General features: G+C 38.6%; 62 protein-coding genes (2 of these 62 running past the window's edge). 32 read left to right on the top strand and 30 right to left on the bottom strand.

Translation table 11 applies throughout. The features are described 5' to 3' along the window. The 4 genes in view from F887_RS09195 to F887_RS09210 are tightly spaced (at most 51 nt apart) and all read left to right on the top strand, a layout consistent with a single transcriptional unit that may run on beyond the window. Nucleotides 1–412 carry the 3' portion of an alpha/beta fold hydrolase gene (locus F887_RS09195; protein WP_005294039.1) on the top strand. 602 nt of this gene lie to the left of the window's left edge, so 412 of the gene's 1014 nt are visible here — the last part of the coding sequence; its start codon lies beyond the left edge, outside the window; the stop codon is at nucleotides 410–412. Nucleotides 413–449: 37 nt separating this feature from the next. Next, complete coding sequence (locus tag F887_RS09200) at nucleotides 450–1313, top strand: alpha/beta fold hydrolase (protein ID WP_005294037.1); 864 nt, start codon at nucleotides 450–452, stop codon at nucleotides 1311–1313. A 51-nt stretch (nucleotides 1314–1364) separates the two neighbouring features. After that, nucleotides 1365–1751: a hypothetical protein gene (locus F887_RS09205; protein WP_005294035.1), complete on the top strand. Its 387-nt coding sequence runs from the start codon at nucleotides 1365–1367 to the stop codon at nucleotides 1749–1751. A gap of 9 nt (nucleotides 1752–1760) precedes the next feature. After that, nucleotides 1761–3011 carry an NADH:flavin oxidoreductase/NADH oxidase family protein gene (locus F887_RS09210; protein ID WP_005294033.1) on the top strand — a complete coding sequence of 417 codons (1251 nt, stop codon included), beginning with the start codon at nucleotides 1761–1763 and terminating at the stop codon, nucleotides 3009–3011. Between the two features lie 50 nt (nucleotides 3012–3061). Here the strand turns inward: F887_RS09210 and F887_RS09215 are convergent, their stop codons facing one another. After that, complete coding sequence (locus tag F887_RS09215) at nucleotides 3062–3502, bottom strand: winged helix-turn-helix transcriptional regulator (RefSeq protein WP_005212321.1); 441 nt, start codon at nucleotides 3500–3502, stop codon at nucleotides 3062–3064. A gap of 387 nt (nucleotides 3503–3889) precedes the next feature. Between F887_RS09215 and F887_RS09220 the strand changes: the two genes are divergently transcribed. The 6 genes from F887_RS09220 to F887_RS09245 are packed head-to-tail and all read left to right on the top strand — an operon-like array spanning nucleotide 3890 to nucleotide 9683. Continuing rightward, entirely contained in the window at nucleotides 3890–4525 is a 636-nt protein-coding gene (locus tag F887_RS09220; RefSeq protein WP_005294031.1) for a CDP-alcohol phosphatidyltransferase family protein, read from the top strand. A gap of 10 nt (nucleotides 4526–4535) precedes the next feature. Beyond that, nucleotides 4536–6284, top strand: a complete 1749-nt coding sequence (locus F887_RS09225; protein ID WP_005294029.1) for a bifunctional alpha/beta hydrolase/class I SAM-dependent methyltransferase — start codon at nucleotides 4536–4538, stop codon at nucleotides 6282–6284. 13 nt (nucleotides 6285–6297) lie between these two features. Then, nucleotides 6298–7665, top strand: coding sequence for a phosphatase PAP2/dual specificity phosphatase family protein (locus F887_RS09230; RefSeq protein ID WP_005294027.1), 1368 nt, complete (start codon nucleotides 6298–6300; stop codon nucleotides 7663–7665). Next, nucleotides 7662–8084, top strand: coding sequence for a hypothetical protein (locus tag F887_RS09235; RefSeq protein ID WP_005294025.1), 423 nt, complete (start codon nucleotides 7662–7664; stop codon nucleotides 8082–8084). The genes F887_RS09230 and F887_RS09235 overlap by 4 nt, the downstream gene beginning before the upstream one ends. Before the next feature lie 7 nt (nucleotides 8085–8091). After that, the gene (locus tag F887_RS09240; protein ID WP_005294023.1) at nucleotides 8092–8742 is read left to right on the top strand and encodes a lysophospholipid acyltransferase family protein; all 651 of its coding nucleotides are present in this window, start codon (nucleotides 8092–8094) and stop codon (nucleotides 8740–8742) included. Next, nucleotides 8739–9683, top strand: coding sequence for a phosphatidate cytidylyltransferase (locus F887_RS09245; protein ID WP_005294021.1), 945 nt, complete (start codon nucleotides 8739–8741; stop codon nucleotides 9681–9683). Before F887_RS09240 ends, F887_RS09245 begins: the two co-directional genes overlap by 4 nt. A 3-nt stretch (nucleotides 9684–9686) precedes the next feature. Here the strand turns inward: F887_RS09245 and F887_RS09250 are convergent, their stop codons facing one another. Next, nucleotides 9687–10712, bottom strand: coding sequence for an AraC family transcriptional regulator (locus F887_RS09250; protein WP_005294019.1), 1026 nt, complete (start codon nucleotides 10710–10712; stop codon nucleotides 9687–9689). Between the two features lie 129 nt (nucleotides 10713–10841). Between F887_RS09250 and F887_RS09255 the strand changes: the two genes are divergently transcribed. Next, entirely contained in the window at nucleotides 10842–11543 is a 702-nt protein-coding gene (locus F887_RS09255; RefSeq protein ID WP_005294017.1) for an NAD(P)H-dependent oxidoreductase, read from the top strand. A gap of 57 nt (nucleotides 11544–11600) precedes the next feature. On the opposite strand, the gene F887_RS09260 is transcribed toward F887_RS09255, so the two are convergent. The 5 genes from F887_RS09260 to F887_RS09280 form a co-directional block, all read right to left on the bottom strand. Beyond that, nucleotides 11601–14291 (bottom strand): TonB-dependent receptor, encoded by a 2691-nt coding sequence (locus F887_RS09260; RefSeq protein WP_005294016.1) that lies wholly within the window; start codon nucleotides 14289–14291, stop codon nucleotides 11601–11603. A 71-nt stretch (nucleotides 14292–14362) separates the two neighbouring features. After that, nucleotides 14363–14833 (bottom strand): YbaN family protein, encoded by a 471-nt coding sequence (locus F887_RS09265; protein WP_005294014.1) that lies wholly within the window; start codon nucleotides 14831–14833, stop codon nucleotides 14363–14365. A gap of 11 nt (nucleotides 14834–14844) precedes the next feature. Further along, on the bottom strand, nucleotides 14845–15423 hold the full coding sequence (locus F887_RS09270; protein ID WP_005294011.1) for a biliverdin-producing heme oxygenase: 579 nt from the start codon (nucleotides 15421–15423) through the stop codon (nucleotides 14845–14847). A gap of 78 nt (nucleotides 15424–15501) precedes the next feature. Further along, nucleotides 15502–16464, bottom strand: coding sequence for a FecR domain-containing protein (locus F887_RS09275; RefSeq protein WP_005294008.1), 963 nt, complete (start codon nucleotides 16462–16464; stop codon nucleotides 15502–15504). Between the two features lie 7 nt (nucleotides 16465–16471). Continuing rightward, a complete protein-coding gene (locus F887_RS09280) occupies nucleotides 16472–16957 on the bottom strand; it encodes a sigma-70 family RNA polymerase sigma factor (protein ID WP_005188603.1) in 486 nt (161 codons plus the stop codon). Between the two features lie 306 nt (nucleotides 16958–17263). On the opposite strand from F887_RS09280, the gene F887_RS0117965 reads away from it, so the two are divergent. Both F887_RS0117965 and F887_RS09285 read left to right on the top strand, forming a co-directional pair. Further along, nucleotides 17264–17488: a hypothetical protein gene (locus tag F887_RS0117965; RefSeq protein ID WP_032862861.1), complete on the top strand. Its 225-nt coding sequence runs from the start codon at nucleotides 17264–17266 to the stop codon at nucleotides 17486–17488. A 31-nt stretch (nucleotides 17489–17519) separates the two neighbouring features. Then, on the top strand, nucleotides 17520–19748 hold the full coding sequence (locus F887_RS09285) for a phosphocholine-specific phospholipase C (RefSeq protein ID WP_005294003.1): 2229 nt from the start codon (nucleotides 17520–17522) through the stop codon (nucleotides 19746–19748). A gap of 118 nt (nucleotides 19749–19866) precedes the next feature. Here F887_RS09285 and F887_RS09290 read toward each other — a convergent pair whose 3' ends face one another. After that, the gene (locus F887_RS09290) at nucleotides 19867–20613 is read right to left on the bottom strand and encodes an iron-containing redox enzyme family protein (RefSeq protein WP_005294002.1); all 747 of its coding nucleotides are present in this window, start codon (nucleotides 20611–20613) and stop codon (nucleotides 19867–19869) included. Between the two features lie 293 nt (nucleotides 20614–20906). On the opposite strand from F887_RS09290, the gene F887_RS09295 reads away from it, so the two are divergent. Then, on the top strand, nucleotides 20907–22136 hold the full coding sequence (locus tag F887_RS09295) for a GGDEF domain-containing protein (protein ID WP_005294000.1): 1230 nt from the start codon (nucleotides 20907–20909) through the stop codon (nucleotides 22134–22136). 107 nt (nucleotides 22137–22243) lie between these two features. On the opposite strand, the gene aroC is transcribed toward F887_RS09295, so the two are convergent. The 7 genes from aroC to F887_RS09330 all read right to left on the bottom strand — a co-directional run bounded on the left by aroC (nucleotide 22244) and on the right by F887_RS09330 (nucleotide 28498). Beyond that, nucleotides 22244–23335, bottom strand: coding sequence for a chorismate synthase (gene aroC / locus F887_RS09300; RefSeq protein ID WP_005293998.1), 1092 nt, complete (start codon nucleotides 23333–23335; stop codon nucleotides 22244–22246). A gap of 11 nt (nucleotides 23336–23346) precedes the next feature. Beyond that, entirely contained in the window at nucleotides 23347–24357 is a 1011-nt protein-coding gene (gene prmB, locus F887_RS09305) for a 50S ribosomal protein L3 N(5)-glutamine methyltransferase (protein WP_005152873.1), read from the bottom strand. A gap of 126 nt (nucleotides 24358–24483) precedes the next feature. Beyond that, on the bottom strand, nucleotides 24484–25689 hold the full coding sequence (gene trpB, locus F887_RS09310) for a tryptophan synthase subunit beta (RefSeq protein ID WP_005293995.1): 1206 nt from the start codon (nucleotides 25687–25689) through the stop codon (nucleotides 24484–24486). A 36-nt stretch (nucleotides 25690–25725) separates the two neighbouring features. Continuing rightward, nucleotides 25726–26913: a vWA domain-containing protein gene (locus F887_RS09315; RefSeq protein ID WP_005293992.1), complete on the bottom strand. Its 1188-nt coding sequence runs from the start codon at nucleotides 26911–26913 to the stop codon at nucleotides 25726–25728. A 12-nt stretch (nucleotides 26914–26925) separates the two neighbouring features. Continuing rightward, the gene (locus tag F887_RS09320; RefSeq protein WP_005152864.1) at nucleotides 26926–27777 is read right to left on the bottom strand and encodes an AAA family ATPase; all 852 of its coding nucleotides are present in this window, start codon (nucleotides 27775–27777) and stop codon (nucleotides 26926–26928) included. A 36-nt stretch (nucleotides 27778–27813) separates the two neighbouring features. Beyond that, nucleotides 27814–28200, bottom strand: a complete 387-nt coding sequence (locus F887_RS09325; RefSeq protein WP_005152862.1) for a hypothetical protein — start codon at nucleotides 28198–28200, stop codon at nucleotides 27814–27816. Next, nucleotides 28193–28498 carry a YcgL domain-containing protein gene (locus tag F887_RS09330; protein ID WP_005152860.1) on the bottom strand — a complete coding sequence of 102 codons (306 nt, stop codon included), beginning with the start codon at nucleotides 28496–28498 and terminating at the stop codon, nucleotides 28193–28195. The genes F887_RS09325 and F887_RS09330 overlap by 8 nt, the downstream gene beginning before the upstream one ends. A 170-nt stretch (nucleotides 28499–28668) precedes the next feature. On the opposite strand from F887_RS09330, the gene F887_RS09335 reads away from it, so the two are divergent. After that, nucleotides 28669–29403, top strand: coding sequence for a class I SAM-dependent methyltransferase (locus tag F887_RS09335; protein ID WP_005293988.1), 735 nt, complete (start codon nucleotides 28669–28671; stop codon nucleotides 29401–29403). 22 nt (nucleotides 29404–29425) lie between these two features. On the opposite strand, the gene F887_RS09340 is transcribed toward F887_RS09335, so the two are convergent. The 4 genes from F887_RS09340 to F887_RS09355 form a co-directional block, all read right to left on the bottom strand. After that, nucleotides 29426–30568 (bottom strand): ribonuclease D, encoded by a 1143-nt coding sequence (locus F887_RS09340; RefSeq protein ID WP_005293985.1) that lies wholly within the window; start codon nucleotides 30566–30568, stop codon nucleotides 29426–29428. A 289-nt stretch (nucleotides 30569–30857) separates the two neighbouring features. Further along, entirely contained in the window at nucleotides 30858–31454 is a 597-nt protein-coding gene (gene recR, locus F887_RS09345) for a recombination mediator RecR (RefSeq protein WP_005188637.1), read from the bottom strand. 68 nt (nucleotides 31455–31522) lie between these two features. Further along, on the bottom strand, nucleotides 31523–31852 hold the full coding sequence (locus F887_RS09350) for a YbaB/EbfC family nucleoid-associated protein (RefSeq protein WP_005293980.1): 330 nt from the start codon (nucleotides 31850–31852) through the stop codon (nucleotides 31523–31525). 12 nt (nucleotides 31853–31864) lie between these two features. Next, entirely contained in the window at nucleotides 31865–33052 is a 1188-nt protein-coding gene (locus tag F887_RS09355; protein WP_005293977.1) for an O-succinylhomoserine sulfhydrylase, read from the bottom strand. 135 nt (nucleotides 33053–33187) lie between these two features. Here F887_RS09355 and F887_RS09360 point away from each other — a divergent pair, with 135 nt between their 5' ends. From F887_RS09360 to F887_RS09385, 6 genes are all read left to right on the top strand, one after another. After that, on the top strand, nucleotides 33188–34273 hold the full coding sequence (locus tag F887_RS09360; protein WP_005293975.1) for an alpha/beta fold hydrolase: 1086 nt from the start codon (nucleotides 33188–33190) through the stop codon (nucleotides 34271–34273). Nucleotides 34274–34276: 3 nt separating this feature from the next. Further along, complete coding sequence (locus F887_RS09365; protein WP_005293972.1) at nucleotides 34277–35149, top strand: NAD(P)-dependent oxidoreductase; 873 nt, start codon at nucleotides 34277–34279, stop codon at nucleotides 35147–35149. A gap of 220 nt (nucleotides 35150–35369) precedes the next feature. After that, nucleotides 35370–36437 carry an AraC family transcriptional regulator gene (locus F887_RS09370; RefSeq protein WP_005293970.1) on the top strand — a complete coding sequence of 356 codons (1068 nt, stop codon included), beginning with the start codon at nucleotides 35370–35372 and terminating at the stop codon, nucleotides 36435–36437. Between the two features lie 297 nt (nucleotides 36438–36734). After that, the gene (locus tag F887_RS09375) at nucleotides 36735–38435 is read left to right on the top strand and encodes a hypothetical protein (RefSeq protein ID WP_005293969.1); all 1701 of its coding nucleotides are present in this window, start codon (nucleotides 36735–36737) and stop codon (nucleotides 38433–38435) included. 179 nt (nucleotides 38436–38614) lie between these two features. Further along, nucleotides 38615–39214 (top strand): RDD family protein, encoded by a 600-nt coding sequence (locus tag F887_RS09380; protein ID WP_005293966.1) that lies wholly within the window; start codon nucleotides 38615–38617, stop codon nucleotides 39212–39214. A 116-nt stretch (nucleotides 39215–39330) separates the two neighbouring features. Next, complete coding sequence (locus tag F887_RS09385; RefSeq protein ID WP_005293964.1) at nucleotides 39331–40737, top strand: molybdopterin-binding domain-containing protein; 1407 nt, start codon at nucleotides 39331–39333, stop codon at nucleotides 40735–40737. 113 nt (nucleotides 40738–40850) lie between these two features. On the opposite strand, the gene F887_RS09390 is transcribed toward F887_RS09385, so the two are convergent. The 4 genes from F887_RS09390 to F887_RS09405 form a co-directional block, all read right to left on the bottom strand. Beyond that, complete coding sequence (locus F887_RS09390; RefSeq protein WP_005293959.1) at nucleotides 40851–41405, bottom strand: isochorismatase family protein; 555 nt, start codon at nucleotides 41403–41405, stop codon at nucleotides 40851–40853. A gap of 64 nt (nucleotides 41406–41469) precedes the next feature. Further along, a complete protein-coding gene (locus tag F887_RS09395) occupies nucleotides 41470–41751 on the bottom strand; it encodes a hypothetical protein (protein ID WP_171067397.1) in 282 nt (93 codons plus the stop codon). 329 nt (nucleotides 41752–42080) lie between these two features. Further along, the gene (locus tag F887_RS09400) at nucleotides 42081–42290 is read right to left on the bottom strand and encodes a hypothetical protein (protein WP_005293953.1); all 210 of its coding nucleotides are present in this window, start codon (nucleotides 42288–42290) and stop codon (nucleotides 42081–42083) included. 47 nt (nucleotides 42291–42337) lie between these two features. Beyond that, the gene (locus tag F887_RS09405; protein WP_005293949.1) at nucleotides 42338–42931 is read right to left on the bottom strand and encodes a LysE family translocator; all 594 of its coding nucleotides are present in this window, start codon (nucleotides 42929–42931) and stop codon (nucleotides 42338–42340) included. 453 nt (nucleotides 42932–43384) lie between these two features. Between F887_RS09405 and F887_RS09410 the strand changes: the two genes are divergently transcribed. Together F887_RS09410 and F887_RS09415 are read left to right on the top strand one after the other, a co-directional pair. Further along, nucleotides 43385–43828 (top strand): BLUF domain-containing protein, encoded by a 444-nt coding sequence (locus F887_RS09410; RefSeq protein ID WP_005293946.1) that lies wholly within the window; start codon nucleotides 43385–43387, stop codon nucleotides 43826–43828. A 202-nt stretch (nucleotides 43829–44030) separates the two neighbouring features. Beyond that, nucleotides 44031–44348: a DMT family transporter gene (locus F887_RS09415; RefSeq protein ID WP_005293943.1), complete on the top strand. Its 318-nt coding sequence runs from the start codon at nucleotides 44031–44033 to the stop codon at nucleotides 44346–44348. 427 nt (nucleotides 44349–44775) lie between these two features. Here F887_RS09415 and F887_RS09420 read toward each other — a convergent pair whose 3' ends face one another. Both F887_RS09420 and F887_RS09425 read right to left on the bottom strand, forming a co-directional pair. Then, nucleotides 44776–45357, bottom strand: coding sequence for a lysozyme (locus F887_RS09420; protein WP_005293941.1), 582 nt, complete (start codon nucleotides 45355–45357; stop codon nucleotides 44776–44778). A gap of 667 nt (nucleotides 45358–46024) precedes the next feature. Beyond that, nucleotides 46025–46213, bottom strand: a complete 189-nt coding sequence (locus tag F887_RS09425; protein ID WP_228129823.1) for a hypothetical protein — start codon at nucleotides 46211–46213, stop codon at nucleotides 46025–46027. A 745-nt stretch (nucleotides 46214–46958) separates the two neighbouring features. Between F887_RS09425 and F887_RS09430 the strand changes: the two genes are divergently transcribed. The 3 genes from F887_RS09430 to F887_RS09440 all read left to right on the top strand — a co-directional run bounded on the left by F887_RS09430 (nucleotide 46959) and on the right by F887_RS09440 (nucleotide 49074). Then, the gene (locus F887_RS09430) at nucleotides 46959–47228 is read left to right on the top strand and encodes a YARHG domain-containing protein (RefSeq protein WP_005152820.1); all 270 of its coding nucleotides are present in this window, start codon (nucleotides 46959–46961) and stop codon (nucleotides 47226–47228) included. 84 nt (nucleotides 47229–47312) lie between these two features. Further along, on the top strand, nucleotides 47313–47726 hold the full coding sequence (locus F887_RS09435) for an HIT family protein (RefSeq protein ID WP_005293933.1): 414 nt from the start codon (nucleotides 47313–47315) through the stop codon (nucleotides 47724–47726). A 253-nt stretch (nucleotides 47727–47979) separates the two neighbouring features. After that, entirely contained in the window at nucleotides 47980–49074 is a 1095-nt protein-coding gene (locus F887_RS09440) for a porin (RefSeq protein ID WP_005293930.1), read from the top strand. A gap of 60 nt (nucleotides 49075–49134) precedes the next feature. Here F887_RS09440 and F887_RS09445 read toward each other — a convergent pair whose 3' ends face one another. After that, nucleotides 49135–49752 (bottom strand): YidB family protein, encoded by a 618-nt coding sequence (locus tag F887_RS09445; RefSeq protein WP_005188693.1) that lies wholly within the window; start codon nucleotides 49750–49752, stop codon nucleotides 49135–49137. 147 nt (nucleotides 49753–49899) lie between these two features. Then, nucleotides 49900–50361 (bottom strand): DUF6231 family protein, encoded by a 462-nt coding sequence (locus F887_RS09450; RefSeq protein ID WP_005293928.1) that lies wholly within the window; start codon nucleotides 50359–50361, stop codon nucleotides 49900–49902. Nucleotides 50362–50398: 37 nt separating this feature from the next. On the opposite strand from F887_RS09450, the gene F887_RS09455 reads away from it, so the two are divergent. Next, a complete protein-coding gene (locus tag F887_RS09455) occupies nucleotides 50399–51268 on the top strand; it encodes a DUF2797 domain-containing protein (RefSeq protein ID WP_005293924.1) in 870 nt (289 codons plus the stop codon). 44 nt (nucleotides 51269–51312) lie between these two features. On the opposite strand, the gene lpxB is transcribed toward F887_RS09455, so the two are convergent. Further along, nucleotides 51313–52491, bottom strand: a complete 1179-nt coding sequence (lpxB, locus tag F887_RS09460; protein ID WP_005293921.1) for a lipid-A-disaccharide synthase — start codon at nucleotides 52489–52491, stop codon at nucleotides 51313–51315. Between the two features lie 247 nt (nucleotides 52492–52738). Between lpxB and F887_RS09465 the strand changes: the two genes are divergently transcribed. The 3 genes from F887_RS09465 to F887_RS09475 are packed head-to-tail and all read left to right on the top strand — an operon-like array spanning nucleotide 52739 to nucleotide 54857. Beyond that, the gene (locus tag F887_RS09465) at nucleotides 52739–53032 is read left to right on the top strand and encodes a hypothetical protein (RefSeq protein ID WP_005293917.1); all 294 of its coding nucleotides are present in this window, start codon (nucleotides 52739–52741) and stop codon (nucleotides 53030–53032) included. 2 nt (nucleotides 53033–53034) lie between these two features. Then, the gene (locus F887_RS09470) at nucleotides 53035–54588 is read left to right on the top strand and encodes a PepSY-associated TM helix domain-containing protein (protein WP_005293914.1); all 1554 of its coding nucleotides are present in this window, start codon (nucleotides 53035–53037) and stop codon (nucleotides 54586–54588) included. Then, nucleotides 54585–54857 carry a hypothetical protein gene (locus F887_RS09475; protein WP_005293911.1) on the top strand — a complete coding sequence of 91 codons (273 nt, stop codon included), beginning with the start codon at nucleotides 54585–54587 and terminating at the stop codon, nucleotides 54855–54857. The genes F887_RS09470 and F887_RS09475 overlap by 4 nt, the downstream gene beginning before the upstream one ends. 62 nt (nucleotides 54858–54919) lie before the next feature. Here the strand turns inward: F887_RS09475 and F887_RS09480 are convergent, their stop codons facing one another. Then, nucleotides 54920–55111, bottom strand: coding sequence for a hypothetical protein (locus tag F887_RS09480; RefSeq protein WP_005293909.1), 192 nt, complete (start codon nucleotides 55109–55111; stop codon nucleotides 54920–54922). A 36-nt stretch (nucleotides 55112–55147) separates the two neighbouring features. Further along, a complete protein-coding gene (locus F887_RS18795; RefSeq protein ID WP_005293903.1) occupies nucleotides 55148–55507 on the bottom strand; it encodes a hypothetical protein in 360 nt (119 codons plus the stop codon). Nucleotides 55508–55725: 218 nt separating this feature from the next. Between F887_RS18795 and F887_RS09485 the strand changes: the two genes are divergently transcribed. Then, entirely contained in the window at nucleotides 55726–56613 is an 888-nt protein-coding gene (locus F887_RS09485) for a sulfite exporter TauE/SafE family protein (RefSeq protein ID WP_005293900.1), read from the top strand. A gap of 118 nt (nucleotides 56614–56731) precedes the next feature. Next, nucleotides 56732–57671: the 5' portion of a 3-deoxy-7-phosphoheptulonate synthase gene (locus tag F887_RS09490; RefSeq protein WP_005293898.1), read on the top strand. It continues 152 nt past the right edge of the window; the window shows 940 of its 1092 coding nt (coding positions 1–940); its start codon is at nucleotides 56732–56734; its stop codon lies off the right edge, out of view.

The raw sequence follows: 57671 nt of genomic DNA, 5'->3' as shown, positions 1-57671 counted from the left end.
AGTTTCTAATTGGGATTTAGTCCGAGGTCTAGCCACTTGGCAAGACCCTAAGGTCTATTTATTTTTTACGCGCACAGACAATGGCAAAGTAGCTGCGAAACAGTTTGTTGAACGGATTAATGAACGTACTGAAAATCGTGACAAAGAAATCACCATTTCGGCTTATCGTGCTCAACTAAAAGCATTAAAAAAATGGGGAAATAAGAAACCAGCTGATCTTTCTATCATTCAGCAACCTGTCTTAGTTGCTAATGGTGATCATGATCGAATGGTACCCACTGTAAATACTTATGATTTGGCAAAACGCCTTCCAAATAGCACGCTCATCATCTATCCAGATGCAGGACACGGTGGAGTTTTTCAGTTTCATCAAGATTTCGTAAAGCAATCTTTAGCTTTTTTGGCGAAGTAAATTTCAACTTAGTTATGTATAAAATGGGATAACGACAATGACCACAATTAATCATCAAACCACTGAAACACAATTTATAGAAGTTGATGGAGCCAAATTTGCTTACCGTAGATGGGGTAATGCAAATACACAGCAACCGCCTTTGTTTTTTCTACAACATTTTCGTGGTGGTTTAGACAACTGGGATCCATTTATTACAGATGGATTAGCAGCGGACCGAGAAGTTATTTTATTCAATGGACGGGGAATCGCTTCATCGACTGGACAACCTCGAACTCGGATTGAAGAAATGGCCGATGATGCAGCAGCGGTGATTCGAGCATTAGGTCTGAAACAAGTTGATTTACTCGGCTTCTCTTTAGGTGGCTTTCAAGCACAAGATTTGGTACGTCGTCACCCTGAATTAGTTAGAAAATTAATGCTCTTAGGGACAGCTCCTCGAGGTGGAAAAGCTAGAGGTGATGATCCTGATGTTGCTGCTTTAGTATTGAAGCATGCCACCAGTGCTGTACCGTCTGAAGATGACTTTCTATTTTTATTTTTTGGTCGATCAGCAACAGCAATTCAAGCAGGACGTGATTTCTGGCAACGTCGCCATCAACGTAAAGATCAAGATCCAGCAAGTTCAGTCGATGTGATGCAGGCTCAGATTGAAGCCAATATGCATTTTTTACCAAAGCTTGATGAACAAGATCCTTTTGCGCATTTACGCGAGATTAAGCAGCCTACTTTTATTCTTAATGGTGTAGATGATGTGATGATTCCTACCATCAATGCCTATCAGATGGCACTTAATATTCCAAATGCTCAGTTGTTTATTTATCCCGATGCTGGACATGGAGCACAGTTCCAGTACCCAGAACGTTTCCTCAAGCATGCAATACAGTTTCTAGATGAGTAGTGCATCAGGATTCCCTAAGTATCTTCATATATTGATGAACTGAGAACTAAAATGATGAAATTTAAGTTATTACTGTGGATGTTGACTAAGCTTTTACAACGGGCTGTGAAAACTAACCCAAAATGTGCTGCTTATGTGAAAGACAAAAATGTCACATTTCAAATTCAAACAGCAAGTGGTGAAGGGCGTTATTTTGAAGTCAAAAATGGCAAAATAAAGTCTCATGCTGGACGAAGTAAATCCCCAAGTTTTACATTCACTTTTAAAAATGGCAGCACAGGTTTTGCTGTGCTATCAGCTAAAGATAGTGTCAATACATTTTTAACAGCCCTTAGAACACAGTATCTGGTAATTACTGGAAACTTTGTCGATGTCATGTGGTTTCAAAGTCTAGTCGACTTTATTCAACCTCAGCCTAAATCATCTTCAACTGTGTGAGCGAAGCCCATGACTGACTTGCCATTAAAAACAAATCTACTGAATCAGCCTTTAACGTTACCGAATGGTTTCGTAATTCCAAATCGTTTGGCTAAAGCAGCAACTAGTGAAACGTTAGCGACCTATTCCAATAACCCAACTGAAAAGCATATACGACTATACCAGCGTTGGGCGGCGTCAGGGATTGGCATGATTATCACGGGCAACATTATGATCGACCGACGTGCTTTAGGGGAGCCTGGGAATGTTGTTATAGAAGATGAACGGGATTTTGCAATTTTACAGCAATGGGCGAAAACCGTGACTAAGCAAGGGTCTCAATTATGGGCACAGCTCAATCATCCTGGAAAACAATCACCAAAAGGATTAAATGTACGAAACATTTCTTCGTCAGCAGTGCCATTTGGGGCTGAAATACAATCTTTATTTGCAACGCCTGATGAAGCTACTCATCAGGAGATTATAGAGATTATTCAGCGCTTTGGTCGTAGTGCGTTGATATGTAAAAAGGCTGGATTTAGTGGTGTTGAGATACATGCTGCACATGGTTATTTGATTAATCAATTCTTATCACCATTACACAATTTAAGAAATGACGAGTGGGGTGGTACTCCAGAAAAACGTCGCAAGTTTTTAATGGAAGTCTATGCAGAGATTAGAAAACAAGTAGGTGCAGATTTTCCAATTGCAATAAAGCTTAACTCAGCAGATTTTCAAAAAGGTGGGGTTACAGAAGAAGATTCTTTAGCAACTATCAAAGCATTGTCGAAAGCAGGAATTGATTTAATTGAAATTTCAGGTGGTACTTATGAGTCAGGAGTAGCTAAAGCACCTCAAAAAGCATCGACTATTGCCCGTGAAGCATTCTTTATTGATTTTGCTGAAAAGGTTAGAGCACAAGTAAAAACACCTTTAATGGTGACAGGTGGTTTTAGAAGTGTCGAAGGAATGAATCAAGCTTTAGGATCAAATGCTTTTGATGTAGTCGGGATTGCTAGACTGATGGCAATTGATCCTGATGCTCCCGAATATCTATTAGCTGGAACCAATAGTAAGCAAACAGTTCAACAAATTAAGACAGGCATAAAAAAGATTGATCAACTTGGGATTATGGAAGTACTTTGGTATACCCAACAACTTAATCGCATTGCCAAGGGAAGTAATCCAAAACCTAATGAAAGTAGCTTATGGGCATTTATCAAATCAGTTTTAAGAAGTGGTTGGGGGACGTACAAGACACAGCGTATTCGAATGAAATAATAATTTAGCATTTAAATTTATAAAAAGCACTCTCACAGGAGTGCTTTTTATTATTCAGCTTTTTGGTGAATAGTTCGAGAGCCAATTTCAGCACCTGTCACTTGATCAATCACAATCGGTATAATCTCTGTACCTTGTTCAGCATCAAGAAATATAGGCATTTTTTCAGGATTTTCAAAAGGTTTATGCTTACGGCCCCATGCACCGATTACAAATAAAACAGGTAAAAAATCTTTACCAGCTTGAGTGAGTACATATTCTTCACGGGGAGGATGTTCAGAATATTGTCGTTTTTCAAGTAATCCTTCATCTACTAAAGCGGATAAGCGTTTAGTTAGCATCGTGGGAGCAATGCCTAAACTTTTACGAAATTGATCAAAGCGTGTAAATCCTGCATGTGCATCTCGTAATATCAACATACTCCAAGCATCACCAAGAACAGACAGACTTCTCGCAATTGGACAGATTTCAAGACTGATATTTTTACTCATAAAATGAACAAGCTCAACTGTTACTACTTAAATGATATTAACATAATTTGACATCCTAAACTACATTAAACACTGTCGAGTAAGTCGAGTAGCGATCTGATTTCTGCATAACTTATATTATGTTACTTAGGATACTCAGCAACGTGAATTATAATCGTAGATATTCACGTTGCTGAGCTGTGGCAACAAACAGTGTTGTGTGTAGGCCACAGTCTTTAGATATTCTATTTAACATAATATACATTATGCGAAATACTATTAAATTAATAACCTAATGCCTAGATACCTTTGCAATTACAGATTTTGCCCAATTCCTAGTATGTTGACATACATTGGAAAGTTACACACAATGCTAGTCACTATATAAATATGTTTATACCAATAACAATGCCTTCGATTTATCAGTTAAAACCTGCATTTCAAAATTTACTTCGTCCATTGGTCAAATGGCTTTATTCAAAAAAGATCACTGCAAACCAAGTGACGCTCTTAGCAATGTTTATCTCTGTTGGATTAGCTTTTGCTTTGTACAACTTACATGTTTACCAGCAACCATTCATTCTATTCTTATTATTTCCTGTATGGATGCTTGTTCGCATGGCGTTCAATGCAATTGATGGCATGCTCGCACGTGAGTTCAATCAACAATCAAAACTGGGCGCATATTTAAATGAGCTCTGTGATGTCATCTCTGATTCTGCACTTTACCTCTGCTTTTTAGGTTTAGCCTTTATTCAGCCATTTCTTCTAGGTTTAGTCGTATTTCTAGCGATTCTGAGTGAATATACAGGTGTTATGGCACCGTTAATTGGTCAGGAACGCCGTTATGATGGCCCTATGGGTAAAAGTGACCGTGCATTTTGGTTTAGTTTAATTGCAATATGTGCAAGTTTCAGTCCATATTTAATCGAAAATAATTATTTAAATTCATTAGCTTATATATGCAATGGGCTTCTCGCCATTATTGCTATCCTACTGATTTTGACAATTTATAACCGTATTAAAAATAGTATTCAGCTTTAAGGAAAATTAGATGCAAAGCTCAAAAAAACATATATTTACGACCCATGATGATACTGAGTTGGCTTACCAACACTGGCCAGCATTGGCGCCACAAGATGTAAAAAAAGCAATTATTTTATTTCATCGTGGCCATGAACATTCTGGCCGTATGGCTCATTTGGTCAGTGAACTCAATTTACCTGAGTTTGATTTCTTTGCATGGGATGCTCGTGGACATGGGCAATCCCCAGGTTTACGTGGCGATGCACCAAGTTTTTCTGCTTGCGTAAAAGATATTCAATATTTTGTTCAGCATATTGAAGCAAGTTACAGCATTGTATCAACCAATATCGCTGTTATTGGTCAAAGCGTTGGAGCAGTTTTGGCCGCTACATGGGTACATGATTATGCACCTAAAATCAGAGCTTTATGCCTTGCATCACCAGCATTTGACATTAAGCTTTATGTGCCATTTGCAAAAGCTGGTTTAACGGTTTTAAGCAAATTAAAGGGTAATTTCTTTATAACCAGTTATGTAAAAGCCAATATGCTGACGCATGATGATGAACGTGCAAAAACCTATGATACAGATCCTCAAATCGCCAAAGCTATTTCGGTCCGGATGCTTTTGGGTTTATATGCTGCATCTGAACGTATTGTAAATGATGCACAAAATATCTTTGTACCTACACAAGTTTTGTGCTCAGGCTCAGATTTTGTGGTATACCGCAAGCCACAACAACAATTTTATGAAAAGCTTCCTCATCCTAAAAAAGAATTTCATGTATTAGAAGGATTTTTTCACGATACTTTAGGTGAAAAAGATCGTCATATCGCAGTTGAAAAGATTCGTCGCTTTATTTTGCAAAACTTTGCCGAAGATTATCAGGCACCAGATGTACTGAATGCTGACAAAATTGGTCCAAGCTGCGCAACGGCAGAACAGCTAAGTAGCGCACTTCCCGCCTCTTCAATCAAAAACTTATTCTGGAATTTAACCAAACGTAATTTAAAGCTAGGTAGCAAGTTCTCTCATGGTTTAAAAATTGGTGAAGATACTGGTTATGATTCTGGCAGTACTTTAGATTTTGTTTATCGCAATCAAGGTGAAAGCAAAAATATTCTCGGCAATATTATCGATCAGCAGTATTTAAATGCAATTGGTTGGCGTGGAATTCGTGTCCGTAAACAACACATCGAACAGTTATTGGCAAAATACGCAAAAGCACTGATCAAGCAACGTAAAGATGTTCGAATCCTAGATATTGCTGCGGGTCATGGTCGCTATATTTTAGATGCTGTGAATGAGCTTCCGACACCACCTAAATCTGTGCTTTTAAGAGATTATAGTCAACTCAATGTTGATTCTGGAACAGCATTGATTCAACAAAGAAATCTCGAAAACATTGCTCAGTTTGAATTAGGTGATGCATTCGATACCACATCACTGGCTAAGGTTAAACCAAAACCAAACTTAGTCATTGTTTCAGGGCTTTATGAACTCTTTAGTGATAACGATTTATTAAGACAATCTCTCTCTGGTATTCATCAAGCTATGCTACAAGGCGGTTATCTGATTTATACGGGACAAATCTGGCATCCGCAGCAAGAGTTTATTGCACGTGCTTTAACTTCACATCGTCAGGGCGATGCGTGGGTAATGCGGTTACGCTCACAAGCAGAGATGGATGCATTGGTTGAACAAGCTGGCTTCAAAAAAGTTGATCAATGTATTGATGAATTTGGGATTTTCACAGTTTCTGTTGCTCAAAAAATTTAAATAAAGACGTCTTATGCAAAATAATATTTTAGACCGTCAAAATGGTACTTGGAAATGGGGACTACTCTGTCTGGTCTTTTTAGCCCCTTTTTTCTTTTTAACCTACGGATTTGCCAATCAATACGCCTCTGGCCTAAGTCATGTCCCAAGTATCGTTTTTTCTTGGGAACATCATATCCCATTGTGGGCATGGACTATTGTGCCCTATTGGTCAATTGATCTTTTTTACGGATTGTCTTTATTGTTATGTTGGAATAAATTTGAATTAAAACAACATTCACTTAGGCTATTTTCGGCTCAGTTGATCTCCATCAGTTGTTTTTTGATTTTTCCTTTAAAATTCAGTTTTGAACGCGCTGAATTACATGGTTTCTTTGGGATATGGTTTGATGTACTCATGGGTTTTGATAAGCCCTTTAATCAAGCGCCATCATTGCATATCGTTTTATTGGTGATTTTGTGGGATTTCTACCGTCGACATATTAAACCGAACTACCGTTGGTTGGTCCATGTTTGGTCTTTTCTAATTGGAGTGTCCGTCTTAACCACGTGGCAACATCACTTTATCGATATTCCTTTGGGGCTATTGGTTGGTGCACTATGTTTATGGCTATTTCCACTTACAGTTAAAGCACCTTATCAAAAGGATGGTTTGCAACGAATTACGGGCAAACATTTAAAATTAGCGTGTTTTTATTTGATTGGGGCCTTGCTTTGTATGACGCCTGCATTTTTACTCAAAGGTGCATGGTTATGGATGTTATATCCCGCGATCAGTCTATTCTTAGTCGCTTTAGCATACTTTTTTGTTAGACCACATTTTTTCCAAAAGCAAGAAGATGGTCAGATGACTGTCGCTGCATGGCTATTGTTTGCACCTTATTCTCTGGTTGCATGGATCAATAGCCGTGTTTGGACCTATCAACATCCTGAAGACTCGTTGATTCTGCAACTCAACGGCGTTGATCTGTATCTAGGCCGTATCCCAACAACTAAACATAGTAAGCAATATCATGCTGTATTTGATTGCTGCGCTGAATTACCTGCAAATAATGATCATCATTATGAGAAGTATAGTACGCTTGATTTAATTCCGATCCAAAGCGCACAACTATTAGAAGCAGCAAAAAAGTTTGATCACTTTATCCAGCCTTTAATACAAGCAAATGAGCCACAAAAATTACTGATATTCTGTGCACTTGGTTATTCACGGAGTTGTAGCATCTTAATTGCGTGGCTATTACAGCAAGGCTATGTGAAAACCACTACGGAAGCGATTAGCCTGATTCAAAAGTCACGTCCTTGGATTGTTTTGAGTGAGACTCATATTATTGAAATTAATCGTTTTCAAGCTCTTCTTGTAAAGGAGGAACATCAATGAAAATGGATTTTGTAATCATTGGCCAGCTACTAAAACAAAGCAATAGTCTTTTAAAATCAGGCTATTTAGCATTTATCTTGTCGATTATCATCTTATCTTTATTTTCAAAAATGCAGATATTGATTCCTCTTTTCCTTGTTACTGGACTACTGGCGATTCACCATTATCTATTTATTCGGATTGAGTTTGATCGTGGTCTATTACAGCATATGGTTGATCAACCAGAAAAGATCGAAAATCTTACTCAACAATTGGATCAATCATTGTTAAATTTAAAATTGATTCCATCCAATAAAACAGATCGTGATTGGTCGGAACGGTTTAAGGGCTGTTTAAGGCTATTCAAAATACAGATGACCATTGTGTTAGTACAATATACTGTATTCATTTTACTTTTTTATAAATTAGCGCAAAGATGAAGGTTGAATGAAAAAAAATATAATCACACAATCAGTTGCACGTTTTATTGCTTTTCTAACACGGCGCAGTGCTAGACTGCTTACGGGTGCAAGAAGTTTATGGGTCGGCTGTGAGCCTGAACTCAAACAAAGAATCTATTATGCCAACCATAATAGTCATATTGATTTCATTCTATTATGGTCTTCTTTGCCCATTCATATCCGTCGACAAACACGACCAATTGCCGCGTCTGATTATTGGCTTAAAGATGGATTCAGGCGTTTTCTGATTCAAAATACTTTTTCAGGCGTCACTATTCAGCGTAATCGCACAGATCAACAAGATCCTTTACAGCCTGTCAAAGATGTATTAGCTCAAGGTGATTCGATTATTTTCTTTCCCGAAGGAACAAGGAACTTGAATGATGATATCGAACTGCTTGAGTTTAAAAGTGGGCTGTATCATCTCAGCCAACAATTTCCAGAAGTTGAAGTTGTTCCTGTTTGGATTTCCAACTTAAAGCGGGTGATGCCAAAAGGTGCATTTATCCCCTTACCTCTGCTCTCGACAGTCATCTTTGGTGAACCCTTAGCACTTGATCAATTCACAGACAAAGACCAGTTCTTGCAACACGCTCAGCAGCAATTATTAAAATTAAAAGAGGCCGAGAATCAATGAGCTTAGACAACTTACAACAAACTTATCTATTGTTTGGCATCTTTGCAGTCATTTTGATTATCGCTTCAAGTATTGGCTTTATTCTGAAGCAAAAAGCAGGGTTAAAACCATCCCCCGTTATTGATAATTTAAATGCCCGTATCAATGCATGGTGGATCATGCTGATTGTCTTGGCTGCAGCAATCTTATTGGGTAAAACTGCTTTTATTGTGCTGTTTGGCCTCATTTCTTTTTTTGCATTAAGAGAATTTATTAGCCTATTGCCCACACGGCGCGGTGACTATCTTCCCTTACTGATTGCGTTCTACTTCGTTATTCCATATCAATATTATTTGGTCTACACCAACTGGTACGGATTATTTTCTATTTTTATTCCACTCTATGTGTTTCTTCTAATCCCCATTGCCAGCTTGAAACTTGAAGATACAACACATTTTTTAGAACGTAGTGCCAAAATCCAATGGGGTTTGATGGTCAGTGTCTTCTGTATTTCACACGTTCCCGCCCTGCTCAATTTGGATTTACCCAAATTTACAGGGGAAAAAATTTGGTTGGCGATTTGGCTGATTATGGTGGTGCAAGCATCTGATGTCCTGCAATATGTATGTGGCAAGCTATTCGGAAAACATAAAGTTGCTCCTACACTTTCCCCATCAAAAACAGTAGAAGGTTTGGTGGGCGGTATCATTCTTGCCACAGCACTCGGTGTGCTGATGTCAGCATTAACGCCATTTAATTATTGGCAAGCAGCATTGATTGGATTGATTGTTTGTATTTTCGGTTTCTTTGGCGGGCTGGTCATGTCAGCCATCAAGCGTGATCGTGGGGTGAAAGATTGGGGGCAACTCATTCAAGGTCATGGCGGTATGCTGGACCGTATCGACTCCATCTGCTTCTCTGCTCCAATATTTTTCCATATCCTTCGCTATTGGTGGAGCTAATCCTTAAAAGGAAGAATGACCAATGCTGACTTGCCGATAAAACTTCGGTGTAACATTGGTCCACTTTTTAAATGCACGAGAAAAATGAGAAATATCAGCATAGCCTAAACGCTCTGCAATTTGCTCAATTGAAAGTTTGGGCTGTTTCAATAACCGCTCTGCTTGCTTCCTACGGACTTCGGCCACCAGAATCTGAAATGAAGTTTGCTGATTGCTTAATTGTCGTTGTAATGTTCGTTCTGAAAGATGTAATTTTTCAGCCACCTGTTTCAGCGATAGGAAGCCATCATCTTCATGATAAAGTAATGTTTTGACCTGAGCGTCCAGACTATCCTTCTGTCGTCTTTTTAATGACAGCTTAGAGGCATCTTGTTCACACTGTTGTTTGCTTAAGCGTGCCAGTAACACATCTGCTGTCTTTAACGGCTGCAGTAGCAACGCCTTATTGAAAGTTAAACAATCTTTTTCACACACGAAGCTAACATTTGAATCATTAAAAATCTTAGTATTTTTATAAAAACTGGGTTGCTGTTGCTGAAACTGAAAATGGACTGCAAGTTTATGCTGCACCAAATTTTCCAAAATTCGAGAAAAACCCAAGATTAAAAACATCATTCCCTGTTGATTCAACTTAAACTTCGGTGACGGTTGATGAAAATACAAATAAGCCATTTCTGCCTGTATTTTCAGTTTAGGTTGGAACACTGAACAATGTAAGCCAATAAATTGCTCTAGAATCTTGATTGCATCCCCTAATGTTTCAGAGGCAGTCGCGGCAATGCCAACATGACCATAACAAGAGATTCGCATTTGCTCTGCAAGATAGAGGCTAATCGCAGGTTCATGTGTCAGTAATGCTGCTTTTTCCAATAGATGATTGAAAATATCGAAATCTACATACCAAAACGGCGCACTTAAAGTTTGTGCTGAAATCCCTGTTCCAGACAAAAGCTGTTCAGAAGACACATTCCATTTTTGTATGATTTCAACCAATAAATTGACGTAAGTACCTGGTAATTCTGGATTCATGTGATCTCCATGAGACAGCGGAAATTTGGCGTAAAATGGTAAATATTGGCGGTTAATGAACTATGACAGCTTTCTTACTTTAAGCATAGTAGCCCTATCTAGAAACTCAGATTTTAAACTGGTGACATCATGCATATTTTGATCGTACATGCACATCCTGAAAAGCAGTCATTTACCGCAGCCCTCAAAGATACGGCGCAGCAGACTTTTGAACAGCAAGGTCATACTGTCGAAGTGTCTGATCTCTATGAAATGAACTTTAATCCTGTTGCTTCTAAAGATGATTTTGGCAGTCTGAATCAAGCGGATTATTTCAATTATACCTTGGAACAGCGTCATGCATTTAAACAACACCAATTTGCACCAGATATCCAAACGGAAATCGAAAAAGTTCAACGTGCTGATCTGGTTATATTTAGTTTTCCTTTGTATTGGACTTCTGTGCCTGCCATCTTGAAGGGGTGGATTGATCGTGTGTTTGTATCGGGTCTGTTTTACGGCGGTAAGCGTTTCTACAATCATGGTGGAATGACGGGCAAAAAAGCGATGCTGTGTTTAACACTTGGCGGCCGTGAACATATGTTTGGTCAAGGTTCGGTGCATGGGCCGATTGAACATTATCTATCATCACTACAACGTGGCACATTGGCTTATGTGGGCTTTGAAGTACTGCCACCATTTATTGCTTACCATGTACCCTACATCAGCCAAGAAGACAGACAAAAGATCGTGGTCGATTTTGAGCAATACCTACAAAACCTAGATGACTTACAGCCATTAGAGTTTATTTTATTGGAAAATTTCGATGAGAGAATGAATCCACTCGGATAAATCGGAATGTTGTTATGGTGATAAGGCTCTGTTTAAAGAACCTTATCACGTCAATTCTTAGAATTTTATCTCAACGCCAGCTTTGATGGTACGACCTGGAATAGGCATACCAATCACGGTACCTGGATCAAAGTTATAACGATTTGTTAAGTTATCGACATTAAATGACAACGCTAAATTTGGATTCCACTTATAACTCGAAAATACATCAATTAAAGTTTCAGAAGAAATTTCGGTCACTGCTCGTCCACTTACACCTGTACCTGCCAGCCAACCTTTAGGATTTGTCTTTTCCGAATGGTATTTAGCACGTGCACCAACAACCAATTTATTTTCAAACAGATTTTTACCGATCGTGATATTAAAAATCTTACGCGGTGGTAGACGAGTTGAGATCAAACTCCAAGAATCGCCCACCTCATTACATTCCTCTTTAGTTGCTGGACAGACTTTAGGTGCTTGATACAAGGTTCCATTCAAACTGACAAAGAAACTTGGATGATTATAAGAAAGATCTAACTCCAAACCTTTCAGCACAACTTGATTATAATTGACGAATGTATAAGAAGTTGTATAGGGAAGAATAAAGTCAGGGGTAATCTGGTTTGGAATATCTTTTCTTTGTACGCCCTGAGTCAGAAAGTCTTTGGTTTGGTTACGGAAATAATTCAGGTTAAATTTCAAATGATCATCTTGAGCGAATAGATTTTCTCGCTCTCCCATAAATCCTAACTCAATAAGACGCGAATTCTCTGGTTTAATCGGCAGGTCTGGATCATAACTAAAGGTTTGACCTGAAACAGTCGATTCAAAGAGGCTTGGGCTACGATGTGTATTGGACAGTTTTCCATAAAGATCGATACCGTCCCACAACTTATAGTTGAGTTGAGACATCCAATCGATGTTTCCTCCAAAGTCACGTACAGCATAACCCTTATTATTTAAGTCTGAATTCGCCACTGGTGTCATTGGTCGATACTGATCACCATAGTCTTTCACTTTGGCTTTATGCCATTTACTCCCTAAACTCAAAGTAAAATCATTAAAAAGATAATCGCCATTAAGGAAAACTGAGGACTCTTTACGCAATCCATCCCGTGCAATTTCATGATCAATCAAATTACGTGGCTTCATACGCTGTTCATCGTAGGTTAAGCCATAATTCAATGTGACCTGATCAAATTTACTGGTATTTTCTAGGTTTAGACCGCTACGATAATCTTGGAAACTGCCCCAATATTGATCACCATACCTCGAATTCTTCACACCGATCATGCCATTGTGCTGGCGATATTTGGCATTGGTATGCCACATCCCTAATTCGAGATCTACCCATGGATTATGTTTAGGCTTATACGTATAGCTCGCACTGAATGCATTAATTGCAGCTGAACCCAAAGACCATTGCGGCATGGTATAAGCATCTTCTATATATTTTGGCTCCACATACTCGTCATCGATATAGCCGTATGGCGGTGAGTTGGGATCAATCACTTTGGATCGACTCCAATAAAAGGCCATGACTTCACCCGCTTTTTGCACATGACGACGTAAATTTACTTCCACACGATGTTCATCAGTGATATTCATTCCAGCTTTAATGATACCCGAATCACTTTGATAACTGGTATTCACAACCTCTTGACCAGGTCCCACATCGACGATATCCCGTTTTTCGTAATACTCAATGCCATGTTTTCCAGCATAGTAATTGCCGACCTCTCGCTTACTATAAGCAGCAACCAAATCAAACATCTCGTTTCGATAAGCCAGTGCCAATGTGCCTGCGCCATTTTGAAAATTGTTTGAGGAAATTTTGTTATGAAGCCGATAAGACATCTGCTCCTTTTCATTGTCTGAGGTATGAGGTGTTCTGTTATTGTTGTAGAAGCTTCCTTTGAGCATTACACTCGCATTTTGATTGGGCAGTAGAATGTCATTGGCACTTAAGGTCCGCATTTTTACGATTCCTCCAATTCCTCCCACGCTAAATTTAGCCCGAGATGCACCTTTCTCAACCTCGATTTGGCTGATCAAATCCATATCGATGTAAGTACGGTCACTCTCTCCCTGATAACCTCTGAAAGTATGACTGGACTGTAAACTGCCATCAATGATGACTGGTACACGCCCTTCGCCCTGCATACCACGAATGCCGATATCAATCGCACCCGCTTCATTACGTAAACTGTTGACTTGTACTCCTGCAATATCGGAAAACACATCACCATTGCCTGTTCCTCTGAATCGACTAATCTGTTCTCGATCAAGATGAGTGGTATTCACCTTTTGTTGTTGTGGTTCGGCATTCACTTTAATTTCTGGCATTAGGACAAGAGCTTTAGCATTCTGCTCTGCTTGTGAACGAGTATTTGCATTGGAAGTCAGTTTCTCAGCATGCCCAAGCATGGAACTGGTTTTGGGCACTAAGAGATAGGTTTGCCCTTGTTTAATCACTTGATAAGGTTGATCAGCCAAGAGATAGTCAAAACCCTGCTTAACGGAGTACTTTCCGACGATCCCCTTACTTTTTAACCCTTTTAGATGACTAGAATCATAGCTCAATACAATGCCAGACTGTGCCGCAAAGCTTGACAGCACATATCCCAATTGGTTCTCTGCAATTCGATAATTTCTCTCCACTGCGGGCTTGTCTAATACCTGAATAGATGAGGTTATTTCTGCATAAGCTTCACTGATACAAAAACAGTGTATGAAGATTGCAAGAGTTTGCTTCTTAAATTTCATAGGAGGATCCACATTTGGTAATGATTTTCATTTTCAATAATCATTACCCAGTGATTTTGGAAAATATGACATTAAATTTCAACTTTTTCTGCTCTGCTCCATATCCACAGCATACAAACAAGCAAAATAAGCATGAACGTTAACTTGATGTGCAAATGTAGAGACGAAAGCATCAAGCTGATTGAAACTAAAACAATAGTTAATGTCATCATCCACTTACGTACACGGGAGATGGATTTAAACCCGCCTGTATATTGGGTAAGCAGCAGATGGATATAGCGATTCTGATGAATCCAGTGATGTAATCTCGTAGAACCTTTAGCAGCAAAAAAAGTGGCGAGGAATAAGAAATCAAAAGTAGGCACGCCGGGTAATACGATACCCAGCACTGCCAAAACCAGACAAACAATGGTTAGCGCGATATACACTCCACGCATGATAAGCGATGCATGGAGTTTTTCTTTTTGCGGTGCTGGTAAAGCATCTACATCACCACAATCTGTAATCTTCGCCTTATGCCTTAAAGAAGGATTTTTGGGCATAGGGTGGCTGCTCAATAAATATTTTTTAGCAAGCTGCCAAAGTAATCAAATGCCTGTTTAGCTCCTAAAATGACTTGATCTTGTTCACTCTCACTCAATTGAGCCGTATCAAGTTCAGCAATAAAGTGCTTCCACACCCTTGCTCTGCCTTCTGGATATGCAGCCAGATTACGTGCCCCAAACTCAGCAGTAAATCCTAAAAGCTGCTGTGCTTGTTTAAATAAAAACGCTGCACCCAGCGTCGAACCTTCCGAGACATAAATCCAGCCTAAGGCTTCCAGAAAGCCGACATGTTCAGTGACTAGTTCCTGTGCTTCAGGTTTGAGCTGCAAGTCATAAAGATCCAGTAACGCTGCCTGAGAACGACCACGAATATCCAAATCAGAAATAAGCGCGGAAACCTCAGGATGTCGAAATAAATATTCGACATTTTGCTGAAAATAATATTGAGCCAAGGTAAATTTTGCATAACGCTGTGTATCAGCAAATACTTGAGCTTTCTCCATCAAAAGATGCATCTGTTGGTGCTGGCTGGCGGTTTCATTTTTTAACCGTGATGCAAGCTGATTGAGGACGAATGAAGTTGCCATGAGATTTCTCCAGTTACTTTGGTTTAACTGTATTACCCGCCCAAAGTTAAAAAGCTGACAGCAATTTTCAATTATTTTTCACTTTTTTTCATTTTTAGCCCGAATGGTAATGACATGATCGCCTAAATGTCGCTGCATACGAATTGGATAGCTTAATTCCAAAGCCGACCGCAACTGAGTCAAGTTATTGACGGGATAAGAACCAGAGACTTTTAATAATTTCAATTCAGGATCAAGATCAACATATTGATGTTGATAACGCCCAATCTCTTGAAAGAGCTGCTCTAAAGGCATTTCAAATGCCATAATCATCTGATTTGTCCAAACCAATACATTCGGATCAAGCTGTCCCAAGGCTTTAAAGTCAGTATCATCAAAACATAATTGCTCACCAGCCCGTACAACTGTCATTTTTTTAGATTGATTCAAAGTCACTTTGACCGCACTTTCAATCACGCCTAAACAGGTTTGCTGTTGTTTATTTTTGAGATATTGCACATTAAAGACTGTGCCTAATGCTTGTAAATGAGCACTTTCAGTCTCGACAAAAAATGGACGATCACTTTGAGTCTCTTTTGCGGTATGAATCTGTATTTCACCGTAGTGTAATCGCAGCGTTCGTTGAATTGGTGTATAGCGAACATCAAGTGCTGTATTGGTATTTAATTGGAGTTGCGTTCCATCTTCAAGTGTCACATTCTTCTGCTGACCCGCAGCTGTGCTGTAATCTGAAAGCCAGAAATATTTATAATCAGAATTCCATGCAAGGATACTGCCCAGACATGCAATACAAGCCACAACAAGTTGTTTGGTCCACTGAAACTGCGCAGCTTGATTGCCTTTTTTAATGATTTCATGACCATTTTCAGGAAAATAATCAAAACTACTCAGCAGACGCTCTGCTTTCAGCCATGCAGTTTGATGCGCTTCGCTTTGACTTTTCCATTTTTCGAATTCAATCTGTTGAACTTCAGTTAATGCTGATGCCTGAATTCGTACAATCCATTCAGCGGCTTCTTTCAAAATTTTTGCCTGAGACATGTCAATCTCAATCCATGATCGCTAAACATTGAGTCAGTACAGCAACCAAATCTCGCATAACCGTTCGTGTAGAAATATTCAAACGATTCGCAATCTCTTGCTGTGTAAGCCCTTCAAGTTGTGACCAGATAAAGACCTGCTGTTGACGTTCAGGCATTTGATTTAACAATTGGTTAATCAAACATAGTGATTCAATTGCAGATATTTTTTGCTCAGGACTAATCTCATCATACTCGGGCCTACTACTCAGCGCTTCCAAATAGGCTTTTTCTATTGATTTACGTTGGTACCAATTGATTAATATCCCCTTTGCCACCGTTGTTAACAGTGCTCGAGGTTGATCAAAATACAATTGATCTTTACGTTTTAAAATACGAATAAAGGTATCGTGCGCTAAATCTGCTGCATCTTCACTGTGATTGAGGCGTCGTTTCAGCCATTGATACAACCACGAATGATGTTGACGATAGAGAGTATTGACTGGATCAGACATTTCAAAAGATAATGAGAATCATTAATAGTATCTTAACAAAAAATAAGAAAATGATCACCTCTGTTTTATATCTTAATCGCTATATCCATGATGATTAATTGAATTTTTTTAAAAGTAGTTTTTTTAATACTCAAAAGACAGTCACACTGCTTTTTCTTCAACCTTAAAACGAGTTTCGCTTATCCTTCAACAGTACTGAAGACTCCACAATTGCACTATTTCATCTAAGACTTTCAGGTCTCACCGAAACACTGCCTTGCACATGTTTCTTTATTGCTTTACCACTCACTTTCATATGAAACGTCAATGAATCGTCATAAAGGTGACACCGTGTTGTCACAAGGTCTGTCTAGTGTGTTGACATCTTTGTTATGGATGAAGCAGATGTTGAATAAAACCAAACGATGGCTGGCATGTCTTTATGTTTTCCCCATTCTATTCGCACTTACAGCGTGCAATGACTCCAGTGACGATCAGACAGCAGCGAAACCTGATGACACCAAGAAACCAGTCATGCGCTGTGCACCATAAACATAAGAACAACGAAGATAGGGAAAATATTGTGATTAATCGTCGTCAATTTTTAGCAAATACACTTAAAACCGGCTTTGGCGCTGCCGCGTTAACCACCTTTCCAGCCAGCATTCAAAAAGCCTTGGCGATTCCTGCCAACAATAAAACGGGCACGATTCAAGATGTTGAGCATGTCGTTATCCTGATGCAGGAAAACCGCTCCTTTGACCATTATTTTGGAACATTAAAAGGCGTTCGTGGTTTTGCCGATCGTTTCACCATTCCTTTGCAAAATGGCCGTACAGTTTGGCAACAACAACGCAGTAATGGGGCGTTATTAACTCCCTTTCATTTAGATGGCTCAAGTAATAATGCCCAACGTGCACCCGGAACCAACCATACTTGGGTGGATAGCCAACAAGCATGGGATAATGGCCGTATGTCAAACTGGCCAACCTATAAAACTGATTATGCCATGGGGTATTTCAAGGAACAGGAAATCCCCTATCAATTTGCATTAGCCAATGCTTTTACGATTTGTGATGCTTATCACTGCTCTATGCATACTGGTACAGATGCAAACCGATCCTTTCATCTCACAGGAACCAATGGTGCAGTGCCGACCAGTACAGCATTTGTCAATAATGAATGGGACTGGATTGATGGCGATCCTAAAACAGTTGATGTTGGTTATACATGGAAAACCTATGCTGAACGCCTAGAAGAAGCTGGGATCAATTGGATTTGTTATCAAAATATGCCCGATGAATGGGGCGATAATATGTTAGGCGCATTCCGCAGCTTTAGAAAAGCCAATATCGATTCAGGTTATCCAGTCTCAAGTGGTGGAGCACCCAATAGTCCTTATAACAAGGCTGCGCAAAAGTTACCTTATAAAGCCTATGATGCCACCACGGATAATGCCAAGAATCCACTTTATAAAGGCGTTGCCAATACTTTACCTGGCAATAAACCTGAAGAATTCCTAGATGCATTCAAAAATGATATTAAAACTGGAAAATTGCCACAGGTGTCTTGGATTAATGCACCTTCAATTTATTGTGAACATCCGGGACCATCAAGCCCAGTACAAGGCTCATGGTTTATTCAGGAAATACTTGATGCATTAACAGCTGTGCCAGAGGTTTGGAGCAAAACTGTATTCTTGATCAATTTTGATGAAAATGATGGTTATTTTGACCATGTTCCATCGCCATCAGCACCGACATTGCAAGCGGATAATACCTATGCAGGTAAATCAACGCTTAGCCAAGCAGATATGCGTCATGAATACTATGTACATGATGCACCTCTAGGTAGTACCAGCCAACCGAACAAAGACAATGGTGTTTATGGTCCTGGTCCCCGCGTTCCTTTATTTGTGATTTCACCTTGGAGTCGTGGGGGCATCGTCAACTCACAAGTCTTTGACCATACTTCGGTATTGATGTTCCTCGAACAACGTTTTGGCGTTAAAGAAAGTAATATCAGTCCTTATCGCCGTACTGTATGTGGAGACCTGACCTCTGCATTTAACTTTAAAACACCGAATGAAGATGTACTGCCAACACTAAACGGTAAACAAAGCCGTGAGCAAGCGGATCAATTGCGTAGCTCACAGCAGAAGTTACCCAATGTGCCCATTCCAACCAATTTACAATTGCCGATTCAAACCAGTGGTATTCGTCGTTCAAAAGCATTGCCTTATGAATTGCATACCAGTGCGCGCTGCCTCAATGATGGCACAATCAAGCTGTTGTTTTCGAATACAGGCACACAAGGTGCTGTATTTCATGTTTACGACAAATTAAACCTCAACCGAATACCGCGTCGTTACATTGTCGAAGCAGGCAAAAGCTTAGATGATGTGTGGAATGTGCAAAAGGATAATCAAGGTTTATATGATCTTTGGGTCATCGGTCCCAACGGCTTTCATCGTCATTTCAAAGGTGATCTAAACCGCAACCAAGATTTACAGATTAATCCTGAGATTCATGTTTGTTATGATATTGCCAATGGTAATGTTTATGTCGATCTGAACAATACTGGCACTAAAGATATTGAGTTGGTGATTAGTCCAGTGGTTTATCGTACTGATGCTCCGCTAAAAGTGATTGTGAAAGCTGGACAAAGCTCAACTCAGCATTGGGAATTGCAAGATGCTTGGCAATGGTATGATTTTGCTGTGACTTGCACTCAGGATGCAAAGTTTTATCGCCGTTTTGCAGGTCGTGTAGAAACAGGCGAAGACTCTGTGAGTGACCCGGCAATGGTTTAATATTGAATTCATCTCATAAACCTCCTCAATTGCAGATGCAGTTGAAGAGGTTTTTTAGATTAGATCATCTCTGATTGAATCGTTAGCCATATCTTCAATGGCTGTAGGCTCTTTATCTTTAATTTTTATGTTGAAGCTTATAACACTCATCTAAAGCAAGTTCATAATATTCAAGTCCTTCCTTCGCAGCCAAGAAGGCTCTTCTTTGCTGTACAGGGTCTTTATCACATAAGCGTTTGATCAACTCCATGGCCTCATATGGATGCAGATCATCATAATGCGCATGCGCTCTTAACCATGCCAACGAGCGTTTATTAATATTGACTTCGGGATGTTGTGTATAAGTCTGAATCCCTTTATACACCTGAATGGTCCAATCTCCTGTTGCCCATTCAATCGCTAGATTGGTTGCCGCAATACTTTCAGCCAAGCTGCCACGAAAATTAACATCCCATAAGAAGTGATTAACTGCATTCATCGCCACAGGTGGTTTAACATTATTCAACATATCAACTGTTAGACCAAAGCCCCCCGCCCAGTCCTGATACCAGTTTAAATGTCGTTCTTCCACTTTAATATTCTGAATCAACCAATCTCTGGTTTCGGTCACACCATCTAAAGAAAAAGCTGTTGCTTTTGCCAAAGATCCCGCCATATAAGATGGAAAATGTGCAACTAAGGGATAAAAATTTAATAAGGCTGAACGAAAGCATTCCAGACTTAAAGAACCTGTTGCCATATCTAAGAATAATGGGTGTTTACTCACCCGTTCTTTTGAGGGTAATAATTCATCCCAGAATCGTTGAGCCCAACCTGAATGAGGTGTAATTTCTAATTTTGTTCCATATTGATTCATAGCAGTCATTGCGATGCATCCTATTTCGTATGACTTAATCCAACCATGTTCCATGATTGCTGCTTTTTTATAAATTGTATCCTAATATCGTAAAGATACAATCGCTTGTGATTTAGTTTGTAACAGTTTTTATTTCTTGAATCTAATTTAAACTTGAATCATTATATTAGGCAATGACCATTATATAAAAATTAATATTTTTTTATAATCTAATACACATTCTATTTAAATCAGTGTAACGTAGTAAAAAAATAATCCCTATTTTGACATTTATAAGAACATTGGGAGTGGTGAGAGATAAGATGAAGTTGAAAGCTTCCAATATTTTGGGACAAGAACAAATCGACTTGTTAATTTCTCGCGGGCTAAATTTAGTTTGGTTTCCTAAAGAATTAGAAGCGATCTATCGAGATCAGTATAGAAATGAGGCTGCGCATGAGTTCCGCTATCGCGCCCCTATTATTTTAGGTTTATATCTATTTCTAAGCTTCGGTATCTATCAAGTTTTGCCTACAGACCTACGTATTACTTGGATGGCGACCTACGGCTGGGTAGGTATCATCATTACGCTGGCATGGTTACTGTCTTTCCTACCAATCATGAACAAATGGTTTGATCATTACGTTTGTATTGGCTCGACAGGTGCTGTGGCAATTTCCTTCACCATCATTAACGTGTTAGAACAAGGTCAGAATAACGTCTTGTTCCATGCTGCGATGATGTATGCCGTGGTCATCATCTATGCTTTTGTTGGGATGCGCTTCTACACCGCAATTATTGCTGGTTGGGTTGGTGGTTTGATTGGTATTGCGGCCAGTACATGGTTCAGTGGTGCAATTGACTGGACCTTCCTAAATCGTACCTATACGTTTAGCAGTTTCTTAGGTATGGCACTGGCTTATGCGACTGATCGGCAGCACCGTGAAAACTATTTACAAAACTGTATGCTTGAGCTGAACCGTTTGGAATTAATGCGACAAGCCCAGCAATTGTCTATTCTCTCTCAACAAGATGCATTGACAGGCCTGGCCAATCGACGCTATCTGGATGAAGTGCTTGAAAATGAATGGAAACGAGCGACCCGCCATGAAATGCCAATCACCATCATGATGATCGATATCGACTTTTTTAAGCTCTACAATGACACTTTAGGACATATTCAAGGTGATCAATGCTTAAGGCGAATCGCCATCATGTTAGGCTCTATCGCCTCGCGTAGCGGTGATCTTGCAGCACGTTATGGTGGAGAGGAATTCTTGTTGCTGTTTTCGATGACTGATCGCGATCAGGCCATCACTCAGGTACAGAGACTTATGGAATTGGTACGTAATATTGGAATTTTGCACCCACGTAGCAATGTTTCAAAACACGTGACCATTAGTGTAGGTGTTGCAACCATGGTTCCATGTGTTGGAGATAGCCTTTCTGAGTTTGTTGCACAAGCAGATCATGCATTATATATCGCAAAAAGTAATGGTCGGAATCAATATCATATTGCGACATCAGATAATATGATTTCTGAAGCTTTATAATTCATTCATCATTATTAAATGAATATTAGACTAATTTAATTTTATATTGTTAAAATGTGATGTAAGCCACACATATAATAAATTATTTGTGTGGCTTAATACTTTTATTATGGCTCGATCGGTTTAAATGGAGCAACAACATCTGCATTTTGTGCGCGATGTCTTAAAAAGTGATCCATTAACACAATCGCCAACATTGCTTCTGCAATGGGTGTGGCACGTACACCCACACAAGGGTCATGACGACCTTTGGTCAATACATCCGCATTTTCCCGCTCGATGGTAATGGTTTTCCCTGGCGTGGTAATACTTGCAGTTGGTTTCAACGCAATTGCAACACGAATGGTTTGACCGCTTGAGATTCCACCCAAGATACCACCAGCATGATTTGCAAGGAATCCATCTGTCGTCAGTTCATCACGAGTCTCATGACCAAACTGCCCAGCAACCGCAAAACCATCACCAATCTCAACGCCTTTGACCGCATTGATGCTCATCATGGCATGGGCAATATCTGCATCTAAACGATCAAATACAGGTTCACCCCAACCCACAGGTACTTTTTCAGCAACGATTTCAAGTTTTGCACCACAACTGGTTCCTTGCTCGCGTAAAGCAGTTACAAGTTGCTCAAAACGCGGAACTGCATCAACATCACCACAGAAAAAAGGATTATTCGGCACTTCAGCCCAATCCAGTTTTTCAGCAACTTCATTGCCAATTTGTGTGACATGTCCACGAATATCAATAGCAAATTTTTCAGCAAGATATTTCTTGGCAATCGCACCCGCAGCAACACGCATCGCCGTTTCACGCGCACTAGAGCGACCACCGCCACGATAGTCACGGAAGCCGTATTTCTGTGTATAGGTATAATCAGCATGGCCAGGACGGAAGGTTTGTGCGATATTGCCGTAGTCTTTTGATTTTTGATCAGTATTACGAATCAATAAACCAATCGATGTTCCAGTGGTTTTGCCTTCAAAAACACCAGAAATGATCTCGACTTGATCAGGCTCTTTACGCTGTGTGGCAAACTTTGATGTTCCCGGTTTACGGCGATCTAAATCTTTTTGCAGATCGGCTTCACAAAGCTCAAGACCAGGCGGCACGCCATCGACAATCGCCATCAAGCCTGCACCATGTGATTCGCCACAGGTCGTTACTCGAAAGAGTTGCCCAATACTATTCCCTGCCATGCTTTAACCCCTTAGTTTTGAACTGATTGCTGAAATACTTCTTTATAGCGACGGCATTGTTCAGCAGTTAAAGCAAAAATACCAGAACCGCCTTTTTGGAAGGTTAACCAATGGAAGTCAACCGTGTTGAAGTTCTGACGCATTGCCCACTCAGAATTACCCACTTCAATCACAATCAAACCATCTTCAGTTAAATAATCAGCAGCTTGAGCTAACATTTTACGGACCAGATCCAAACCATCTTGACCCGCTGCCAAAGCAAGCTCAGGCTCATGCAGGAATTCTTCTGGTAAATCTGCCATATCTTCAGCATCCACATAAGGTGGATTACTTACGATCAAATCATATTGATTTTCAGCAGGAATTTTTGAGAATAGATCAGATTCAAGCAATGCCACTTGATACTGCTTATCATGATGTTCTGTATTAATTGAAGCCACTTCCAATGCTTCTTTCGAAATATCAGTCGCATCGACTTCTGAATCAGGGTACGCATAAGCTAAAGCAATCGCAATACAGCCTGAACCCGTACACATATCCAAGATACGTTGCGGTGTTTTCGGATTTTTGCTTTCTGGTAAGTTGTTTAATGCTTCCAACATCTGACCATTTTCATTTAAGCAGTATGGTGCAAAGCGTTGTTCAATCAACTCAGCAATCGGTGAACGCGGAATCAAGACACGCTCATCGACATAAAATGGTTTATTGAAGAAATATGCAAGATTCAACAAGTATGACGTTGGAATTCGATCATTGATACGACGTTCCAAAAGACTTAAAAATTCAGCTTTTTCACTTGGTAATAGCTTCGAATCTAAGATTTCTGCATCAGCTTTCCATTCAAGTGAAAGTGTTTGCAAAACAAGTGCAGAGCTTTCTGCAAAATAATCTTGAGTACCTTGACCTAAGTGCGCGTCGTATTGACGGAGTGCGGTTACACCAAAACGGATAAAATCTCGAATGGTTACTAAATTTTCAGCCGCTTCTTGTATATGTTCAGGGCTGATTGTAGGTCGCTCCACTTAGGCGTCTCCAAAAGTGCTAATTGCAAAACGCTTTATTCTAACGGGATTAAGGTCGATTTAACAATAAAAAAACCGCCTCTCTAGCAGAAGCGGTCTTTTAATTTCAAATATCAGGTAAAAAACTTATAAGCCTAATTTTTCAGCCACATAATCCGAGTCTTTATCACCACGACCAGAGAGATTAACCACAATCTTGATGTTCTTATCCATTTTAGGCGCTTCACGCAAAGCCCAAGCAACCGCATGTGAACTTTCTAGCGCAGGTACAATGCCTTCTACACGTGAAAGTGTCATAAAGGCATCCAAGCATTCTTGATCAGTTGCTGTTTCATACTGCACGCGACCCAACTCTTTAAGGAAGCTATGCTGTGGTCCGACACCCGGATAATCCAACCCAGAAGCAATAGAATGCACTGGTAAAGGTTCACCTTTGTCATCTTCAAGAACATAACAGGCCATACCATGAATTTGACCCGGTTTGCCTAAAGTTAAAGTCGCTGAGTGTTTATCTGTATCTAGGCCATGACCCGCAGGCTCGACACCCACCAATTTAACTTCGGGCAGATTTAAAAATGCGGTAAATGCACCAATCGCATTCGATCCACCACCGACACAAGCCACCACATAATCTGGATTCTGTCCAAAACGCTCATTGGATTGAGCTTTGATTTCATTGCCAATAATTGACTGAAAATCTCGAACCATTTTCGGGAAAGGATGTGGACCGACGACCGAACCGATCGCATAGATATAGTTTTTCGGATCTTTTAAATATTCTTCAAAAGCGCTATCCACCGCATCTTTCAAAGTCGCTGTGCCTTGTGTCACTGAAACCAGTTTTGCACCCAAGATTTTCATCTTCACGACATTAGGATGTTCTTTCTCTATATCCACTTGTCCCATATGAATTTCACACGGAATACCAACCAGAGCACATGCTGTGGCTAAAGCGACACCATGCTGACCTGCACCCGTCTCAGCAATCACTTTGCTTTTGCCCATGTATTTGGCAAGCAAGGCTTCACCCAAACAATGGTTGATCTTATGTGCACCAGTATGGTTTAAATCTTCACGTTTCAGATAAATCTGCGCGCCACCAAGTTGTTCTGACAAACGCTTGGCATGGAATAATGGACTTGGTCGACCCACATAGTTTTTGAATAGGTCGTTTAACTCATCTTTAAATTCAGGCGTATGACGAATCTCTTCATAGGCCGCATTAATTTCATCCATTGCTTCTTTTAAATGCGGTGGGATGAACTGACCGCCAAAACTGCCAAAGAAACCGGCTTCATTCGGCAAAGCAACGCCATTAATTTGATGTTCCATATATTTTCCTGTTCTTATAAAGTCTTTATATAAAATTTAACGTGATAAATAGCGGGTCATGTCCTCAAGACCTTTTAAAGTCATTGGAAACATATGATCTTCAAAAATTTCTTTAATCCAGTTAATGGTTTGAGTGTAATGCCAATAGCCTTCCGTTTCAGGATTGAGCCAAGCCGTTTTATCAAAATGCTGACGTAAACGTCTGAGCCAAACTTCCCCAGATTCTTCATTCATATATTCAACCGAACCACCCGCAGACTTTAACTCATATGGCGCCATGCTGGCATCACCCACCACGATGACACGATAATCACGTCCATAAGTATGGAACAGATCCCACGTATTCATACGTGTTGAGCTACGGCGATGGTTATCTTTCCAGACATAGTCATACAGACAGTTATGGAAATAGAAATATTCGAGAGTTTTAAATTCTGATTTGGCTGCGCTGAATAGCTTTTCGCATTCCGCAATATACGCATCCATTGAACCGCCAATATCAAACAGTATCAAAACTTTGATACGGTTACGACGCTCAGGGACTAACTGTACATCTAAGATACCTTGCTTTGCCGTTTCGCGAATGGTGCCATCGACATCCAGCTCTTCAGCTGCACCTTGGCGAGCAAACTTACGCAAACGACGTAAAGCAATTTGCATCTGACGTGTTCCCAACACTTGATCATCATCAAGATTTTGGTATTTACGTTGTTCCCAAACTTTTACCGCTGAACGTTTACGTCCTGGCCCACCAATGCGGACACCTTCTGGATGATCACCAAAAGCACCAAATGGTGAGGTTCCCCCAGTGCCAACCATGCGATTGCCACCCTGATGCTTTTTATGCTGTTCACGTAAACGCTCTTCCAACATTTTCATCAGTTCTTCGAGAGAACCCGCTTTTTGCAATTCTGCACGTTGCTCAGGCGTAAGATGCTTCTCTAACAGTTCAAGATCGAACCAGTCTTGAGGTAACTTTTGCACTTGTCGAAGTAACTCATCCAAGTCAAAAGTTTCAATACCATCAAAATAATCTTTCATGGCCCGATCGAATTTATCAAAGAAGCGTTCATCTTTGACTAAAACCGTTTTAGCCAATTGATAGAACTCGTCCTGATCTGCAAACACAAGACCCGAAGCTACCGCCTGATTAAGATCAATGAGTTCACGTGTTGTTACAGGTACGCCATATTTGCGTAAGGTGTAAAACAGTCGCACAAACATTTTTAAACACTCTTAGCGGCGTGACATAAAGGCTAAACGTTCAAGCAATTGCACATCTTGTTCATTTTTAATCAAGGCACCATACAATGGTGGAATCGCTTTAGATTTATCGTGGTTACGCAAGACATCTTCAGGCATATCATCTGCCATCAATAAACTTAACCAGTCAATCAATTCAGAAGTTGATGGTGGTTTCTTCAAATTCGGAATTTCACGTAATTTAAAGAATACCTGTAAAGCTTCACTCACCAACGTTGTTGAAATATTCGGGAAATGAACTGCGATGATTTCACGCATGGTTGCATCATCAGGGAATTCAATATAATGGAAGAAACAACGGCGCAAGAATGCGTCTGGAAGCTCTTTCTCATTATTTGAAGTAATAATCACGATCGGGCGTTGTGTTGCGGTAATGGTCTCGCCTGTCTCATAAACATAAAATGACATTTTGTCGAGTTCGTGTAATAAGTCATTCGGGAACTCAATATCCGCTTTGTCAATTTCATCAATCAACAATACACAACGCTCTTCACTGGTAAATGCTTCCCACAATTTACCTGGCTTAATATAGTTTTTAATGTCGTAGACACGATCATCACCTAACTGGCTATCACGCAAACGCGAAACCGCATCATATTCGTACAAACCTTGCTGAGCTTTGGTTGTCGATTTGATATGCCACGTAATCAACTTTAAACCCAGACTTTCAGCCACTTGCTCGGCAAGCAAGGTTTTACCTGTACCCGGCTCACCTTTAACTAAAAGTGGCTTTTGTAAGGCACGTGCAGCTTTCACTGCAAGTCTTAAGCTATCGGTCGCAATATATTGATCTGTACCAGTAAAGTGTTGTGTATCAGCAGACATTTAAAAAACCTTATTTTTCTATATTTAACATCGTATCTAAACTGAACGTGCAGTTTTATTTGCAGTGTATTTTGACCAGCAGAAACCGATCAGCAACCCCAAACCAATGACAAACAGAATCAATGATAAGTTTGACCAGATTAAGACATGCTCTTTGGTTAGAACACCAAAAAGTAAGCCAAAAATTGCTGGTGCTAAGGCCGAGTTTGGACCTTCAGAAATTGTTGGTGTTGCAAGAACGGCAAAGGCCACAATCCATAGGATTCCACCAATTGGATTCGGTAGGCGTGACATCAAGCGATACCAACACCACAATGCAATTAGCGTCCCTGTAACATAAACAATGATCGCAACATTCTCTTCAGGAAACTGATCCAGTACTGAAAGAATGTTTGACCAAATTGCTGTTAAAGTTTCAAGCACCGCGCAAGCCCTCTGGTTCTACCGCATTCGGATTGATCAACCCTTCTGGCGGCATTTGAATAAAGAAGCCTTTGGTATTTAATGAATCTAAAACATGTAGAACATTAGCACGTGCAAGTTTACGTTCATTATGAAGTTCTAAATGCATCACAAAGGTCGCTTTGCCAAATGCTTGTAAAACTGTTTCTGGAACACCTTCAAATGGGCTTTCTTGTTCCTTGTCATCAGGATAATTTGGACGAGCAATATACATATACATTTCATCTTTTTTGCTCGATCTATAAATATCGCAGTGCATGTTTACTCACATCTATTAACAATCAAAGACAGCATACATGAAAATAAAAATGGATACATTAAGGATTGTTAACGCTAGAGTCGTCTTTTTAACGCTGCATAACCGAAGCAACTTTCGGTTATAAAATCAAAATGTCATAATCCAGCGATAAAACTCTTGCGAAAACTTATATGCCACAAAATAAATATGACGATCCACACTTTTTTACTGAATATTCAAAAATGCCTCGCTCAATCCATGGGCTAAATGCCGCGGGTGAGTGGTCAGTATTTAAAACCCATATGCCAGCGTTAAAGGACAAAAAAGTTTTGGACTTAGGTTGTGGCTATGGCTGGCATTGCCAGTTTGCTGCTGAAAAAGGCGCTGGTTCAGTGATCGGGATTGATTTATCCTCCAAAATGCTTGAAAAGGCACGTCGACTAACATCAGCCAAAAACGTAGATTATCAACACACCGCGATTGAAAACTTTGCAGCTGATACAGCCAGTTTTGACGTCATAATCAGTTCTCTCGCCTTGCATTACATCCAATATCTCGAACCTGTCTTTGAAAATTCGGCACGATTACTGGTTCCGCAAGGTGAGCTGTATTATTCCGTAGAGCATCCGATATTCACTGCACGCGCACAGCAAGACTGGATCTATGCTGCAGACCAACAACCTATCTATTGGCCTGTCGATCATTATTTCGAAGAAGGTAAAAGAGAAACCCATTTTTTGGATGCGAATGTGGTGAAATATCACCGAACTATCGAAACTCACGTGATGGCACTAATTAAGGCAGGATTTGAGATCACCGCACTGATTGAGCCAACACCACCTCCCGAAATGATTAAAGAAATGGGCTGGGAAAATGAACTCAGACGTCCAATGATGTTAATCATTAAGGCAAAAAAAAAGAGCTAATTGTTTAGCTCTTTTTAATATTTTAACGTGCAATCTTCATTTGACTGGCTAAATACTCAATATCTTCTCGCAACAGTGCAATCAATGGCTGAGTGAGAAGCTCATAACGCCAACCCATTAAATAATTAGGTAATGATTGTTCATCCAAATGAAATACCACATGCTCATAGATGGCATTCATCCATTTTTTGCGCAGCAACACTTCTTTGGGTATCCCCGTTTTCAGCACTACACTTTCAATCAAAGCATCAATTTTCGGTGCAATTTCCTTGGAATTACTCTTCACAGGTCGTGCCATACGCAATGGCCACTCATCCTCAGGCGGTAAAAATTTGAGTAAATCCAAAATGGTTTTGCCATGCTCACGAACAATATGTGGACGGATATCTTTAATCCGAGCCAGCTGAAAATTATTACGCGGATTCTTTTCTACCAAATCAATCATCGTGGAGTTTCTAAGAATAAAACTACGCGGCTGATTCAATGCCTTGGTAATTTGCTCTCGCCAAATACTCAATTGCTGTAGTTGCATCAACTCACGGCGTGAATGACGGTAATTGCCAATATCGGTATACAGTTCTGCCAGTGGGGTTTCCATTGCAATCTCTTTCGTGAGATTCTGGCAATCCTCCAACACGTATTGATACAGCCCCTTCACTTTCAGATCATTTTTCAATGTGTCTGCAAGTTTGGTTAAGTAGATGACATCATTTGCTGCATAACACATCTGCTCTTGTGTCAATGGTCGAGCTAACCAGTCTGAACGCGTTTGATCTTTTTCAATCTCAATATTCAAACACGTCTTCAGTGCATTTTGATAACTGACTTGTAAACCATGCCCTAGAAATGCCAATGCGACTTGCGTATCAAATACATTGGCTAACGGTTTTTGATCTGCGTAGTGGTAAATCAAATCAATGTCTTCACCACATGCATGGAAAATGTTCTGCTGTGCAGCAAAAATCTTTGGCCAAAACTCGGTAAAATCCAAGCTTGCACCATCAAGTAATACAATATGACCGTTTAAATTGATTTGGCAGACACCAAGTTTGGGATATAAGGTATCGACCTTAATAAACTCAGTATCAAGTGCATAAGTGGAACATTGTTCCATCTGGCTGAGGAGAACAGCTAAATCGTTTTGCTGTTGGATAAACTGAAACATGTTTGCTCAAATAAAAAGAATATAGAACCCTGTGCAATAGAACGGTCTAATACCAGTCCTTGCTCAACTGAAATCAAATACAAAAAATTAATTGGTATTCCACATACACAACATGAAATCACTCCTCTTCCATTTATCAAAAAACGAAAATCCTTTTCGCTCGCTCATAGTGCCACAAAACATCTCAAATAGATCTACGATAATGTTAGACAAAATGTAAAATTTAATTATTTGTTTAAATTAACAGCATGAATTTAATATAAATATAAAAAAATGCGAATGAAGCCTATTATTTCATTCGCATACGGTTGTGTACAGCTTGGCTAAGCGTATGACTATCTACATACTCCAGCTCACCACCTTGTGGTACGCCTTGAGCAATTCGGGTCATATGAATCGGTAAATGTTTGGTCGCTTCAACTAGATAATGTGCTGTGGCTTGTCCTTCTACAGTCGCATTGGTCGCCAAAATGACTTCTTGAATCTGCCCTGCGCTTAAACGCTGAATCAGATAAGGAATCCCAATTTCCTCAGGACCAATACCATCTAGCGGTGACAAATGCCCACCTAGAACATGATACTTGCCACGGAAGCTACCACTCTGCTCAATTGCCATCACATCTGCGGGTGACTCAACCACACATAACAATTGTTCATCGCGTTCTGCAGAAGCACAAATATCACAGATTTCATTTTCGGTTAAGGAATGGCAAATATGACATTCATGGATATGGCTAGACGCTTCATGTAAAGCATGCGAGAGCGCAAATGCACCTTCACGGTTTTTCATTAACAAATGTAATGCCATACGTTGTGCTGATTTGGGACCAACACTTGGTAAAATACGCAATGCTTGAACTAATTGTTCAAATCTTTCACTAAACACAAATTAACTCGATCATTGATAAAAAAGACACCCCAAGTGCTCAATCTGAAAACTTAGGGTGTTTTGAATTAGAATAAACCAGACAGACCCGGTGGTAAGCCCATACCTGTATTTGCGCCTTGTAACTTTTCTTCAGAAATAATTTCAACTTGACGTGCAGCATCATTCATCGCAGCGGCAATCAAATCTTCAATCATATCTGCTTCGTCTTGTAACAACTCAGGGCTAATTTCGATACGCTTAACCACATTACGGCACGTCATCGTCACTTTAACTAAACCACCGCCTGCTTCCGCATGAACTTCAGTCTTTGCAAGCTCTTCTTTGGCTTTTTTAAGATTTGATTCCATATCTTTTTGCATGCGCTGAGCTTGCTGCATGAGCATATTAATGTTCATAAGTTTCTCTCGTTAAATTAAATCTAAACCGCGTGATATGTCGCGAATAATATCATCAATGTCTTCTAAACCAACAGACACACGAATCAAGCCTTCTTCAATTCCTGCAGCTTGTTTAGCTTCAGCCGACATTCTACCATGCGAGGTGGTTGCTGGATGTGTAATTGTTGACTTAACATCACCTAGATTACTGGTAATCGACAAGAAACGTGTACTATCAATCACTGTCCACGCACCTTCACGTTCACCCTTCACCACAAAAGATACAACCCCACCAAAACCTTTTTGCTGTTTTTTCGCCAGCTCATGTCCTGGATGATCAGCTAAACCTGCGTAATAAACTTTTTCAACTTTTTCATGTTGATGTAACCATTCAGCAAGTTTTTGCGCACTTTCACAATGTGCCTTCATACGAATGCTGAGTGTTTCCAAGCCTTTCAAGAAGATCCATGCATTAAATGGACTCATTGAGTTGCCCAAAGTACGGATCACACCATTTACTTCTTCGAGCAGATCATTTTTCCCAACCACCGCACCACCAAGCGCACGGCCTTGCCCATCGATATACTTGGTTGCTGAATAAAGCACTAAATCAGCACCAAACTTAATCGGTTGTTGTAATACAGGCGTACAGAAACAGTTATCCACTGCGAATAAAGCACCATTGGCATGTGCAATATCGGCAATCGCCTGCATATCACCCACTTGTGCCAAAGGATTAGACGGCGTTTCAATAAATAAGATACGAGTATTTGGACGGATCGCCTGTTTCCAGCCCTCAAGATCGTCTAGATCAACAAAGGTCACTTCAACCGCAAATTTCGCTACATATTTTTCAAATAAAGCAATGATTGAACCAAATACTGCACGAGAACAAATCACATGGTCGCCAGCTTTTAGATACGCCATACACATCGCATGTACCGCAGCCATGCCTGAACTGGTAGCAACTGCACGCTCTGCGCCATCCAGCACGGCTAAACGTTTTTCAAATGCCTGAACCGTTGGATTGGTATAACGTGAATAGGTATTTCCTGCGATTTGGCCTGAAAATTTTGCAGCGGCATCAGCAGCACTTTCACATACAAATGATGACGTTAAAAAAATCGGCTCACTATGCTCACCTTCAGATGTACGATCATGCCCTGTGCGAATTGCCAGTGTTTCTAATTGGTATTCTAAATCATCGCTTGGATTCATCGTTTTGTATGCCTTATGATCATAATGTGGAAATATGCCAATATTTTGAGCGTCTAAGGTATTTAAGGTCAAGGCATAAGATGAAATTATCGCTTAGACTTCGTGCAATCTTGACTCATGATGAGACATTCTAAGATGAAATCGCTTGTGGAACAGCAAAAAATAAATTTTAAACATCTGGCTATGCGTGTATTCGATGCAGACAAACTGGTTTTGTCCCAATCAACACCATATCAAGTGATTGCGCAATTCCAACAAACTCGTGTGCGTTTCTACGCATCTGAAAATAAACGCTATAAAGAACCCTTGGTTTTTGTCGCGCCATTGGCAATCAATATGGATATCTATGATTTATATCCTTATCGCTCATTGATCAAATACTTTCAGGAAAGCGGTTTTGATGTTTATCTGATCGATTGGGGCAAACTCACCTATAAAAATTATCAAATTAACTTTCTATCTTTTATTGATAAATTTATTCCAAAATGTATTGAAGCCATTCAGCAACATTCCAAATCTGAAAAAATTTCGCTGCATGGTTGGAGTATGGCTGGTATTTTTGTCACGCTTTATACCGCACGCCATCAGCCAAGTGTTGTCAAAAATCTGGTAGTGTTAGGCAGCCCAATCGACAGCTATGCTTCGGGTTATATTGGCAAACTCTATAAAACTTTGGCGTATCTCACGACCCGCAACCCAACCATTAAAAACTATATCTATAATCGTTTACCAAAGCTGATGATCCATTCTCCGGGTTTTCTAAATTCGCTTGGATTCAAGTTGTTAGATCCAAAAGGCTGGATTGATGGCAATATCCAATTATTAAAAAACTTGGATAATCTGAAGCTGGTACAAGAAGATGCAACCTTAAGCCACTTCTTGAATAACATGATTGATTATCCAGGCGGTGTGAATCAAGACATGCTGTTTAATGTCTGGCTGCAAAATCCATTAAAAAATGGTGTCATCCAGCTCAAGAATAAAACCATTGAATTAAAAAAGATCAATTGCTCACTCTTGGTAGGCGCAGGTAAAGGTGATCAATTGGTGACGGCAGAATCAGCATTTCCGCTAACCCAGTTGACAAGCAGTCAAGATGTCACGTTTACTCTTATCCCTGGCGGGCACTTAGGTTTAATGTCTAGTCAAAACAGTTCAATTGAGTTCTGGCCAACACTGGCGACATGGTTAGCCGAACGATCGACGCAAATAAAAAGGTAAAGTATGACTCAATCTGTTGCATTTATTGGTTTAGGCGCTATGGGCTATCGTATGGCAGCGCATCTTCCTAAATATTTCGAAAACGTTTATGTCTGGAATCGAAATTTTAGTAAAGCAGAACAACATGCAGCAGAATATGGCACCACGGCGGTTGAGCTTGCTCAAGCAGTCCAAGCCGACATTATCTTTTCTTGTTTGCCGACCAGCGATGACGTTGCAGCATTAATCGAAGGTGTGGAAATTAAATCTGGTTCGATCTGGATTGACTGTACCAGTGGCGTGCCAGAAACTGCACGCCGTTTGGCTGAAAAATTGAAAGTACAAAATGTAGACTTTCTGGATGCACCTGTCAGTGGGCAAACCATTGGTGCTGAAAATGCAACCTTAACCTTCATGGTTGGCGGTGATGTAAATGCATTTGAAAACGCTTACCCTGCAATGGCCGCTGTGGGTAAATTGATTCAACATGTCGGGGAATCTGGCGCAGGTTTTGCAGTAAAAGCGATCAATAATATGTTACTTGCTGTGAATTTATGGTCTGTTGCAGAAGGTTTTAGTACTTTAAAAGCACATGGTGTTAATCTAGATGCAGCACTGAACTGTATTAATGCTTCTAGTGGCAAGAGCCTTGTGACTGAAACCATTTTTCCACAACGCGTACTAAGTCGTGAATTTCCGGTAACTTTTGGTTTGCCATTACTCGCAAAAGATACAGGTATTGCGCTTGATTTAGTCAAGAATGCAAAACTTCCTGCGCCAATTCTGTCTTTAACTCAAAGTTTAATTCAAGCAGCAAGCTTAACGGCTGAACCAAATAGCGACTTCTCCGCAGCAGTTAAATTGTATGAATCGTGGAGTAAAATCACGCTGAAATAGGAGTTATTCTGTCTAGCACTTTATCTATAAAATATAAAAAACCGCTCTTTTGAGCGGTTTTTTATAGAGATCATTTTGATACTTTACCGTTAGCATCACCAAAATATCTTGTCTAATCAAAACTCATATTTCTTTTCCGATCTAACATAAAGTTTGAACTACACACTTATCGTGATTTAAAATTTTAAGCATGCGAAAAAAGCGAACTAGGACGTTAAGGATGACCGTTGAATTACATAGACAACTTAATGAAACCTGTGAAATAAAAGTATTAGTTGGATTAATAAATCACTTTTTAGATCATGCTAATTTTTTTGGAATTGAGCGACAAGAGTTACTATTACACAGTGGCCTTACAGAAAAACTATTGAGTGATTCAAATCAGTGTATCGCTCTTTATTACTTCGAAAAAATTGTGGCCTATACATATACTATCTGTAATGACCCATTAATTGCATTGTCTTTTTTCAAAAAAATGGACTCTACAGCCTATGGTGTGTTAGGACACTTAGTACCCTTATCTGCTACATTAAATAAAGCGATAGAAACCTTAAAAGAATTTCAGCCATTAATAGGATGTATTGGTGATATATCCCTGCAAGTTAAATCTGAGATTGCCTATTGGAAGTGGAAATGTAGATCGAGTGACCAAATATTCAGTCGCTGTGCAAATGAGTACAACTTATTGTGGTGGGTAAGCTTAATTCATTTGGTTAGAAATGAAGATTTCTCTGTACTTAAAGCAGTTCATTTCACCCATAGTTTACCAAAGCCCGAATTACAGAACTATTATGATGAATTCTTTGGTTGTCCTGTCCACTTTGATCAAAAAGAGACAGCTTTACTATTACTACCTAAATCTTTAAATATGCCTTTGAAAACTGGAAATGCGGGATTATATGACAGTGTACGGTTATTCGCTTCGAAATTACTAGAACAACAAAAAACTGAGCAAAATTTTATTCAACAAGTCAGGTCACAAATTTATTTACTACTCCATCATGATCGCCTATCTCGTGAAAATGTAGCGGAGCAATTAGGTGTCACTGTTCGTACCTTAAGTCGAAAATTAAAACTCGAACAAAGTTCTTATAGCGATGTGCTCGATAAAGTTCGATTTGAACTTGCTGTCAATTATTTAGAAAATTACCAGCATTCGATATTGTTCATTGCTAAAGCATTAGGTTTTTATACGAGTCATTCCTTTATTTCTTGGTTTAAATTACAAACAAATTTGACGCCAATCCAGTATCGTAAAAATTCGAATGCCAAAATTGTTGAAGTCTAAAACTTACTCATCATCGATCCAATGCTTGTTCATTTGTCCTATATCAGAAATAACGTGGCTCAGATGCGTTATTTTTCACTCATAAATTAATAATATTATGGAATAAGAGGCCATTTCAGCTAAATACTGGTTTAAAAATATTGGATGAGAAGCCCTCTTAGTTGTTGTGTTGAAGATTCCAAGAAAAACAAAAGAAACATAACGTAATTTTATAAGGATCTTTTACCTAAAAACATATCGATCTTGGTCTTCGGATCTAAAGGTAGCTTGGATTTAGGTAAATAAAAAGGAGTTAATATGAAAGCAAATCAAAAATACAAGCAATCGATCGGATTAATCTTGCTCGGCTTCTCAATTTCAGGTTGTGGAGGAAGCAATAGCAGCGTAGCAGAAATTTCTCCTGAAACAGGAAATTCATGCCCGACTATCATGGATGAAGCATCTTTTACTGATGCAAAAACTTTAGAAAAACTCGTACAAGTTGGTCCCGAGTTAGCCCAATTACGATCTACTGGTAGCCAAGCACACAAGCAACTGGTGGACTGGATTGAACTTGAGGCTAAGAAAATACCAAATATGCAAGTTCAATCAGACAGTTATGAAATACAACGTTGGCAACCATTACTAAGCGCTGAAAATGGTAAAGGACGCAGCTTATCTCGCTCAGGACAGCTTTCTGTTAATGGTAAAGAGATTCCGATTGCAGGAGCTGTTCCTTATTCACTTGGTACAGCACTCACAGGGAACACAGGTCAATTGGTTTTTCTAGCAAGCAATCAACCCATCACGGCTGAACACAAAGGTAAAATCATTGTTCGTGAAATTCCAACATCACAAGATCCTGTATATGCCAATATGGTTGCGCCGCCATATATATTTTTATTTCAGTTTGCAAAATATTTAAGCCAATCTCTGAATGAACTAAAAACACAAAGATATGACAAACCCTTTTTAGCTGGTGAGTTAATGAATAAAGATCTAATCAATGCTGGCAAGGTTGGTGCCGCTGGTATGATTCTTGGTTTTGATGTCCCTAGAGAACAAATACAAGATTACTTTGATCCGCATAATGGTTTGCATTATAAGCTTCCCGCTGTTTTTTTAGGGGGAGATGAACTTGCTGAGGTAAAAACATTAGCCTTAACAAATACTCAAGCTAAAATTATTGTTCAAGCTGAGCGAGATTCAACAACGACTCGAAATTTGATTGCAACACTACCTGGTCAAAGCAATGAAAAAATCGTCTTTGTTGCAAATACAGATGGTAATACTTGGGTACAAGAAAATGGCGTAAGCGGTATGCTTGCATTAGCACAATATTTTGCAAAATTACCATTAAAGTGTCGGCCTAAAACTTACGAATTTGCATTTAATACAGCTCACCTGCATATGTCTAAAGAAGGGACTTTTAGATATATGGAACAACTTAACCAAGAATATAAAGCAGGTAAAGTCAGCTTCGTTTTTGCTGTTGAGCACTTAGGAACACGTGAGATCATTGCTAAACCTAGACAAGATGGTGGGTTTGGTCGTACTTTAACTTTTTCAGGTAAAGCCGAACCACAAGCATGGTTCGTTCCAGAAGACCATGCTTTAATGCAAAAAGTCGCAATTGAAGCAGCACAAAGACGTAAGTTACCAGCGGTGATAATATCAACTGGGCAAGATGTACCAAATATTCAACGTTCACCCAAACAGTGTAATTTTGGTGGTATTGGAAATGCATCACATCAGAATTTAATCCCGACTATGGCTACAATTTCAGGTCCATGGTCACTTTGGGCGCCTTCATTTGGTCGGGATGCAGTTGATTTTAATCTGATGCGAGATCAGTTATTAGCTATCGGTGACTCAGTCCTAGCCTTACAAAACCATTCCAAATCTGAAATCGATGGGCCATATACTGCATGGAGAGCTGCGGGCGATCAAGGAAAGTTGATTTGTTCCCATTCGATTAATAATGGTGTAGAGGATGCTCCAGATGTTGTAAGTGAATAATCGACTAGATAATTATCTTTTATAGCTCTACAGTAAAATGTATAAAAACCGCTTTTTGAGCGGTTTTTTATATCAATATTCTGCTTATTTACATCAAATTAAGATTGTTAAAAATGCTTAATTTACTTAAAATTATTGATATTAAATTTTAATAATTCATAATATTTTTTGAGGGAATAATGGAATTTCTGCCTACTGAAGTAGACAACGAAAAAGTCTATGCAGGATTTTGGAAACGTTTAACTGCCGCTATTATTGATTCGTTAATATTGATTCCTTTTATGGTGATCGCACATCTCACTCAAAGTATATCCATTATTAGTTCAATGATAACGCTAATTACTTCAGCGATCTTATTCTCTGTTTATGTCATTTACTTTCACTATCGATTTGGCGCCACACCTGGAAAAATGGCTGTTAAGATAAAAATAACCTGCCCTAATGGAAGTAAAATTAGCCTGAAACAAGCTTTCATAAGATCTTCCGTTGACATAGGTTTCTCTCTTTTTGCGGTTATTGCTCAACTTATCGCATTGAAGCATGCTGATCCCGCAATTTACTTAGATGCGGGATTCACTGACCGAGCAAAGTATATTCTACCGTTATTTCCTGCTTGGTATAGTTTAGTCAGTGCATTGAGTCAACTTTGGTGGTGGAGTGAATTTATCGTTTTACTTTTTAATAAAAGAAAACGAGCTATTCATGACTTTATGGCGGGCACTGTAGTGATAAAAAAGCAGTATGAAAAAAAGAAAGTACCACTTCTCTTAACATTATAACTATTACTCAGTAATTTTTTAAATCTTAGATGACCCTTTATTCTTTTTAATTTCTGATTCATTTTTAATTTAAAGAGATATCTTGAATTAGAGTTATCTCTTGGACTTATATCTTTATGCGCAAACTTCCAGTACCAGAAAATCTTCCATATGATCTGACTACAATTTACTATCGACTTTTTGTGCAGCTTCCTCAAGGTGAATTAAAAGATCTTGTGAATTTAGAAGATGCTCTTAATCAAGTAAATGCAAGTGATGTTTATGCCTTGCAATATTATCCAGCTAATAATCTTTCAGCTTACACAGGTTGGTCCATTAACGCTGAGTCGACTCAAACTGCAAGTAAAAATCACCCTATATTAATCAACAACTTACACTACTTGGAAGGACAACTGTATCGATCAGTGAACCCATATAAACTGGATCTAAGCGGTAATAATCTACTCAGAATTCCTCAATATACGAAATTACCTGAATCTATTGATGCCATTATTCCAGAAGACGATGAGCGTTTAGATATTTCTGATTATGATAATAAAAAAATTATAGCGCCAATATCTTCGATGCAAGGCGTGATCCAGCAAGGAAGTATCATTAAACAAGGTGATCTGATCTTGGCTAAAAATGAGAAAATCTCACCAGAAAAATTGATTGCTCTAAGGCGCGCTGGAATTAAAGAACTAACAATTTATAGAAATCCACGAATTCTCGTTGTAAGCATGCATACTTTTGACGGTGAGCATACACTTTGTGAAGAAAGCTTGTACGTTAAAGACTTATTAAAAACGTGGGGCTATCACCACGTCGAGATAAAACTGCTTAAACCACAGCGTTATGATTCAGCATTTAATAGTCTTAAGAAGAATGGAGATCCTAATTTAGATGATACGTTAACAACCAATTGGGAGGATTATAATCAATTTTTTGAAGATCATATTCCTAATTTTGATGTGATGATTCTGTGCTCTCATAAGGACATTGGTGGTTCAGTATTTTCAATCGGTGGACTAACTGCCTTTGATCCAAGTAGTATAACCTCAAATTTCCAAACACGCTCTATCCCTGCGAATGAAATGAGCATCATTAGAAGTATGCCTAGAACCCCCCCTATACGTGAAACGGTTCAACTGTACGATGATCAGGGAAACCATAAAGGCTCAAAAGTCATCATCACAGAAGATAAGACGACGATCATCAATTTACCTGGTGATATGCAAGATATTGCCTTACTCATGCATTTCATGGTGAAGTATATTTTAAATAAGCATGACCCCGATTTTCTCAACAAAATATTTATAAAAGGTCATGCCAAACAAAAAATTGAAACTGACCAAAATAAAAAGAAATTATTATGGGGCAAATATCAACTACAAGATGATAGTCAATATTCATTAGAGGTCATTGAACAACAGCAACCCTATCAGGTAGAACCTTTTCTTACTGCAAATTGTATTGTGATTGTTCCGTTTGCAGAGCAGCCAATTCAATCAAATGAAGTGATCCATTTTATAAAGATTGATTAAGTGCAAATTGAATAATCAAAGTTGTGCCTTGTATAAAAAGCCATGAGCTTGTTAGCTACGGCTTTTTATTCTTTTTTGAATCTGGAAATTCAGCATGAGACATTTTTCTCTTACTAAATAAAACTAACCTCATTCACCGATGCACAAATGATAATTTCATCTCCAAGTGACCATTCCGCTGCTCTGGCCGCCATAGCAGCAGGTACACCTTCCGATCCTGGTCCTGCTGGCACATCATAAGTTGCATGCGCATCATAAGTTGCATGCGCATCATGTGCTAATAACACATTAAAACCAAGCTCCAAAGCTGCACGCGCAGTCGCAGCAACACACATTTCTGATAGAACACCACATATTATTAAAGACTTAACATGATGATCATTCAAGATATGTTGAAGTAATGTTCCCTTAAAACCATTATCTTCACTTTTTCGCACCACAAACTCATTTGGCTGTGGAGGAAAAAATAACTCCCAACCAAATTGATAAGGCTCATCTAAACAACCTAACTCTCCATCATTTTGTAGAAAGATGACAAGCGAATTAGCAGATCTTACTTTAGCGAGTAAAATATTGATTGACGCAATCAATTGCTGTGATGTAGGTACAGCTTCTGCACCTGATACAAAAGCATTTTGTACATCTACAACAATCAGTGCATCGACCATATTAAGCTGAGTCGAGATGACCTTCTCCTTAGAACCAAATGGTAATCAGATATCTAAGTTTTGATCATTTCGCATTCACATCAATTTTAAAAATCTTCCCATTACAAACCAAAACGGAATATATCTGCATATCAATTTCATAAACATATTCTGTCGCATCACAGGAGCGACGGCCTTCTTTATGAATGAAATATCTTGGGTAAGTTTTTCCCATTTTTCTGAGCAAATCACTTTCACTGTCCCCTACATTAACAAGCTCGTAGGAGGAGCGCATTGAATTTGTTTCTCTAGGCAATGTAGTTGTTGATATTAAAACTAAAATTATTCCAATAATGATGTATTTCATTTTATAAGCCATTTATTATTAGTATGTTTAATTTACCAAATGGTTTAAGTTAAGTCATTAAAATAAATCCTTTTACTTGCCTTTCTTTTAGAATTTATCGATCGCTTCATGCTCAGAAACGATTGGTAGTTTATTGGTATTTTCATGGTCTATGGATGCACAAGCTGTGATCCATAACCCCGATTTAATTGCGACTCATCATTTATTTATTAATACTAAAAAAATCACATAAATTAGCGAATAGTTACAGCGATATCTCATAACGAATATTTATAAGAATATAAAAAAACCTCCCGAAGGAGGTTTTATCAATTCTTAGCTAAATAAATTTAAACAGCTTCGACATATCGATAAATGCACCCATTTTTAGGGTTTTCAAAAAGTAAATCCATGTTAGGCAAAAGAATTTCACCTTCTACTTCAATATGTTCAATGCGTTTAAACAGTGGGATGTCTTGATCATTCACTGCTTTTACTTTAGCAGTTGCAATCTTTTCTGCCTCGAATTGATCCTTCACCTTAATTTTTATAGTCTTCATTAAAAACTCCAATTTTTTAAATTTTAAATACAACAGCAAAACGAAATTTAGAACGATGAAATTGCTGAATAAGCCAGCGGCATCGCAAAGAAAGTCAAAACAAATGCTGCTGAACGTTGTAAGTTACGTTGATTCAGCCAAGAAATTTTGTTGGAAATTAAAATAGATCCAAACGCGATCCATAAGAAAGCAATTGGGGTAATTAATGCTAGGAACGTCCCCATATGAACAACATATTCATGCAGGTTGAGCCAAGCAGTATGTGGAAAAATGGCTGAAGCGAATAATAAAGCTTTGGGATTTAGCAAGGTTGCTACAAATAAAGCTTTAGAGCTAATCGAAGGTTGGTTTAGATCTAATTCTTTAGTTGAAGTAATCCATAGTCTAATGGCCAAATAGATAATAAAAGTTGCACTAAGTAATTTAATTAGCGGTGGTAGCCAAGGCACATAGTGTGAAACAGACTCAAGTAAAAAGCCCCATGTTGTAATGGCAATAAAATAACCGATTACCTCCGCAGGGATCAATTTCAGTGAACGCTTAATACCTGTTTGGATTCCAGACGAAGCCAATAATGTATTCGTTGGACCTGGTGTTAGTAGGATCGTAATGATCAGACCAATAAACAGAAATGACACCATAGACAAATACCTCTGCTAAGTTTCGCAAACGCAATATGGCAAAATAGATCATCAGTTGTCGACAAAATGGTTGTAACGAAAAATATTTATTTTATTTTTTTATATTAAAAATCATAATCTTAAACCTATATAAATTTTAGATGTAAACTTAGCACACCATCAAAAACCTGTGACTAAAATCACATTTTATTAATAATTCCATATAGATAGCAACATTATAGTGCAGATAAAATTTGTATTGCCATTCAGAAGTCATAGATCAGATTTCGAGTGCATACGCCTTCCCTTTTTGGCAAATTATTACCAGTCAACTGCTTCATTTTTCAAGCTAATAGAGCTTTTATTAGGCAGTGATGATTTATAGCATTCACGAGTCCTGTTACAGACGAAAGTATACAAACTATTGTTTTTTCTATATAACAAGGTATCAACCTGCAAAAATGAGCATATTCGATGGAGTCTGTTAGACTTTTATACGTAAGCAAAATTAAGAATATTGACTCAAACTTAAAAAAAGATTTGATTAAAATCCTCGATGAGGCAGTTGATTTTAATTATCGCAATGATATTAGAGGTGTTTTATATTATGGCCATGGATATTTTGTGCAATGTTTAGAAGGTCAAAAGCACACGATAGATGATTTGTTTTATAACAAAATTGTGAAAGATGAACGGCATATCAATTGTGAAATCCTCTATTACACTCAATGTGAAAACCAATTTTTCTCACAGTGGTCTATGAAATTTTCACCTATTAATCAGAACATTTCAGATTTTTTCATGAAGTATCATCTGGAAGAATTTAACCCTTATTTACTCACAGCTGAGACGGTTGAGAAATTCGTTTCCGTATTAGCGGGTGAACCTGAATACGATGTACAAGCTTATGTTTCGTGAATAAACTATCTTTCATCTAAAGTGATTATCCAACAAGGTATCTATAGATAAAGGTACTTTGTTGGACATATGATAAAATTTAACAAAAAGAAATTGAACTTATTACCGAGTAGTGTTTATATATCTTTCGAAGAGGACGACCTCTTTGTTCAATTTTTTCAAGCTTTAGGACGACCTAAAAATATTAATAAGAGGTGTCGAAATGGCTTGGGCTTATCTAATTTTGGCTGGTATTTTTGAAATCGTGTGGGCATATTCAATGAAGATGTCTGATGGTTTTACCAAGCTTACCCCTAGCGTTATTACTATTGTATTTATGATCTTAAGCTTTGGTTTACTCGCCGTAGCTATGAAAACTTTGCCTCTAGGTACTGCCTATACAATTTGGGTAGGTATCGGTGCTGTTGGTGCATTCCTGATTGGTATCTTTATTCTGCACGAACCAATGGGATTTTTACGTATTTTGGCTGCTGCCTCCATCATATTTGGTGTTGTGTTGATGAAAGTGACATCCAGCTAGCGAGTCAAAGCAATATAAAGGCCCTCATTTGAGGACCTTTATATTGCTTTGAAGAACGACTCTCTTCTACTTTCTCAATCTACAAAATTTCTCGCTTAATTTGGATTAATAAAATAGAAATATACGATAAGAGTAGCTAGCAGAATGCTTGCAAGTGTTAAGTAGAACCCCGTTGTATTGAAGCTTTTCAAGAATTTCAAAATAGTCATATTTCGCAATTTATTGATAAGTTAAGAGAATTATCACATAATTTAACAATAATCTGAGCTTCAACCGATCAAAAAACAAACACTTATGTATTTTATTCTTTAGTGACGTCTATATAAGTTAAATACACACTAGAGTAATTTATATACTTTTATTGGACGTTAACTCAAAACAATAAGCTTTTAGCTAGCTTAGATCAAAGGTGTATACACTGCACAATCTAATTTAAGAATAAATTTCTTTCCACTTCACGACGGCGAACTAACCCCTTTAAAATTTTTCCTCCACCTTTATTCCAAACAAGGAATTGATCTGCTGCACCACTATAGTCATTGGCGTTTAGCTTTTTCAGAAGTGTGGAATTTTTAAAAGCTGTTTGGCCGATGTTAAAAGTGAGAGAAACCAGAGCATCGAATTGATTTTGAGACAATGCAACATTTACATTTTCATTGACAGTAGCCTGAAATCGTCTTAAATCATGCTGAAAGAAGGACTTTGCCTGTTCCAGAGTACAAGAGTCCCCTTTCTTAACTCGAATGTTGTTTGGATAAACAGTGGTGCCAAAGCCAATGGTCCACACACCCACTCCATCGTCATAAGCATGTAACTTTAAGTCTTCGAAGCTTGTAATTAGATGAATACCATCAACACTTATAATTCTTGCTGAATCAATGGCGACACCTAGCATTTCAGTAACATCAGTTGCAGTTGCAATATTGCTTAATTTATCAGTAGTAGGTCTCTTTGTTCTTATTAATTTGCAAGCGCCTATTTTTATTAAGAAATCAAATATCGCTTTCATCAATCATTCCTACTAACCGCTTTATCACTTAAAAGCTATTATGCTTAATGAAATGAAGTTGATCAAAGATTACTCTGACGCCTTCGCTCAATCCATCCAGCTAACAACTAAGATTTCTGAACCATATCACTTTTCTTTAGACAATAAAAACCACTTTCCCGGGTCTACTCAACTATTTTTTGAACTTTTATGAAGCAATACTCGGTACTTTTTTCAAGATTAAAAAAGTACATGAAGGCAGGGCTAGTTTTACTCAATCATCGTCTTAATTTGGATTAATAAAGTAAAAATATACAATAAGAGACAACAGCAGCAGAGTAGCGAGTGTTAAATACGCCCCTGTCGTGTGGAAGCTTTTCAAAAATTTTAAGATATCCATATTTCACTACTCCTCGTAAAAACGAGGCGATTATCACACATATGTGGGAAAATTGTGACAAATTTTGCGTCAAAAAAATTGTCATTTCAGCCAAACATTCAATTTTTATCAATCTTACTTTTTTCTTCGCTTAGTTCAACATCTCAGTCAGAGCAAATGCATTCCAATAATGAAGTAGATATATACCAGTTTTAAAGTTCCACGCTTTTAGTCCGCTTACGATGTCAACTGGACAAATTTCAACCATAAAAAAACCGTACTCATGGGTACGGTTTTTAGAATTTTAAATTATTCGGCTTTTTTCCAAAAAACAACAGGTATATTGAACTCGTATTTTATTAAGAATGCACAAGCAATAAGACCTATACATACTGACAGTAGTGTTAAATCCCCAAGCACACTACCCACCACAAGAATTACCAATCCAAGTATATTCAAAATATAAAAGACAACAACTCCCAAACCATCATTCATCATGTTCCCCAAAACACAATTTCAAGAGCTTATAAATTAATTGTATTACAAACTTTATACAATATAGTTGAGCTATTGAATTTTATGCATAGTTTGTTTAGTTTAAATGGTTTTTCCAGTTACACAATTTTACATTATGTGCAACATTTAACCTTTTATGGCATATGTTTATTTTCATTAAAATCAAAACCCATCTCAATGCTTTTTGGCAATTAAAAAGCCCACTCTAATGAGTGGGCTTCCCCTTAATTCTTTTGCGCTGAATGAAGGTTCTTGTTGTTTAGTTATTATCAAACAACAAAGCGAATATAGATAAAAGTGTGATGCAAATCAACAAAAATCTGTATACTTCTCGATTATTCTAAAGATCAACTAAATAATAAACTATTCTAGAGCACTTAATCCTTGGCTTAGATGAAAGCTTATTTTTGTCCAGCAACTTGGCTATAAACGAGAGAAACAACAATATAGCTAGATCATAAACCAGATGTCGTACAACTTAGTTAAATTATGAAAACCACAATAAATCTAATTACTTGTTTTATATAAAGTTAAATTAAAACCATTGATATTTAAAGTTTTTCTGTATTATATGAATAAATTATGGAGTAAAATTACACTCGTACTATACAGTTTCATTGAAATTTCTTTAATAAACCTTATATTGGTATATACGTAGCAATCAAGTGCCATATGAATAGATTCCATACAGCTTTGATTTATACTTTTTTGATTAGAGGAACACCTCATGAATAAGTTAATGGTTGCAGTTTTCGCGGGCTTAGTTACCCTGACTGGTTTTAGTGTACAAGCTGCAACACCAGAACAAGAATGTAAAAAATTACAGGACGATTATAACCTGATCTATGCTTCTAAGGGCTTCTGCTTCAAAGATGCAGATGCTAAAGCAAAGTTTGGTAATGAAAACTGCCACACCACTAAACCAAAATTTTCAGACAAAGAACAACAACGTCTTGATGAAATCAAAGCTCGCCAAAAAGAGCTGAACTGCAAATAATCAAGCCTCTTACGGAGTTTGATGCTCCGTATCACTCTGAGCATTTCACTAGTTAAAGCTTACGCCCTATTTAAAGGATGAATCATGGCATACGATGACCAAAATATTTTTGCACGCATCCTACGCGGCGAATTGCCTGCGATCAAAATCTACGAAGATGATCAAGTTCTCGCTTTTATGGATATTATGCCTCAAGCAGATGGTCATGCTTTAGTGATTCCTAAAACACCTGCTGTGACCTTGTTGGATCTACCTGCTGATGCAGCAGCTTATACCATTCAAGTTGTTCAAAAAATTGCAAAAGCAATGGAAACCGCTTTAGATGCTAAAGGCATAGTTTTAATGCAGTTGTCTGGTGCAGCTGCTGGGCAAACGGTACCTCATGTACACTTTCATTTGATTCCAAGTTCAGTACATGAACTTGGTCGCCATGCTGCGAAAATGGGTGATCAAGAAAAGATTCAAGCTTTAGCTGAAAAAATCAAAGCCGCACTCTAGTTTTTGATTTTTAAAAAGACGGAGTTTTTACTCCGTCTTTTTTGTTTTCTAATTAAATGAAAAATAATAAGAAATATAATTATTACCAAATATGAATCGTCATCAAACTGTCATTTATCTTTCACTTCTCTGTCACAAAGTTTACCGATACTGCATACAAGTCAGTGAGCTATGTAACTTTATGTACATAAGCAAGCTCATAACAGTAACTAAGGCATCAGCCATTTACAAAAAGTGTTTTGGAGAAATCTCAATGAAAAAATTGCTTCTTGCTGCTACTGTAGCAACTTTAGCCATGAATGCAGCGCAAGCAGCACCAACATTGTATGGTAAGCTCAATGTGACTTTGGACCAAATTGATAATAATGGCTTTAAAGACGAAAGCGTAACTAAAGTGAACTCAAACGCTTCTCGTATTGGGGTGAAAGGCGAAGAAAAACTGACGGATAACCTTTCTGCAGTTTACTTGATCGAATGGCAATTTAATGCGGATGGTGATGGCGATCAATCATTCAGCAACCGTAACCGTTATGTAGGTATTAAATCTGAAGGTATCGGTACTTTAAAAGTAGGTCAATTCGATTCTTACTTTAAAAATGCTGCTGGTAATAGCCAAGATATTTTCAACGATCACAATGAGCTAGATATGACAGCTGTATTAGCTGGTGAAGATCGCTTAAAGAATGTGATTGGTTTTGAAACTGATAAGAAATTGTTAGGTGGTTTAGCATTCAACATCATGTTCCAGCAAGGTGAAGAATCTTCTGCTGCTGACAGTGCTGCTAAAGGTAAAAAAGGCAGCCGCGATGGTTTCGGTGACGGCGTATCAACCTCGATCACTTATGAAAACAAAAACATTGGTTTAGCTGCTGCTGTTGCAGGTAACTTTGGTGTAGCATCTAAATATAGCGCTTATAGCTTATCTGATATTTATACCGATGCTATTCGTGTAACAGGTTCTTTAGACTTAACACCTGCAGGTGTTGATGGTTTAGTGTTTGGCGCATTATGGCAAACAGCTCAACCAACTGATGATACTGTATCTACAAGTGCGGGTACTCCTACTGTTGTGACGTCTTATAAAGGCTTACAAGAAGATGCATATGGTGTAACTGCTGCATATACAATTCCATCAACACCAATCAAGTTAAAAGCAGAATACATCTCTGCAACGACAGAATCTGATGGTCGTAAAGATCGCAAACAAGACCTTTATGGTGTAGGCGCTGACTATCAAATCAACAAACAAACACGTTTCTACGGCATCGTAGGTCAACAAAAACGTGATTGGTTGGTAAAAGATGATAAGAAAACAACCATCGGTTTAGGTATGGAATACAACTTCTAATTTGAAGTTCAAGTCATGCAAAAAATAAAAGGGCAATCTGCCCTTTTATTTTTGCTTGTTTTATTTCTTTAAGAAACCACTAACCAAATTCAACACTTGCTGAATATCTTGATTGGCTTCTTGAGGATTGGTGCTACTGCCTTGTGGAGTTAAAGAATCAATCACTTGTGGTAGTACAGAAGCAATTGCACCATAAATCGCTTGTTTAGGTGCTTGAGTTTGCTGCGCAACTTGCTCAACATCTTGGTCATCAAATAAACTTTGAATGTTCTGTTCTGGAACATCAGCAGCATTCTGCTGTTGCGGATCTACCCAACTTTGCACTTGATTCGACAAACCTGCATTTTTCAGTTTATCCAAAGCCCCTTGTAGGCCACCTTGCTTTTGAATCCAAGCCAAAACCAAAGGTAACACTGCAATTAATAAGGTTTGTGCTGTGTTACCACCACCCGTGGCATTACTTTGGGTTGACGTATTTCCACCACCCAATTGGCCCAATACTGAGCCTAAAATCCCACCTAAACCGCCTTGTTGGTTCTGCGTATTTTGTTGCTGTCCACCAAGTTGTCCTAAGACAGAACCTAAAATGCCACCTAAACCACCCGCCTGTCCTGATTGTTGCTGACCGCCTAAAGCTTGCTTTGCTAAAATTTCAACAATGTTGGTTAAATCTGTCATGAGCTACACGTTCCTTTTGGAATATTTATCCGAAAAGCATACGCTGCTTTGAAAATACAAAACAAAGTTAAATTGTTAAATTTTGCAAGAACTTGCAACCCATCTTCAAGTAATCAGTATTTACTCAAAAACCAAACAATTGGGGACTTACCAGCGAAATTTATTCCAGTTTTCTGGATTCGCCCAAAACTTGGAGTTAAACCAATCTGGGACATGCTTATAGGTCAAAATATTAAACTGCCATAATGCAAAATCACGGTCATGTTGAGTTTTATCAATGAGTTGGGTAAAACCAAGCGAACGTAAGAGTTTTTCATCATCCAGTTTACTGACCACGACAATTCGTTTTGCCATGAGGTCTCGTAGCTTCACTAAGAGCTGTGCTTTTTGTGTTTGATTGATGTTTTGCATTTCATCTGTATCAAATAATACAAAACCTAAATCATAACGCTGCGTAAATGGCAGACTTAAAAAGTCAGTTACGCTAAAATAATGCCATTGAATTGAAGCATTTTGGTCAATCTGCTGACCTATACAAAGTGCAGTATGAATGGGCTGTTCTTGAGATAAATCGTCTAGCATAGAAGTGATGACATTTTGTTCAGCCATAACTGCAACCCTTGATTGAAAAGATGAGAGTTTATTAATGGAACTACAAGGCATTTGTCATAAAATGCATGCAGCGCTCAAAACGCATAGTGTAACTGATCAACCAACAAGCAAGGCAAATGTTGAATATAAATTTATATTAGATCGTTCAGAAACTGACCTACCCTTCGTTTTAGGTCAGGAAATAGAGATTGAATGGACAGGCAATATTTTTTGTACCTCATGTGGCGCAAAAACACCGAAGTCATATTCACAAGGTCACTGTTTCAAATGCTTTAAAACCAAAGCCGAATGTGACCTTTGTATTATGAAGCCTGAAACCTGCCATTATCATTTAGGCACCTGTCGTGAAGATCAATTCGCGCATGATGTTTGTTTCCAGCCACATATTGTGTATTTAGCCAACTCTAGTGCTTTAAAAATCGGGATTACCCGTATCGTCAATATGCCAACACGTTGGTTAGATCAAGGGGCAACGCAAGCATTACCGATCATGAAAGTCGGTTCTCGTCGTTTGTCTGGGCATTTAGAAACCTTAATTGGCACTCAAATTGCCGATAAAACTGACTGGCGCAAATTGCTCAAAGGTGAAGCAGAACCATTGAACCTGCTTGAACAGCGCGATCAAATTCTTGAAGAATTTGCTCCGAAAATTCAAAGTATTCGTGATGAATTCAGTCAGAACCTAGAATTTAACGAAGACTTGGAATTCTTGGAGGATGAAACACCGCGAGAATTTATCTATCCCGTAGAGCATTATCCTGAAAAGATTAAATCGCTCAATTTAGATAAAACACCAAAAATTCGTGGTGTATTGCAAGGGATTAAAGGCCAATATTTATTACTCGATATTGGTGTCATCAATATCCGTAAATATACAGGTTATGAACTGATCCTTCGTGCCTAAAATATTTCAATAAAAAAGGTGGCCATTGAAGCCACCTTTTTTATTTAGCCTGCATTCAGACAATTCAGAATGGCGTGTACTGGATCTTCAGTATTCCCTGAAATCAGCTGTTTATGCATGCTCAAATGTTGCATCATTTGAATATGTGCCGTTTCATGGTCCATTAATTTTTCAATTTCAGTGGCTAACCGTTGTGGTGTTGCATCGGCTTGGATCAACTCTTCAATCACTTTCTTGCCTGCAATAATATTCGGCAATGAATAGTAAGGAATTTTAGCCAATAATTTAACGATAATATATGTCAGCCAATTCAACTTATAGAAAGTCACCATTGGACGATGTAACAGCATTGCTTCAAGCGTTGCAGTACCAGAAGCAAGTGCGACAATATCACTGGCATTCATGATGATGCGACCAATTTTTGACTCGGCATCTGTATTTTCTAAAATATGAATTTTTGATTTTAAACTCACATCTAGATTTTGAACCCCTTGTTCAATCTGATGCTTACGCGCATCATTAATCGCAGGAATTAAAAATTCCAGATTGGGATACTTTCGGTGAAGAATTTCAGCAGCCCCGGTCAATAAAGGCAATAAGCGTTCAATTTCACCACGACGGCTTCCTGGTAATAAAGCAATATGCGTTTTATGCGCGGATAGCCCAAGTTGATGCTTGGCCTCAGTAATTGGATTTTTTAGAGGTAACTGCTTAGCCAAAGGATGCCCAACAAATGCAGCGGGTACTTCATAATTTTCATAAAATGTTTTTTCAAATGGAAATAAGCATAAAACTAAATCAACACTACGCTTAATGCCATGTACCCGGCCTTGACGCCAAGCCCAGACCGATGGGCTAACATATTGCACGGTTTTTATAGGTAAATTCTTTTCTTTAATGGTCTTGGATAAACGTAAGTTAAAATCTGGTGCATCAATACCGATAAAAATATCAACGGGATGCTCAGTCCAACGTTCAATTAACCCATCGCGAACAGCAAACAGTTTTTTTAAGTCTTTGAGAACTTCAACAATCCCCATTACCGAAAGAATTTCCATCGGATAATAGCTATGAAATCCTTCTGCAATCATTTGTGGGCCGCCAATCCCTTCAAATTCAGCATCAATGCCCTGTTCGCGAAAACTGCGCATGAGTTTCACCCCTAGAGTATCTCCAGAAACTTCCCCCACCACGATACCAATTTTTAGTTTTTGCTTTAACAAGACTCACGCCCCACTGAAATATTTAAATGATTCTAACAGAATGATTTTACACCGAATCGAAGCAAACAATGCAATTTGTTCACGATTGGTGAACATCAAATAGTATCTAAAATGACTTTTATTTTTAAAAATTCAATCTAGATTTACGATGAGCTAAGAATTGATTGCAATCCAGCTAAGATTTAATATTAACAAGAATCATTTCCATGTGTGATTTATTCTCCCTCCTATTGCACCAAGACCGTTTATGGCCAAATCTACATCTACTCCGTTTGTCTATCGACTGAGCATTTTCTATCGCTTTGTATTGACCTTTGCTCTTGGCTATCTTTGTATGATGTATTTGAGTATTAGCCTGACCATGATATTGACCGCTGTCTTAGATAAAGCGGAAGCCGTTTATCTTGCAGCCTTTATTGCGACGCTGTTTTATTTGGCCTTCATAATTATCAGTTTTTGTGCAAATTCATTACTCAAACTCACGATGATCAGCCTGATTTTAACAGCTGCTTTGTTTGGCTTATCTGTAGGTTTAAATTAAAAATGCAAAATAAAGGCGTTCGCCAATCAATGGCATGGTTGCATGCTTGGACAGGCTTGATTTTTGGTTGGCTTTTATTTGCCATTTTTCTGATGGGGACCAGTTCATATTATCGTCATCAGATTAATCTCTGGATGCAACCACAGCTGGCGCAATATCAAGTTCATCAAGATACTGCTATTCGTACAGCAACAGATTATTTAGCCAAAAATGCGACTGATGCAAAATCATGGTATCTCAGCATTGCCAATCATGAAGAACCCGTCAATAAAATGTATTGGGAAAAAGCCAGTGGTGGCTACGAAAGCCGTAGTTTAGACGCCAATACAGGTAAAGAACTTCAACTCTCAGCAACTCAAGGTGGGGATTTCTTTTACAATTTTCATTTCCAGTTGTATGGCGTGCCCATCATGGTTGGGCGATTGATTGCCTGTCTCGCTGCATTTATTATGTTGGTTGCCTTGGTGTCAGGCATCATCACACATAAAAAGATTTTTACCGATTTCTTTACCCTCAGAACCTTTAAGTCACAGCGTTCTTGGTTAGATTTTCATAATGTCTCTTCAGTATTGGCACTGCCATTTTTCTTGACCATTACCTTTACAGGCTTGGCGATTTTCTTTTACCTCTATCTCCCTTGGGGAATGAAAAAAGTCTATCCAGACAATCCTTTTCAATTTTTTACTGAAATTAGAACCGTCAATCAGACAGCGACTGACACTCCTCCGAATAAAGCTGAAATGCTGCTGATCAACACCTTATTAGAAAAAGTAAAACAGCAATGGGGCGAACAAGCTTTGGCTTCAATCGAAGTTAAAAATCCCAATACAGACCAAGCCGTGATTACCTTTAAGCAGTTAGAAGATCGATCGATCACCTTAAATCAGGCACAAATCACCTTTGACGGCAAAGGCAAAATTCTCGGAAATACCCGTAATAATAGTGCTGTTGCAACCTTACATTCGGGTGTTTATGGCTTACATATGGCGACTTTCGCACAGCCTGTACTGCGCTTTGCTTTCTTTTGTTCGGGTATTTTAGGCTGCTTAATGATTGCCTCAGGTTTATTGCTCTGGAGTTTAAAACGCCAGATTCAAAACAAGTCTGATCAATTCCACTTTGGCTATTATTTAGTTGACCGTTTAAATGTCGCTGCATTTATTGGTCTTCCAACAGCCATGCTCGGCTATCTCTTCGCCAATCGATTAGTACACGTGACAGAGACCACACCTAACTATGAAATCTATACATTTTTTAGTGCCTGGGCGCTGAGTTTCATCATCGCACTATTCACGAAAAAGCAATACTTATGGAAATCACAGGTTTTTATCTTTGGATTAGTTGCCTTGATTCTGCCTGTCTATAACTTGCTTTATCTGATCAATCATCAGCTGATCACAGATCTACAAAGTTATTGGCTGTTCTTGCGTATTGATTTATTCCTATTAATCTGCGCCCTGTTTGCCGCGTTTATTTTTAAGAATATTCAACCGATTCAACAAAAATCAGCTCAAAAAATCAAAGCAAAATTAGCCAAAAATGAGGTGAAAGCATGATTATTTTGAGCCTTGTATTGATACTGATTGGGATGCTACTGCTATATAAATGCAGTTCAAAACAAATCAATAAAACCAAACAACCGCTTTTTATTGGCTATCAAACACACCTTAAAGTTTTGGCTTATCTCTGTTTCTTGCTTGCCGGTAGCCTGCTTTGTTTAACATATGGCAGTTCTATTGGCTTTATCAGTTGGTGGATTTTTGCAACTCCTGTGACCTTTTTATTGGTGTTATGGGTCAATGAACTCAAACCATCGAAAAAATAAAATGCACTTAGATACAACAGCTATCCTCAACTGCTGCCAAGGATAGCTGCACAACTTAAAAATTAATGCCCGCGATGGCTATGATCTTCCTGAGTTGCTTTTTTATCCTTATCATCACAACATTTCATCTTTTTTTCACAGCATTCTTTCTTGTTAGCTGCATCTTTTTCCTTACAACAATCACCTGCTGCAAATGCTGGTACAGTTGTTGCGAGTAAGATTGTTGAAACTAATAAAGTTTTAAAATTTAACATGATTGTATCCTTTAAATAAAAATAAGAAATTTGAATTTATAAAAACAGGATACGATTTGGAGGACGGTATGGTAACTGATAGACCCCTAAAGTGAGTTTATCCAGATATTCCGAATTCATCGTCGTTGTGAATTGTAGAATTCGTTGAAGCGGTTGCTCACGCTGGACAAGAGTTACCGCCACACAGCAAAGGCTTTTTTGACAATGGGAAGAATCCATTTTCTCAAGGCTTATAGATGTATGCTTGCCCATATCTGACATTCCACAATCCATCACTGGACTGTGGTTTTGTAAGCTTTGATCGACCTCATTCATAGACACAGCCATTGCATAGCTATTAGTGATAAAACACATAGCGATCAGCAATGAAATGACGGTTCGAATGAGAATAGACATAAATATGAAGATAATCAGCAATACAGTCCTTGTACAGCCTTCAAAATAAACCAAGCATGCTAACTAAAGCAAGATAATCGTGATAATTGATGAGCAAAAAGCGCTTATTTCGGATTTCTTTAGCTTTTTTATGCATAAGCAAATCACTATTCATCACAACGAGTTATCTTAAAAAAGCATAAGATATGCTGTTTTTTGCATAATTAGGCATATTGTCGATGTTTGGTCCTATAGAATTTATTATGGCTGGCGTATTGGTTGGCTTCTGTGTCGGTATCACAGGTGTAGGTGGTGGTTCATTAATGACCCCAATCCTGATTAGCCTATTCAAAATTGAACCACACATCGCGATTGGTACTGATTTACTTTATGCCTCAATTTCAAAATTCTGCGGTTCATTCGTTCATGCAAAAAAACTGAATATTGTCTGGCCAATTGTACTGTGGCTTGCTCTAGGCAGTATTCCTGCATCTTTTGCGACCTCATGGGTACTTGAACATTACTTAAGCCAGTCAACGCACTATAAAGCTGTATTGACTATGGTCTTGGGCTTTATGTTGACCTTAACAGGTGTGTCTATTGTTTTCCGTGCGCAAATTGAAAAGCTGTTTGATCGTTTCCGTAACCGTGAACAAGCCGATATGGAAAGCGAACAACATGCTTTGCAACACAAACGTCATTACATTGTCATTATGGGTGTGGTATTAGGCATCTTTGTGACCTTATCATCAGTCGGTGCTGGTGCTTTCGGTATCATGGCCTTAGTTTTAATGTTCCCGAATTTACCGATGATTCGTATTATTGGTTCAGACGTGGTTCATGCGGTATTACTCACCGCTGTTGCAGGCCTAAGCCATATGTCTTCGGGCAACGTGGATTTCACCCTGTTGATGTGGCTATTGGTTGGTTCAATTCCTGCGATTATTGTCGGGACTTTGATTAGTTCACGTATGCCTGAAAGACTGATCCGTAAAATTCTGGGTATTACCCTATTCGCCTTAGGTGTAAACTTTATGGTGAACCCGATCAAGGCGAAACCAAAACCAGTTGAAACCCAGCATGCGATCGTAATTCAGCAGACAAACCATTCAACAACAACTGTTTAACCCTTAAAATGCCGATTATTTCCGTATAAATTGCGATTATCGCTAGTTAATCAATCGGCATTTCATGCTATATTCGTAGACAAAATAACCTTTTCTTTCGATTGAATTTGTGACAGCAATGAATACTCTACAGTCAAATCCAGTTTCTCAGCCAGATATCGACGACGTTAATATTAAAAGCATTCAAACTTTGATTACCCCAGCAGAACTGAAAGCTGATCTTCCTTTATCTGATGCTGCATCTCAAACTGTGTTACAAGGACGTGCAACTGTACGCAACATTTTAGATGGTGATGATAAGCGCTTATTTGTCGTGATTGGTCCTTGCTCAATCCACGATACCAAAGCCGCGCATGAATATGCCGATCGTCTAAAAGTCCTTAGCGAAAAAGTTAAAGATACTTTGTATCTGGTGATGCGTGTTTATTTTGAGAAACCACGTACTACGGTGGGCTGGAAAGGTTTAATCAACGATCCAGATATGAACGATTCTTTCAATATTGAAAAAGGTTTACATATCGGTCGTGGCTTATTGATTGATTTAAATGAAAAAGGTTTGCCATGTGCAACTGAAGCACTGGATCCAAACTCACCACAGTACTATCAAGACTTGATTTCTTGGTCTGCGATTGGTGCACGTACCACAGAAAGCCAAACACACCGTGAAATGTCTTCAGGCCTATCATCACCTGTTGGCTTTAAAAATGGTACAGATGGTGGCTTAACGGTTGCAACCAACGCGATGCAATCTGTTAAACATGGTCACAGCTTTTTGGGCCTGAATGAAAATGGTCAAGTTGCGATTATCAACACCAAAGGTAACCCTTATGCACACGTCGTGTTACGTGGCGGTAATGGTAAGCCAAACTATGATGCAACTTCAGTTGCAGAAGCTGAAGCTGCTTTGGCAAAAGCCAAAGTTAGCAATAAGATCATGATTGATACTAGCCATGCTAACTCAAACAAAGACCCATACTTACAACCTTTGGTTTTGAAAAACATCACTGAACAAATCCTTGATGGCAACAAATCAATCGTTGGCATTATGGTTGAGAGTC

Source organism: Acinetobacter sp. NIPH 2100, from assembly GCF_000369805.1.
GTDB lineage: Bacteria > Pseudomonadota > Gammaproteobacteria > Pseudomonadales > Moraxellaceae > Acinetobacter.
The sequence above is the reverse complement of the archived record's forward strand: the minus strand, read 5'-3'. Positions and strand labels throughout refer to the sequence as shown.

Bases quoted from the DNA above. Each gene is read 5' to 3' on its own strand.
- F887_RS09430 (WP_005152820.1), top strand. From the start codon at position 46,959: ATGAATAAGTTAATGGTTGCAGTTTTCGCGGGCTTAGTTACCCTGACT.
- F887_RS09455 (WP_005293924.1), top strand. From the start codon at position 50,399: ATGGAACTACAAGGCATTTGTCATAAAATGCATGCAGCGCTCAAAACG.
- F887_RS09425 (WP_228129823.1), bottom strand. From the start codon at position 46,213: ATGATGAATGATGGTTTGGGAGTTGTTGTCTTTTATATTTTGAATATA.
- F887_RS09235 (WP_005294025.1), top strand. From the start codon at position 7,662: ATGAAAATGGATTTTGTAATCATTGGCCAGCTACTAAAACAAAGCAAT.
- F887_RS09445 (WP_005188693.1), bottom strand. From the start codon at position 49,752: ATGACAGATTTAACCAACATTGTTGAAATTTTAGCAAAGCAAGCTTTA.
- F887_RS0117965 (WP_032862861.1), top strand. From the start codon at position 17,264: ATGAATCGTCATAAAGGTGACACCGTGTTGTCACAAGGTCTGTCTAGT.
- F887_RS09295 (WP_005294000.1), top strand. From the start codon at position 20,907: ATGAAGTTGAAAGCTTCCAATATTTTGGGACAAGAACAAATCGACTTG.
- F887_RS09255 (WP_005294017.1), top strand. From the start codon at position 10,842: ATGCATATTTTGATCGTACATGCACATCCTGAAAAGCAGTCATTTACC.
- F887_RS18795 (WP_005293903.1), bottom strand. From the start codon at position 55,507: ATGTCTATTCTCATTCGAACCGTCATTTCATTGCTGATCGCTATGTGT.
- F887_RS09415 (WP_005293943.1), top strand. From the start codon at position 44,031: ATGGCTTGGGCTTATCTAATTTTGGCTGGTATTTTTGAAATCGTGTGG.
- F887_RS09350 (WP_005293980.1), bottom strand. From the start codon at position 31,852: ATGAACATTAATATGCTCATGCAGCAAGCTCAGCGCATGCAAAAAGAT.
- F887_RS09480 (WP_005293909.1), bottom strand. From the start codon at position 55,111: ATGTTAAATTTTAAAACTTTATTAGTTTCAACAATCTTACTCGCAACA.
- F887_RS09240 (WP_005294023.1), top strand. From the start codon at position 8,092: ATGAAAAAAAATATAATCACACAATCAGTTGCACGTTTTATTGCTTTT.
- F887_RS09465 (WP_005293917.1), top strand. From the start codon at position 52,739: ATGGCCAAATCTACATCTACTCCGTTTGTCTATCGACTGAGCATTTTC.
- trpB (WP_005293995.1), bottom strand. From the start codon at position 25,689: ATGGAACATCAAATTAATGGCGTTGCTTTGCCGAATGAAGCCGGTTTC.
- F887_RS09355 (WP_005293977.1), bottom strand. From the start codon at position 33,052: ATGAATCCAAGCGATGATTTAGAATACCAATTAGAAACACTGGCAATT.
- F887_RS09435 (WP_005293933.1), top strand. From the start codon at position 47,313: ATGGCATACGATGACCAAAATATTTTTGCACGCATCCTACGCGGCGAA.
- F887_RS09380 (WP_005293966.1), top strand. From the start codon at position 38,615: ATGGAATTTCTGCCTACTGAAGTAGACAACGAAAAAGTCTATGCAGGA.
- F887_RS09245 (WP_005294021.1), top strand. From the start codon at position 8,739: ATGAGCTTAGACAACTTACAACAAACTTATCTATTGTTTGGCATCTTT.
- F887_RS09390 (WP_005293959.1), bottom strand. From the start codon at position 41,405: ATGGTCGATGCACTGATTGTTGTAGATGTACAAAATGCTTTTGTATCA.
- F887_RS09265 (WP_005294014.1), bottom strand. From the start codon at position 14,833: ATGCCCAAAAATCCTTCTTTAAGGCATAAGGCGAAGATTACAGATTGT.
- F887_RS09405 (WP_005293949.1), bottom strand. From the start codon at position 42,931: ATGGTGTCATTTCTGTTTATTGGTCTGATCATTACGATCCTACTAACA.
- F887_RS09315 (WP_005293992.1), bottom strand. From the start codon at position 26,913: ATGTTTGTGCGACTGTTTTACACCTTACGCAAATATGGCGTACCTGTA.
- F887_RS09320 (WP_005152864.1), bottom strand. From the start codon at position 27,777: ATGTCTGCTGATACACAACACTTTACTGGTACAGATCAATATATTGCG.
- F887_RS09335 (WP_005293988.1), top strand. From the start codon at position 28,669: ATGCCACAAAATAAATATGACGATCCACACTTTTTTACTGAATATTCA.
- F887_RS09330 (WP_005152860.1), bottom strand. From the start codon at position 28,498: ATGCACTGCGATATTTATAGATCGAGCAAAAAAGATGAAATGTATATG.
- F887_RS09210 (WP_005294033.1), top strand. From the start codon at position 1,761: ATGACTGACTTGCCATTAAAAACAAATCTACTGAATCAGCCTTTAACG.
- aroC (WP_005293998.1), bottom strand. From the start codon at position 23,335: ATGGCAGGGAATAGTATTGGGCAACTCTTTCGAGTAACGACCTGTGGC.
- F887_RS09270 (WP_005294011.1), bottom strand. From the start codon at position 15,423: ATGGCAACTTCATTCGTCCTCAATCAGCTTGCATCACGGTTAAAAAAT.
- F887_RS09360 (WP_005293975.1), top strand. From the start codon at position 33,188: ATGAAATCGCTTGTGGAACAGCAAAAAATAAATTTTAAACATCTGGCT.
- F887_RS09290 (WP_005294002.1), bottom strand. From the start codon at position 20,613: ATGACTGCTATGAATCAATATGGAACAAAATTAGAAATTACACCTCAT.
- F887_RS09200 (WP_005294037.1), top strand. From the start codon at position 450: ATGACCACAATTAATCATCAAACCACTGAAACACAATTTATAGAAGTT.
- F887_RS09205 (WP_005294035.1), top strand. From the start codon at position 1,365: ATGATGAAATTTAAGTTATTACTGTGGATGTTGACTAAGCTTTTACAA.
- F887_RS09225 (WP_005294029.1), top strand. From the start codon at position 4,536: ATGCAAAGCTCAAAAAAACATATATTTACGACCCATGATGATACTGAG.
- F887_RS09395 (WP_171067397.1), bottom strand. From the start codon at position 41,751: ATGAAATACATCATTATTGGAATAATTTTAGTTTTAATATCAACAACT.
- F887_RS09340 (WP_005293985.1), bottom strand. From the start codon at position 30,568: ATGTTTCAGTTTATCCAACAGCAAAACGATTTAGCTGTTCTCCTCAGC.
- F887_RS09440 (WP_005293930.1), top strand. From the start codon at position 47,980: ATGAAAAAATTGCTTCTTGCTGCTACTGTAGCAACTTTAGCCATGAAT.
- F887_RS09215 (WP_005212321.1), bottom strand. From the start codon at position 3,502: ATGAGTAAAAATATCAGTCTTGAAATCTGTCCAATTGCGAGAAGTCTG.
- F887_RS09450 (WP_005293928.1), bottom strand. From the start codon at position 50,361: ATGGCTGAACAAAATGTCATCACTTCTATGCTAGACGATTTATCTCAA.
- F887_RS09370 (WP_005293970.1), top strand. From the start codon at position 35,370: ATGACCGTTGAATTACATAGACAACTTAATGAAACCTGTGAAATAAAA.
- F887_RS09485 (WP_005293900.1), top strand. From the start codon at position 55,726: ATGTTTGGTCCTATAGAATTTATTATGGCTGGCGTATTGGTTGGCTTC.
- F887_RS09365 (WP_005293972.1), top strand. From the start codon at position 34,277: ATGACTCAATCTGTTGCATTTATTGGTTTAGGCGCTATGGGCTATCGT.
- F887_RS09275 (WP_005294008.1), bottom strand. From the start codon at position 16,464: ATGTCTCAGGCAAAAATTTTGAAAGAAGCCGCTGAATGGATTGTACGA.
- F887_RS09475 (WP_005293911.1), top strand. From the start codon at position 54,585: ATGATTATTTTGAGCCTTGTATTGATACTGATTGGGATGCTACTGCTA.
- F887_RS09375 (WP_005293969.1), top strand. From the start codon at position 36,735: ATGAAAGCAAATCAAAAATACAAGCAATCGATCGGATTAATCTTGCTC.
- F887_RS09220 (WP_005294031.1), top strand. From the start codon at position 3,890: ATGCCTTCGATTTATCAGTTAAAACCTGCATTTCAAAATTTACTTCGT.
- F887_RS09230 (WP_005294027.1), top strand. From the start codon at position 6,298: ATGCAAAATAATATTTTAGACCGTCAAAATGGTACTTGGAAATGGGGA.
- F887_RS09420 (WP_005293941.1), bottom strand. From the start codon at position 45,357: ATGAAAGCGATATTTGATTTCTTAATAAAAATAGGCGCTTGCAAATTA.
- F887_RS09260 (WP_005294016.1), bottom strand. From the start codon at position 14,291: ATGAAATTTAAGAAGCAAACTCTTGCAATCTTCATACACTGTTTTTGT.
- F887_RS09385 (WP_005293964.1), top strand. From the start codon at position 39,331: ATGCGCAAACTTCCAGTACCAGAAAATCTTCCATATGATCTGACTACA.
- F887_RS09250 (WP_005294019.1), bottom strand. From the start codon at position 10,712: ATGAATCCAGAATTACCAGGTACTTACGTCAATTTATTGGTTGAAATC.
- F887_RS09470 (WP_005293914.1), top strand. From the start codon at position 53,035: ATGCAAAATAAAGGCGTTCGCCAATCAATGGCATGGTTGCATGCTTGG.
- F887_RS09280 (WP_005188603.1), bottom strand. From the start codon at position 16,957: ATGTCTGATCCAGTCAATACTCTCTATCGTCAACATCATTCGTGGTTG.
- F887_RS09400 (WP_005293953.1), bottom strand. From the start codon at position 42,290: ATGAAGACTATAAAAATTAAGGTGAAGGATCAATTCGAGGCAGAAAAG.
- F887_RS09410 (WP_005293946.1), top strand. From the start codon at position 43,385: ATGGAGTCTGTTAGACTTTTATACGTAAGCAAAATTAAGAATATTGAC.